51 protein-coding genes (1 of these 51 running past the window's edge) are annotated in these 57,671 nt (G+C 52.9%); 18 read left to right on the top strand and 33 right to left on the bottom strand.

Features of this window, described 5'->3' with window-relative positions:
- A protein-coding gene (locus RBB63_RS16485) for a hypothetical protein (protein ID WP_309386073.1) crosses the window boundary here: on the top strand, nt 1-118 show its final stretch. 176 nt of this gene lie to the left of the window's left edge; only the last 118 of its 294 coding nucleotides appear in the window; the start codon falls outside the window, past its left edge; the stop codon is at nt 116-118.
- The gene (locus RBB63_RS16480) at nt 115-576 is read left to right on the top strand and encodes a hypothetical protein (RefSeq protein ID WP_309386072.1); all 462 of its coding nucleotides are present in this window, start codon (nt 115-117) and stop codon (nt 574-576) included. The genes RBB63_RS16485 and RBB63_RS16480 overlap by 4 nt, the downstream gene beginning before the upstream one ends.
- Here RBB63_RS16480 and RBB63_RS16475 read toward each other — a convergent pair.
- The 29 genes from RBB63_RS16475 to RBB63_RS16335 all read right to left on the bottom strand — a co-directional run bounded on the left by RBB63_RS16475 (nt 539) and on the right by RBB63_RS16335 (nt 21,867).
- Nucleotides 539-832: a hypothetical protein gene (locus tag RBB63_RS16475; protein WP_309386071.1), complete on the bottom strand. Its 294-nt coding sequence runs from the start codon at nt 830-832 to the stop codon at nt 539-541. The genes RBB63_RS16480 and RBB63_RS16475 overlap by 38 nt on opposite strands.
- A 72-nt stretch (nt 833-904) precedes the next feature.
- Entirely contained in the window at nt 905-1,402 is a 498-nt protein-coding gene (locus tag RBB63_RS16470) for a hypothetical protein (RefSeq protein ID WP_309386070.1), read from the bottom strand.
- Nucleotides 1,399-1,602 carry a hypothetical protein gene (locus RBB63_RS16465; protein ID WP_309386069.1) on the bottom strand — a complete coding sequence of 68 codons (204 nt, stop codon included), beginning with the start codon at nt 1,600-1,602 and terminating at the stop codon, nt 1,399-1,401. Before RBB63_RS16465 ends, RBB63_RS16470 begins: the two co-directional genes overlap by 4 nt.
- A gap of 211 nt (nt 1,603-1,813) precedes the next feature.
- Nucleotides 1,814-2,029: a hypothetical protein gene (locus tag RBB63_RS16460; RefSeq protein ID WP_309386068.1), complete on the bottom strand. Its 216-nt coding sequence runs from the start codon at nt 2,027-2,029 to the stop codon at nt 1,814-1,816.
- Nucleotides 2,026-2,397, bottom strand: coding sequence for a hypothetical protein (locus RBB63_RS16455; RefSeq protein WP_309386067.1), 372 nt, complete (start codon nt 2,395-2,397; stop codon nt 2,026-2,028). The genes RBB63_RS16460 and RBB63_RS16455 overlap by 4 nt, the downstream gene beginning before the upstream one ends.
- On the bottom strand, nt 2,394-2,894 hold the full coding sequence (locus tag RBB63_RS16450; RefSeq protein WP_309386065.1) for a hypothetical protein: 501 nt from the start codon (nt 2,892-2,894) through the stop codon (nt 2,394-2,396). Before RBB63_RS16450 ends, RBB63_RS16455 begins: the two co-directional genes overlap by 4 nt.
- On the bottom strand, nt 2,891-4,015 hold the full coding sequence (locus tag RBB63_RS16445; protein WP_309386064.1) for a hypothetical protein: 1,125 nt from the start codon (nt 4,013-4,015) through the stop codon (nt 2,891-2,893). Before RBB63_RS16445 ends, RBB63_RS16450 begins: the two co-directional genes overlap by 4 nt.
- A 22-nt stretch (nt 4,016-4,037) precedes the next feature.
- Nucleotides 4,038-4,613 (bottom strand): hypothetical protein, encoded by a 576-nt coding sequence (locus RBB63_RS16440; RefSeq protein ID WP_309386063.1) that lies wholly within the window; start codon nt 4,611-4,613, stop codon nt 4,038-4,040.
- Between the two features lie 206 nt (nt 4,614-4,819).
- Entirely contained in the window at nt 4,820-5,308 is a 489-nt protein-coding gene (locus tag RBB63_RS16435) for an Acb2/Tad1 domain-containing protein (protein ID WP_309386062.1), read from the bottom strand.
- A gap of 74 nt (nt 5,309-5,382) precedes the next feature.
- Nucleotides 5,383-5,589, bottom strand: coding sequence for a hypothetical protein (locus RBB63_RS16430; protein WP_309386061.1), 207 nt, complete (start codon nt 5,587-5,589; stop codon nt 5,383-5,385).
- 96 nt (nt 5,590-5,685) lie between these two features.
- Nucleotides 5,686-6,045: a DUF3127 domain-containing protein gene (locus RBB63_RS16425; RefSeq protein WP_309386060.1), complete on the bottom strand. Its 360-nt coding sequence runs from the start codon at nt 6,043-6,045 to the stop codon at nt 5,686-5,688.
- A 46-nt stretch (nt 6,046-6,091) separates the two neighbouring features.
- Complete coding sequence (locus RBB63_RS16420) at nt 6,092-6,244, bottom strand: hypothetical protein (RefSeq protein ID WP_309386059.1); 153 nt, start codon at nt 6,242-6,244, stop codon at nt 6,092-6,094.
- 223 nt (nt 6,245-6,467) lie between these two features.
- Nucleotides 6,468-8,360 carry a DnaB-like helicase N-terminal domain-containing protein gene (locus tag RBB63_RS16415; protein ID WP_309386058.1) on the bottom strand — a complete coding sequence of 631 codons (1,893 nt, stop codon included), beginning with the start codon at nt 8,358-8,360 and terminating at the stop codon, nt 6,468-6,470.
- On the bottom strand, nt 8,360-9,607 hold the full coding sequence (locus RBB63_RS16410) for a DNA-methyltransferase (protein ID WP_309386057.1): 1,248 nt from the start codon (nt 9,605-9,607) through the stop codon (nt 8,360-8,362). The genes RBB63_RS16415 and RBB63_RS16410 overlap by 1 nt, the downstream gene beginning before the upstream one ends.
- Complete coding sequence (locus tag RBB63_RS16405; protein ID WP_309386056.1) at nt 9,604-11,391, bottom strand: DNA cytosine methyltransferase; 1,788 nt, start codon at nt 11,389-11,391, stop codon at nt 9,604-9,606. Before RBB63_RS16405 ends, RBB63_RS16410 begins: the two co-directional genes overlap by 4 nt.
- Nucleotides 11,392-11,654: 263 nt before the next feature.
- Nucleotides 11,655-13,370, bottom strand: coding sequence for a DEAD/DEAH box helicase (locus RBB63_RS16400; RefSeq protein WP_309386055.1), 1,716 nt, complete (start codon nt 13,368-13,370; stop codon nt 11,655-11,657).
- A 17-nt stretch (nt 13,371-13,387) separates the two neighbouring features.
- On the bottom strand, nt 13,388-14,191 hold the full coding sequence (locus RBB63_RS16395; protein ID WP_309386054.1) for a hypothetical protein: 804 nt from the start codon (nt 14,189-14,191) through the stop codon (nt 13,388-13,390).
- Nucleotides 14,191-14,586 (bottom strand): hypothetical protein, encoded by a 396-nt coding sequence (locus RBB63_RS16390; RefSeq protein WP_309386053.1) that lies wholly within the window; start codon nt 14,584-14,586, stop codon nt 14,191-14,193. Before RBB63_RS16390 ends, RBB63_RS16395 begins: the two co-directional genes overlap by 1 nt.
- Nucleotides 14,579-15,091: a DUF1643 domain-containing protein gene (locus tag RBB63_RS16385; protein ID WP_309386052.1), complete on the bottom strand. Its 513-nt coding sequence runs from the start codon at nt 15,089-15,091 to the stop codon at nt 14,579-14,581. The genes RBB63_RS16390 and RBB63_RS16385 overlap by 8 nt, the downstream gene beginning before the upstream one ends.
- A complete protein-coding gene (locus RBB63_RS16380) occupies nt 15,088-15,387 on the bottom strand; it encodes a dATP/dGTP pyrophosphohydrolase domain-containing protein (protein ID WP_309386051.1) in 300 nt (99 codons plus the stop codon). Before RBB63_RS16380 ends, RBB63_RS16385 begins: the two co-directional genes overlap by 4 nt.
- Nucleotides 15,380-16,594, bottom strand: coding sequence for a DUF2800 domain-containing protein (locus RBB63_RS16375; protein ID WP_309386050.1), 1,215 nt, complete (start codon nt 16,592-16,594; stop codon nt 15,380-15,382). Before RBB63_RS16375 ends, RBB63_RS16380 begins: the two co-directional genes overlap by 8 nt.
- Nucleotides 16,587-16,868, bottom strand: a complete 282-nt coding sequence (locus tag RBB63_RS16370) for a hypothetical protein (protein WP_309386049.1) — start codon at nt 16,866-16,868, stop codon at nt 16,587-16,589. Before RBB63_RS16370 ends, RBB63_RS16375 begins: the two co-directional genes overlap by 8 nt.
- A gap of 166 nt (nt 16,869-17,034) precedes the next feature.
- Complete coding sequence (locus RBB63_RS16365) at nt 17,035-17,787, bottom strand: hypothetical protein (RefSeq protein ID WP_309386048.1); 753 nt, start codon at nt 17,785-17,787, stop codon at nt 17,035-17,037.
- Nucleotides 17,787-18,920: a recombinase family protein gene (locus RBB63_RS16360; protein ID WP_309386047.1), complete on the bottom strand. Its 1,134-nt coding sequence runs from the start codon at nt 18,918-18,920 to the stop codon at nt 17,787-17,789. The genes RBB63_RS16365 and RBB63_RS16360 overlap by 1 nt, the downstream gene beginning before the upstream one ends.
- Before the next feature lie 51 nt (nt 18,921-18,971).
- Nucleotides 18,972-19,706 (bottom strand): hypothetical protein, encoded by a 735-nt coding sequence (locus tag RBB63_RS16355; protein WP_309386046.1) that lies wholly within the window; start codon nt 19,704-19,706, stop codon nt 18,972-18,974.
- Nucleotides 19,690-19,842 (bottom strand): hypothetical protein, encoded by a 153-nt coding sequence (locus tag RBB63_RS16350; RefSeq protein WP_309386045.1) that lies wholly within the window; start codon nt 19,840-19,842, stop codon nt 19,690-19,692. The genes RBB63_RS16355 and RBB63_RS16350 overlap by 17 nt, the downstream gene beginning before the upstream one ends.
- Before the next feature lie 1,044 nt (nt 19,843-20,886).
- Nucleotides 20,887-21,159 carry a hypothetical protein gene (locus RBB63_RS16345; RefSeq protein ID WP_309386044.1) on the bottom strand — a complete coding sequence of 91 codons (273 nt, stop codon included), beginning with the start codon at nt 21,157-21,159 and terminating at the stop codon, nt 20,887-20,889.
- 2 nt (nt 21,160-21,161) lie between these two features.
- Nucleotides 21,162-21,644, bottom strand: coding sequence for a hypothetical protein (locus tag RBB63_RS16340; RefSeq protein ID WP_309386043.1), 483 nt, complete (start codon nt 21,642-21,644; stop codon nt 21,162-21,164).
- Nucleotides 21,637-21,867 carry a hypothetical protein gene (locus tag RBB63_RS16335; protein ID WP_309386042.1) on the bottom strand — a complete coding sequence of 77 codons (231 nt, stop codon included), beginning with the start codon at nt 21,865-21,867 and terminating at the stop codon, nt 21,637-21,639. The genes RBB63_RS16340 and RBB63_RS16335 overlap by 8 nt, the downstream gene beginning before the upstream one ends.
- Nucleotides 21,868-21,952: 85 nt before the next feature.
- On the opposite strand from RBB63_RS16335, the gene RBB63_RS16330 reads away from it, so the two are divergent.
- Nucleotides 21,953-22,489, top strand: a complete 537-nt coding sequence (locus RBB63_RS16330; protein ID WP_309386041.1) for a helix-turn-helix domain-containing protein — start codon at nt 21,953-21,955, stop codon at nt 22,487-22,489.
- Between the two features lie 157 nt (nt 22,490-22,646).
- Here RBB63_RS16330 and RBB63_RS16325 read toward each other — a convergent pair whose 3' ends face one another.
- Both RBB63_RS16325 and RBB63_RS16320 read right to left on the bottom strand, forming a co-directional pair.
- The gene (locus RBB63_RS16325; RefSeq protein WP_309386040.1) at nt 22,647-23,081 is read right to left on the bottom strand and encodes a hypothetical protein; all 435 of its coding nucleotides are present in this window, start codon (nt 23,079-23,081) and stop codon (nt 22,647-22,649) included.
- 605 nt (nt 23,082-23,686) lie between these two features.
- Entirely contained in the window at nt 23,687-24,226 is a 540-nt protein-coding gene (locus RBB63_RS16320) for a hypothetical protein (protein WP_309386039.1), read from the bottom strand.
- Nucleotides 24,227-25,051: 825 nt separating this feature from the next.
- Between RBB63_RS16320 and RBB63_RS16315 the strand changes: the two genes are divergently transcribed.
- The 5 genes from RBB63_RS16315 to RBB63_RS16295 all read left to right on the top strand — a co-directional run bounded on the left by RBB63_RS16315 (nt 25,052) and on the right by RBB63_RS16295 (nt 30,818).
- On the top strand, nt 25,052-25,468 hold the full coding sequence (locus tag RBB63_RS16315; protein ID WP_309386038.1) for a hypothetical protein: 417 nt from the start codon (nt 25,052-25,054) through the stop codon (nt 25,466-25,468).
- A gap of 15 nt (nt 25,469-25,483) precedes the next feature.
- Nucleotides 25,484-27,247 (top strand): DEAD/DEAH box helicase, encoded by a 1,764-nt coding sequence (locus tag RBB63_RS16310; RefSeq protein WP_309386037.1) that lies wholly within the window; start codon nt 25,484-25,486, stop codon nt 27,245-27,247.
- 38 nt (nt 27,248-27,285) lie between these two features.
- Complete coding sequence (locus RBB63_RS16305; protein WP_309386036.1) at nt 27,286-29,256, top strand: UvrD-helicase domain-containing protein; 1,971 nt, start codon at nt 27,286-27,288, stop codon at nt 29,254-29,256.
- 266 nt (nt 29,257-29,522) lie between these two features.
- Entirely contained in the window at nt 29,523-29,873 is a 351-nt protein-coding gene (locus RBB63_RS16300; RefSeq protein ID WP_309386035.1) for a hypothetical protein, read from the top strand.
- Nucleotides 29,874-29,978: 105 nt separating this feature from the next.
- A complete protein-coding gene (locus tag RBB63_RS16295; protein ID WP_309386034.1) occupies nt 29,979-30,818 on the top strand; it encodes a hypothetical protein in 840 nt (279 codons plus the stop codon).
- Here the strand turns inward: RBB63_RS16295 and RBB63_RS16290 are convergent.
- Nucleotides 30,801-31,685, bottom strand: coding sequence for a hypothetical protein (locus tag RBB63_RS16290; protein ID WP_309386033.1), 885 nt, complete (start codon nt 31,683-31,685; stop codon nt 30,801-30,803). The two genes, RBB63_RS16295 and RBB63_RS16290, sit on opposite strands and share 18 nt — an antisense overlap.
- A 239-nt stretch (nt 31,686-31,924) precedes the next feature.
- Here RBB63_RS16290 and RBB63_RS16285 point away from each other — a divergent pair, with 239 nt between their 5' ends.
- From RBB63_RS16285 to RBB63_RS16240, 10 genes are all read left to right on the top strand, one after another.
- Nucleotides 31,925-32,098 (top strand): hypothetical protein, encoded by a 174-nt coding sequence (locus tag RBB63_RS16285; RefSeq protein ID WP_309386032.1) that lies wholly within the window; start codon nt 31,925-31,927, stop codon nt 32,096-32,098.
- Between the two features lie 109 nt (nt 32,099-32,207).
- A complete protein-coding gene (locus tag RBB63_RS16280; protein WP_309386031.1) occupies nt 32,208-36,809 on the top strand; it encodes a hypothetical protein in 4,602 nt (1,533 codons plus the stop codon).
- Between the two features lie 5 nt (nt 36,810-36,814).
- A complete protein-coding gene (locus RBB63_RS16275) occupies nt 36,815-37,828 on the top strand; it encodes a hypothetical protein (protein ID WP_309386030.1) in 1,014 nt (337 codons plus the stop codon).
- Entirely contained in the window at nt 37,821-48,590 is a 10,770-nt protein-coding gene (locus RBB63_RS16270; RefSeq protein ID WP_309386029.1) for a SpvB/TcaC N-terminal domain-containing protein, read from the top strand. The genes RBB63_RS16275 and RBB63_RS16270 overlap by 8 nt, the downstream gene beginning before the upstream one ends.
- Nucleotides 48,591-48,606: 16 nt before the next feature.
- The gene (locus RBB63_RS16265; RefSeq protein ID WP_309386028.1) at nt 48,607-48,987 is read left to right on the top strand and encodes a hypothetical protein; all 381 of its coding nucleotides are present in this window, start codon (nt 48,607-48,609) and stop codon (nt 48,985-48,987) included.
- Nucleotides 48,988-49,777: 790 nt separating this feature from the next.
- Nucleotides 49,778-51,469 carry an RHS repeat-associated core domain-containing protein gene (locus tag RBB63_RS16260; RefSeq protein WP_309386027.1) on the top strand — a complete coding sequence of 564 codons (1,692 nt, stop codon included), beginning with the start codon at nt 49,778-49,780 and terminating at the stop codon, nt 51,467-51,469.
- Nucleotides 51,470-52,368: 899 nt separating this feature from the next.
- Nucleotides 52,369-54,162 carry an RHS repeat-associated core domain-containing protein gene (locus RBB63_RS16255; protein WP_309386026.1) on the top strand — a complete coding sequence of 598 codons (1,794 nt, stop codon included), beginning with the start codon at nt 52,369-52,371 and terminating at the stop codon, nt 54,160-54,162.
- A 12-nt stretch (nt 54,163-54,174) separates the two neighbouring features.
- On the top strand, nt 54,175-54,765 hold the full coding sequence (locus RBB63_RS16250; RefSeq protein ID WP_309386025.1) for a hypothetical protein: 591 nt from the start codon (nt 54,175-54,177) through the stop codon (nt 54,763-54,765).
- Nucleotides 54,766-54,996: 231 nt separating this feature from the next.
- Nucleotides 54,997-55,689: a hypothetical protein gene (locus tag RBB63_RS16245; RefSeq protein ID WP_309386024.1), complete on the top strand. Its 693-nt coding sequence runs from the start codon at nt 54,997-54,999 to the stop codon at nt 55,687-55,689.
- Nucleotides 55,690-55,702: 13 nt separating this feature from the next.
- Entirely contained in the window at nt 55,703-56,131 is a 429-nt protein-coding gene (locus RBB63_RS16240) for a hypothetical protein (RefSeq protein WP_309386023.1), read from the top strand.
- A 786-nt stretch (nt 56,132-56,917) separates the two neighbouring features.
- Here RBB63_RS16240 and RBB63_RS16235 read toward each other — a convergent pair.
- Nucleotides 56,918-57,571 carry a transposase gene (locus tag RBB63_RS16235; RefSeq protein WP_309386022.1) on the bottom strand — a complete coding sequence of 218 codons (654 nt, stop codon included), beginning with the start codon at nt 57,569-57,571 and terminating at the stop codon, nt 56,918-56,920.
- Nucleotides 57,572-57,671 lie beyond the last annotated feature (100 nt).

Below are 57,671 nucleotides of genomic sequence, written 5' to 3'. Positions count from 1 at the left end.
TCCTCGTCTTTATGGCCAGAACTTTGCCACCCGCGACGGGGTGAACTTTTCGGCCATAGTCCCCACCGAGATAGTCCACCAATTGGAAGCGGCTAACCTCCTAATTAAAAAGCAATGAGCAAAGACACTGACTGGGTAATTCTGACGCCCGAAAACAAGCGACTGCGGGGCGGGTCCCTCGAAGCGCTCTGCCGGGACCACCGGGAAGTCTTTGCCGCCCACGATTCTCACGGCGGCAAAATCCCCGTCGAAATCCGCGCCGCCCGCCAACTCTCCAAACGAGAGTTGTGGAACGGATTCCGCGTCGACCAGCGTGGGACAGCAGGCCGCAAGCAGAACGGCCACCGCATCCCACCCGACAGCGTGATCTCGGATGAAGAAATGGCCGACTTTCGCGATGCCGCGCCGCTGCTTCAACTGGCGGCGATTGCCCGTGAAATTGGCATGGCGCCCACAACACTCTCCTACAAATCCCGAGTTCCTACCGGCTCCCTGACCAATGCCCAAGCTGCAGCGATCCGCAAAACGTTGAAACCCCTCAGGCGTTTTTTGGATAGCGGCCCATCAGGGGCTTGAGTTCCCCGCCGCCCTCAGCCCTCGCCCGGATATCAGCAATGTGCTCCACCAGCTGATCTTGGCAGAGCTTCCCCAGCGGATCGCCCGCCGCCTTCCGTATGTCAGCCAGCAGGTAGAGCAGGGCAGTGTTGTCACCCTGGGTGTCCTTGGCCTGGGCATTTGTCTTCTCCATGGCGTCCTCGAGCTCCTGCACCTTGGCGCGTAGTTCATCATTCTCTTTCCGATAATCTGCAATGGTTTTGCGCTTGGTAGCCATGCCGTTATTCGAAAGCACATGGCCCCACGCATCAAGCCCGACATTTCAGCTTTTGCATGCGGCTGGTGTGTCTCATTTATTTAGCGCCTCCATACACTTGCCTTTCACCTGCTTGAGCAGTCCACGGTGTCCAGGGTTGTATCCGCCTTTTTGCGCAATGCCCAATACGGCATTCAACGCAGTGCGTAATCGATTTCTCTCTCCTCGAGCATCGTCCAAGCATTCACGCAGTCCCGCCGCTCGATCCCGCTCTTGTTCATAAAGAACCGCCTGCAAGTCCCTGTCTCTCTCCAGTTCCTCGACGCGGGCACGGAGTTGAGTGTATCTTTCAAGACGCTCTAGTGACACTCCATCGTCTGCCAAGTCTGCATACTCCCTATCTGACAAAAGTCCTGCCTCGTGAAGTTCACTGCGGGCGTATCGAACCAAATCAAATAACCGGTAAGCGTGTGCTTTGGCCTCAGCCAGCTCGGTTTCGAGTTCGGCATAGTCGCGCCGAGCAGTTGCAAGTATCTCTTGAAGCCGCTCAACTTCTTCTCTGTCCGTTCTCGGTGTCGGTGTGTCGCTCATTGGTCGCCTTTCTGTGCTGTTTTATTGGCTGATTTTTTGAATTCGTCATAAGCTTCATCCCACTTGGTTCGCTCGTCTTCTGGGTGAAAATCAAACAAATCCAGATCGGTTAATTCTGCTTGGCGTGCTGATTCCTTGCTGAAGAAGCGATGTCGTTCCATGTACTGCCTCCCGTCCGTTTTATATGCCACGATGATCATCGGTCGCCTTTCGTTTCGGGTATTGGATACAGAAATCCATCTCTGCCCATATGAATGGGCGTTGCTCCATTGCCCGTTCGCCATGATTGCTTGCGCATTAACGATTGGATTTTCTTGTCCACAACCTTAAGCGCTTTCTGCCCCTGTGGGTGTTTCATCTGGGGAGAAGACAGCGAACAATTGCGGACAATAATTAATGCTTCACCAAGGTTCATTGGTCGTAAAATTTTGCGTTTTTAAGTTGGTGGTTGGAGGCATATTGCCCCTTGCACGTACCGTGATTGAAGCTCACAAACTTCTCTTTCTGGTCAGTGCCAAACTTAGTCCATTCCTCGACATGCACGGAAACTTTTGTGTCTCCAATGTCGAGAGCGGGCATGTGCGCCATGTAATCTCCTGGCGTCACTTCATCGAAAGTATAGGTCATTGGTCGCCTTTCCATAGGTTAAGTGTCTTGAGCAGGGCCTCGCAGCGTTGGGCGGCGGTGGCATGCCATAGTTCTGCTTCCGACCCTAATTCGTCGGTGGTATCTCGCTCGACTATCTTTCGTAACTCCTTGCCATAGATATTAACAGCAAAGCCTTTGAGCCGCTTCTCAAGAGCGTGCACGGCGTTGAGGTCGTGCAGGTAGTCGGGGAGATAGCTGATTATGTTTGGGTGGTCTTTGTTCGCCCAGAATTTGACACCATTAGTTGATCCGTCTGGTTGCTGCCAAAACTTGTCGCTGGGGTTGTTCTCTACGTATTTCCACCCCGCCCACTCGGCTAGCGCGATTCGTTGTTCTTCGGGGCTCATTGGGAGGTCTCTCCTTTCAATTCGCCAAGGTGTTCAGCTAAGTAATAGATGGCGTCGTCTACGTTATTGGGCCCGCTGTCGTATTCGTAATTCACCGTATCCTCTGGAAGCAGAGCCATGATTGCTTCGATAGCATATTGCTCTAGTTCTGTGTTGGATGGTCCGTATTCGTCGAACTGGAATGGCTTCGCCAGCCATGATTGCCTGCGCTGCCAGTAGGTCTGGTCATTACGCTCGACGTGTTTCCATTGAGCGTATCGATTCGTTACCCGAGTACTGCAGTGGCTAGTCCTGAGAATAAGGTCTCCGTGGGCGATTGGTCCGACTGCATGACGACCGTAAGAGGACTTGTCGTCTTTGTTCACGATTCCGAAGACTACGCCTACATCCTTGCTGCCTTCGTCGATGCACCTGAGAACGTCGCCCAAGCGTATCGGCTGGCCGTCGCAGTCAGCTATCGGAACTACTTTTTTCTCAATAAAAGTTACTTCCTTCACCGTTCGCCCCCTTCCTTGATGCGCTTGAGGCAGTGCCAAGCTGCGCGGATGCCGGATTTAGTGGAGAGGTCGGCGCAGTAGTAACAATCATCATGGACTCCACCGAGAAAATTGGCAAAATCCCAGCGGCCATCCACTATGACCCATCCGACAAATCTGTCGTCTTCATTAGAGAGTGGTCCCGTGCCCAAATACACCCCGTTCTCTGGCACTGGCGGTAGGGTGTCGGGTTTGGGCGGGAAACCGATCTGCTTACGTGCATCATCTTGATAAGAAGTGCTTCCGAAGCATCCATAATCTGCTTCTAAGTCCTTAAGAGACTTAACCAATGCCTGCCCCTTCTCCTCGGTGTATTCGCCTTGCAACCAGTCAGGAACCATTTTCCCGGCGTCGGGAGATTGGTCATCCACCATTTTGTTGGCGTCAACAGATTGGTCGGGCAAGTGTTCGCCCGCGAGTTTGGCAACATCTGGCGCGGCAAATGCCAATTCGTCGAATAGATCCCAGGCGCGTTCTTCAGCCTCTCGCTCCAGTTGCGCATATTCATCGTAGGCTTTGCCTTCGTCGTTCGGGTATTCCCAACCCACGGCAGCATAAATGCTAAGCGCAATTCCGCTGTCGCCCAGTGGCCGCTTACCTTGCACAAAGAGCGATACCCAATCACCACGAGTGGTGTCCACTTCCCAGCTTAGTTTGCTAAGTAGTTTGCAGTGTTCTGGGCGCAGTCCGCTGTTTTGGTAGCGGTCAAAGGCCTGCTGCATGCGTTTGCATGCCAGCGCCTTGGTAACCGGGCCTGTGTAATAGCTGAGTTCTTCCGCTTGCTCCGAACGGCTGGCCCACATGCAGAAGTAGTCCCAGTGGCGTAAGTCACGTTGCGTTATCTCCCACTCGCCAGTCCATTCTGCATAGTGTAGCGCAGCATACGCGCCGAAGCGGACAGCCTTGCGCAAGGCTATCCGGTCTGCGAAAACCGTCATATGGCGTGCACCGGAGAAATCCTTGCTAGTCTTGGGTGCCGCGTCCAATGCCTCCAAGATCGCTTGGAGCAGGGGGCTTAGGTCTTTTTGGGCATGACCAAGCAGGTTGCCCTTCACGGTGGATAATGCTTTTTCGATACTCATCATTTACCTTTCGCTGAGGTTGCTAGTGCGTTGCCGCTTTTGCCTGGCGCACGTCCCGCTGCATTTGCAGAAACTCCCAGTGCTCAATGCGCTGGCAGCCCTCGGGCGCATCCTTGGGCGGGATGATCGCTTCACGGGGGATGATCGCGATTTTCTGGCCACCCAGGTCACCAGCCACGGGCCAGTAGTAGCGTTTGCCGATGTGTAGCATCTGCGTGTAGGCAAACTGCGCGTAAAAGTCCATCACCGGAGCTTTGAAGCTTGCGCGCTCCATCACGGCCAGCGCGGCTTTGCCCGCAGCGCGTCCCTTAATCGGTCGGCAGGCTATCTCGCCATCGTTCAGCCCTTGCACTGGTTGCTTGTAGAGGCGCCAGTCTGCCGGCGGCTTCTCTGCTTTAAACGCGATTGCACTCAGCTCTGGGCATTGCATCCAGTCAAAGGGCCCACCTACCTCAACCGGACTACACCCGCCAAGCTCGTTACAGGCTGCGACCGCCTGGACGTGAAATGCGTCATGCGCTTCCACGATGCGTTGATATAGTTCGAGGACTTTCCCTGAAATAATCAGGTAGTGGTCATTGCGTGCGTCGTTGTTCATTTTGGATTAAAGTTAAATTTTAGAAATGGCCCAAAAAACAGCAGCCAATCCGAAGAGGCATCCCACATCGTTGGCAACGTCTGCCCATGTGGTTGCGAGTAATACGATGTCCATAGTCTGGTGTTTTTAAAAAATTGTAGCATGCGTTCCCACGCGGCATGCCAGCGCGCTGCCGACGTCCGTCTCTAGGCTACGGACGCTGAAAATTACCGTTGGTGTGTGCCCTCCACGCCGCGCTTCATGCGGTCGGTCGTCCGCTTTTGCAGCCACATCATGGCTTCCTCGATGTGCGTCAGCGCCAGCGCATTCTCACGGCAGGCAAACCGGCCTCGTGATGAGAAATCGAACTCCTCCACTGGGCCATCAGCAGTCAGCGACTCTTTGCGCCCGTGTTGAAACCCGCGCAGGCGGTCGATCACGACAGCTAGCAGCGCCTCATTGCTCAGACCGTTGAACCCAGCCTCCCGGATCGGCCCGTTCTGGAAGTTAATTTCAGTAGCGACTGAGCCTATGATTTCCGTCTCTCCTGTTTCAGAATTTGCGACCACCTCCACGGGGTGTGAATATCCGCTAATTCGGTAGATGTGATTCGCCCCACCAGGCCCAGGCTGATCAAGCACTTCGATTTCGATTGCTTCATTCAGCCCAGGCACTTTGTGGTCGGTTAATTTTCGTGATGATGATGATTTTTCCATAGTCGTCGTTGTTGTTGTTGGTTATCTTAGTTCGTGGTCCGCCTCCGCGTTCTCTGCGTTCTCGGCGGTTAAATTCAAATCCTTGGGCAGTCCCGTGGATGCAGGGGCAGGCGTTGCCATGCGATTACCTTCCCATTGCCTTGCAGGCCTTCAAAGCGCGCTTGCCATGTCTTCCAGTAGCGGCGCATTTCGCACACGCCACCATCGGCCCGGGCAACAGTCACCGTCTGCAAGTCATCTGGTGGCGTCGCCTCACTTAAGAATATCCAGTTGCCGTTCATAGTCTCCGTTCCTCAGTGTCCTCTGTGGTTAAAATCCCATTGCCTCACTGCCCCGCTGGTGGCTTTGCCTCCAGCCTCTCCGATTAAACCGGAGGTTTAAAAAGGGACGTCCTCTTCGTCGTCGTTGTCGTCATCTACTCCGGCAAAGGTGTCTTGCTGGGGTGGGGGCGCTGGCGCTTCCTCAAGCTTGCTGATGGCGAACGCGAAGTTTTCCGCATAGTGCTTGCCTTGCCACTCACGTCCTCGCAGGGAGAAGCGCACCTTCACTTTCTGGCCACGCAGGATTTCCTTTTCGTCGGGCATATCCACATACTTGCCGCTGAAAATAAACGGCACCTTCTGCGGATACTTTTCTTCCTGGTCGCTCACGACCACCGTGCGTTTGGAGAAGCTGGAGAAGTCCTCGCGCTCCTTCACTTCAATGACCTGTCCGGTGTATTCATAGTGCTGATTCATATTTTTCCTATCGTTTATACATTACGTCACTAACTCAAAACGTCACCTAGTTTGACGTCAGAAATTTCAAAAATGCCCAAAGGCTTGATGCATCACGCGCCATGCACGCTAGCAACGCCGCCATGATAATCAGTAGCAGCGTCCATTGCTGCACGCGGTCCTTATGCCGCTCTATCCATTCCAAAAGTGTCTTCATCATTATCTCCTATTTAAAAAAAACCTGCCTCTCAGCCTTTGCTTCCTCCGCTACCCTCTGTTCAATAAACGTCCCGTTTAATCGTTAATTCTCTCTGCGTCCTCTGCGCTCGCTGCGGTCCCCCCCACGCCTGCCTCCCAGCTTCCTTCCCTTCCTTCACTTTTGTTCAAAAAAAATATCCGCGCCCATCTGCGCTATCCGTAGTTAAAGAAAAAAGTCCTGCTGCTTAGCCCGCCCCCGCTGGCACGAAGTATTTCCCCAAGCCATCCTGCGTCAGATCCCCAGCCGAGATTAGCGCTTGCCACACACGCACAAAGGACGCCCGTGGTATATCCATGTGCTCTTCGACAAATTTGTGATACTGGTTCATGCTCATGCCGTTGCCCTTGTTTTCTTCATAAGCCAGTCCGATGCAGCGCAGCACTTCCCTCGGATCATGCTTGGCCGCGCGCCCACCCTTGTTCGCAGACTCGTCTTCCGCCTCACGTTCTCCAGCCAGCCAAGCCCGCTCAATCTCCCAGGCAATCAGGGGCACATCACGCTCTGCGGTGTGGCTGTAGAAAGTCCCTTGCCCGTGGCGTACGGGCACTTCGGTCACAACTTCCGTCAACTCAGTGATCGGGTTGCCATCGGCGTCTGCCCCGATCCGCTTGGGGCGGCGAATCCCACAACGCGTGCCCCGCTTCGCCAGAATGAGCTTAAAGCGTCCACGCTCACCCGTGGCCTTCAGGCTGATAATGGCGCGCGCCCAGTCAGGCAGCAGGTGGCTACCACTCATGGCATACATTTCTTCATTCCATGAGCGGTTCTTCGCTTCCTTATCGGCAGGTGGTTTCGGTGTGTGGTGGAGCACGATCGTCGCCCAGTGGCTATCCCGGTTCACGCGATCGAGGCTGGCCAGAAATTGCGCCATCGACGTCTCGTCAGTCACCGAGCACCCCGCATAGGATACCAGAGGATTCAGCCACAGCAGGTCGGGCTTGAACTGTGCGGTGTAGCCCGAGAGTGCCGCAATCAGCGTATCGCCCACATGCTCGCGGTCGCGCACGATTCGCACATTCTGCTTTACGAGCTCCACGCATTCCTTGGCCACCGTTTCGCCATGCTCTTTCAGCATCAGGTGGAAAAAGCTTTCAATGGCTTCAGCCACGTCGCCGTCGTTGTCCTCCTTTTGCACAATCAGGCTCTTGAGCGGGCGGGGGCAGGGGATGCCCAAAAAGTCCATGCCACAGGCAAAATACATCGCCGCCAGCGTCTGCCACGAGCTCTTTCCCACGCCAGCATTGCCGAACACGATCACGCCATCCCCCCGCGAAATATACCGATTCTTGCCGAGGAGTAGCTGATCACTGTCCATCTTGGGAATGGCGAACTCCGTCAGCGAACGAAGCTTATTCACCCGGCCGCCCACATTCTGGATCAGCTTCACAATATTCCGCTCAAAGTCCTGCCCCAGTGTCTGCACGGCATGGCGGTCTTGGGCATCGTGGGCGCCAGCTATCAGCCTCTTGCCCATGCGGATACATTCCCGCCGACTATGCAGTTCAACAATGCTCTCACAGTAGTTTTGAAGCATCGCCGTTGAGCTCACTTTATCGGAAACTTCAAACAGATAGGAGTCTCCGCCAATCTCTTCATACCGCCCACTACGCAGCAGCTCATCACGTAGCAGCACTTCATCGCATTGGCCTTGTTGGTTCATGGTCCTCACCAGGGCCTCCCACATGAACTGATGCTTGGGCGAGTAGAACGACTGGTCGCTTACTCCTTCATTTTGGCAAAGGGCCAAAGATTCGGGTGTCCCCAGAAGCAGCACACAGGCCAACACCGCTTGTTCTGTCTGCAAACTGTGTGGAACGGTTCGCTCATCATAGGGCAGGGCGTCCTTCTGGCCCTTACTTTTAATGTTTCGTCGTGTTTCACCCCGTTGGCCAAATTCATCAGATGCCACCGTCGCACTGCGCTCCCACTCCCCATCATCAAACGCGCGGCCCACAGGCTTTGTGTCCTTTGCTACCTTGGGTGCAGCGCATGACGTCGCCTCCACGCTTTGCGCTGTTGCGCCTTCGCTTGAAACCTCCTCAATGCCTGGAAAATCTATATCTACAAAGTCACTCATCAGCAGAATTGAAATTTCGGGGTTACCATGCACCGGCGTTGAATCAGTGGCTTGTATTCGGGATTCAGTTCACACAGCACCACGCTCCGCCCTTCCTCGAGCGCAACACGTCCGGTAGTCCCACTACCACCAAAAGGATCAAGCACGGTGCATGGAATCGGGTCATGCTCGCCACAATCGCAGGTTGGTTCCCAACCAACGGTTTTACGCTCTCGCATACCGGCTAAAATTCGGGCCTTTACGGCGCTTGGGTCTTCGGCGCGTGCTTTGCCGTAATCCTTGGTTGCCTTGCCATGGTATTCGCCATTTTCATCTCCACCACAGGCGCGTTGGTGTTCTTTGTCTACTTCACCTTTCACTACTACACGCTCCCAAGGGGCGCCACATTCTGGACAACAGCCTTTGGCGGATGTCCCTGCCAGTATACAGGGCAATACCAGCGCCTCTGGAAACGTGGCAAAGTGCGCTTCAGGGTAAGGCTGTGGGTTCACCGTCCATACACTGCGCTTGTTGCGTGTTGTCACCAGTCCCTTAACGGCATCGGAAAAACTCTCGTTTTGCTTGACCTGCCGTTTGCCTTTTTCACGGCCTTTTCGGTGAATGCTGCCATGACCGCCATCACCAGTTGAGGTGTCCCAACCATCAGGCGTCTTCCACTTGGCCTTTGGGTTCACTCCACGCCCACGAGGGTGGGCTGTGCCACTTACGGGCTCACGCATCGCCTCATGATCCCAGTAATATCGGGCGCTCTTGGAGAGTAGGAAAATATATTCATGCGCCTTGGTGCAGCGATCCTTGGCGCTTTCTGGCATGGGGTTCGGCTTGTTCCAAATGTTATCCTGCCGCAGCGTCCAGCCATCCGCTTGCAGCGCCAACGCCACCCGCCACGGCATACCCATGATGTCCTTGGGCTTTAAGCTGCCAGAAGGTGCCGCACTATCCCCAAAGTTCATCCACAGTACGCCATCATCGCGCAGCACGCGCCACACTTCACGAAACACCAACACCATGTGTCCAACAAAGGCTAGCGGATCGTCTTCGAGCCCGAGGCAGCATTCCATTGCCGGGATCTGCACTGGCGGCAATCCAGCCATGGGCACAAACTCCATCGCTTCCCACAGTGTCGGCTGCACGCCATAATCACGCAGCGCCCAATACGGTGGCGAGGTAACACAGCACTGCACCGACCGCGCATCCAGCGTCCGCATGCTCTCCCGGCAATCTCCCATCAGTATATTCAGACTCACGCTGCCACCTTCCCAACTGCCATGTCAGGCGCATTCGCTTTTACCAGGGCCTCGGCCAATGGTGGGCATACTGAGTTGCCACACATGCGCACTTGCGCCGTCTTGGTCAGTGGCTTCCAAAGCCAGCCCTTTCCATCGGCTCGCTTATACAGTCCGTGATCATGGATGTAGTCGGCTGGGAACCCTTGTGCAGCGAACAACTCTTTGGGCTGTAGCATGCGCAGGCCTATATCGACAATTGCATAGGCTACTCCCTTAATCAGCACGAGTCCAAAGCAATCCCCGGCTCTTACCGTGTGTATAGGTTCGTTGGCTTTTGCGCCATGTTGTTCTGATCCGTAATACTTCACCAGGAACGCGCGAACCTCGGCGAAGTGGTTGCCCTGCGCGCTGATCGTATCAATGGGCTGGCGATGATCTTTGCCAACTGGATGCGTGGCCGGATTCCCGCGCATCTTGGCAAGGTGAGAAGCGACAACCGCTGTCTTTCCTTGGCCGTCTGCCGTCACCGTAGGGGCAGGCTTATCGCATTCTTGCCCTACGCTCTGCCCAAAGTGGCGCGCGAGATTTGCTGACACTAGTGAGTGATGATCGGTCGCTGTCACACTGCCGATTGGGTCTTTCAGATCCGATCCAACAACGCCGGTGTAGTGCTTGGCCAAGAATGCCTCGACTAATGCGAAGTGCCCGCCCTTCACTTCAGCGCATTGCGTGCGCAGTGGTTCGTTGGGATCAAACACCCGCTGATTGCCGGCGTTCGCGTGTTCTGTGAGAACGGGGGCAGCGACTGCGAATCCTGGTGACGTCGTAATCGTGCGCGTTGGTTCTTCAGGGGCCCAAACATTAGGGCCCCTACCAGTCGTTTTGGTGTTTGCTGTGTTCGTAATTACAGGCGTCAGCACAGCATGCCTATTCTCAGTTGGCTGTGTCTTCAACGGCTCATTTATCGGTTGGCCGCGAAAGCCCCGCTGATTGTAATAGCTGACAACGAACGGATCAGCCGCCTTCACCACGTAGCGCATGATTCCCTTGGCGATGCGCTTGCAAGTGTTCTCAGCGAGCGGCTTCTTGCGCTCAAAGATTGAGGGACACGGAATCGTCCAGTCAATGCACTCGGCGGCCGTGCGCCAGGGCTTTAGCTTCTTGGCCTTTACCTCGGGGCTATCCGGTGCGCCGTGCGTTGGCTCTGGCCAGACGATGGGCTTGCCATCCCGTCGTGCAATCAGGAATAGCCGCTTACGAATCGTTGGGGCTCCGTAGTCACAGGCGCGCAGCTCGCGATGGTCCACCACATAGCCGCGGCGCTCCAGTGCGCCCTTAAAGCATTGGAACGTCCAGCCTTTGAGGTGCTTCTTCTGCTTGCCCTCGGCGTCGAGAGGACACCAGTCCTTAAACTCCTCGACGTTTTCCAGCATGATGATGCGTGGCTGAACGTGGTTCACCCAATGCAGCGTCACCCACGCCAGCCCACGAATCCGCTTATCCTTGGGCTTGCCGCCCTTTGCCTTGCTGTGGTGTTTGCAGTCGGGAGAAAACCACGCCAGTCCAACCGGACGGCCTTTCGTAACGCTTACCGGATCAATGGCGAATACGTCTTCCGGCAGGTGGAGCGTTTGCGGGTGATTGGCTTGGTGCATCGCCAGGGCGTCGGGGTCATGGTTGATGGCAATATCAACACATCGCCCAAGCGCCTGCTCAATGCCCGTGCTGGCCCCGCCACCACCAGCAAAATTATCGACTATTAGTTCTGAGTTCAGATCTAGATTAAGTTGTGGAGATATCATGTTGTATATATTGAGTTGTGCGTCAATTCGTCACCTGTCTGCGCCCGCGCATTGGCATGGAATAAATTTGGGCTCGCCCGGCCATACGCGAAACAGTCGCGTCTCTCCATAGCAATACGGGCACACCACAGCGCCATCACTTCGCGCCTTCGCGTCTTCGCGTGAAACCTCCGCTGCCTCACCGCCTTCCTTCCCTTCGTTGCCTTCTGTTCCCAAAATACATCCGCGCCCATCTGCGCTATTCGTAGTTAAAAAATCTTTCATCACTTCGCCCCTTTCCGCTTGTTGCCTTTAAACTTTGAGAAGCGTCGCCGCATATACTTGGTAGCATCTTCGCGTGAATAGTGTGTCGCGCCTTCAACGTTCTGCGCTTGCAGAAATTGCACTTGGCGGAAGGTCGCGAGGCCTGCGCTTTTACGCTGTTCGGCTTTGCGGATGATGAGCGCGGCCGCCCCAAAGTTCGGCACGCAATCCGGGTTCACCCCGGCTTCGACCAGCTTATCAATTTGCCCAATCGTCGGTGGACGCGCCTCCCACGAGTTCGCGGGTTTGAAATCGCGGATTTCATCAATGCCGAGTTCCGTCGCCTTCTCCAAGGGGTCGAACAACCGCCCGCGTTTCTTCGCGTTCTTCTGCACTTCCATCAGCATGGCTTTGGCCACCTCACGCTCTGCTTCCTCTTCGTTCTCAATCAGGTCGCCATCCTTGCGCGCCATTTGATTCGCTACACGCGGGTTTCCGGTCACAATGTGCGCGGGCTGCACGAGGTTCAGGCGGTCGCTGAGCCAAAGGAAATCCAGAATCAAGCAGTTGGGCTTGGCGCTCTGGGCAATCGCTGTGCGGCGCTCTTGAGCCGTCGCCAGTCCATCTGTCACGCCCGGCAGCAGGCGCGTGGCGCGCCCCACACACTGCACATACATCGAGCGCACTTTCGTGGGCCGCAGAATGCACACACACGCCACGTCAGTGTCATCAAACCCACGCACGACCAACTGCGCATTGCACAAAATCCGATACTCACGCCTCATGAACCGCGCAATGCGCTGCTTCCGGTCCGGACAACGTTTCTTGTCACCAGCCACCCAGTCCGAGCACCCCGGCTCTATCTCATTGAGCTCGCGGGTCAGTAGGTCACTCACTTCTACGTTCGGTAGAAAGACAATGGTCTTGCGGCCTTCACTCTCGGTAATCAGCGCACGCGCTATCGCGCTCAACAGCGGCTTGATGCTTTCCGCCGTAAATGCATCCAGCGCCTTCTGGCTGTTGAATTTCTGACCATCGGGCAGCTTCACCTCGGGCAGGGGAACGGTCTTCACCACTGGGCGGCAAAGGTGCCCGTCCTGCACGGCGTCAAGGATTGAGTATTCATAGGCTACCTGCTGATACCGACGCCCCAGGCTCTTGTTGTCGCCCCGGTCGATGGTCCCCGTAACCCCCAGAATCTTGGCGCTGGCAAAGTGATCAAATATCCGGTCATAGCTGGGAGCGATCGAGAGGTCCGCTTCGTCCACAATGATCAGTTGGAAATGATCGCGCGCCCATTCGGCCAATCGCTTCTTGCCCGCCAGCGTTTGCACGGAGCTCACCACCACTTCGTCATAGCGACTGGCGTGAGACTGCGCTTTCTCCAACCCCGCGCGGATCCCCGTCGCCCAGGCTAGTTTGTCCCGCGCCTGTTGCAGCAGCTCGTCGCGGTCAGCCAGAATCAACACCTTCCACTGATGTTCGTTCACATACCATTCCGTCGCATGGGAAAAGATGATGGTCTTACCGCCGCCGGTCACCAGGTTGAGCAACTGCGAGCGATAGACTTGAAACCCGCGCAGCGTCGCATCCAGTGCTTCATACTGATAGGGGCGCAAAGTAATCCGACTGCGATCACGCGGATACATCGGCCCACCTGATCGCGCCACTTCCTCCGGCCCCGGCAAGTCCAGCCCATCATCCTCGGGCGCCTCTAGAAACATATCAGTTTGCATGGTCATTTCTCCGCTGCCTACACGTTCCCCGATTTCACGATGTGATGCATCCAGCGCCAGTAGCAGGCATCTGTGGCTTTCTGCCGTTGCTTCTCATCAAACTTCTGTTTGTGAAGAATTGGAGCCTTACGCATTGCATTCTCACGAATGCGCAGCACTGGCTTCATTGGCTGATGGACTCCCTGGAACTGTTCCGACTGGTAGGCCTCAAGCTCGATCCAGCCTGCCCAATCCGGAATCATCGACTTGTCGAGCATCCCTTTGGGTGTCACAAAGTAGAAGCGATTCGGGCCACGCACATCACCCAGCGCCAGCATGTCATGCTTTTTTCGAACATCTGGTGTTTCACTTCGATGACTGGCGTAGTCTTGCTGCTTTTCGGCATCCTTCTTAAAGTCCGCCAACGACAGCTTCACTTCGTATTCCACGAAGTAGCCTGCAGACGTCACTTCAAACAGGTCACACTCCCACCACTTAGTAGGCGTAAAGCGGGGTATCACAAAGTTCCGTGCGTACCGTTCACGAATCAACTCCGCCAACACCACGCCTTCAGATAGTTTCGGTTGGGGTGGTGGAGTATTAAGGTATTCAGCAATTATTTGCTGATCTTCGTCCCAGTCACCAGTCAGTTCAGGATAGAATTCCCAGAACATTCCAGAACTAAGTGTTAGTTTATAAGTATCAAGATTGAGCAAACGTTGGTAATTGGCCCGTTTCATCACATCGTCAGAGCTTTGCGCCTTTGCGTCTTTGCGTGAGGCAGTCGCTGCCTCTTGTCCGCGCTGAGGCGTGGGAAATCCTGGTATATCGGGTGTGTCCATTAGAGTCCTTCTTCTTTAAATTCTTTGATCATGCGGCGGCTTGCCTTCCAGGGCGCCCGGCGGCGCTTAAGTTCCTGTTTCAGCCAGTCTTCGCCTGACAACACGCTCACATACACATGGTTCTCGGGCGCATAGATCACCACCGCGTCCTTTTCTACGCCTGGTATCGTCATCACGAGTAGTTGGCGGGTTTGCTCTTCATTATCGAAGTCGTAGCGCCATTGCAGTAGGTCGCAGTCGCCGTTATGCCGCCGCAGGTTGATCTCCTGCAGGACATTCAACGACGGCTCTATCTGGTAGCGTTCATGCAATCGCTGCTGAAAATGCGGTGTGAAAGTCACCTCTTCGTCAAAGTGTAGAAACGTCAACAGCTTCAATTTGTCCCGCTTATGCATGCCAGATATACGGTTGAGGTTTCGTAGCCTTTGGGATGTATAGCGGGTGCTTGGGATGGCCGTCCTTGGTTTGCCCCAGACACTTCAATTCGCATACATCCTTGAGCGCATTAACCACACGCTGATTTTGCATGCGGTGCACGCCATGCACGCCCCAGGCTGCCACCACGATTCCCGCGTCTTCAGCTAAGCGGCGAATGGTCGCCACATTCTCAGGTCCTTGAGGATGGCTGACTTCCTTCATCACACGCGGATCGGTGGCGCGAAAGCCAAATAGGTTGGTCATGCACAGGGCGTCATAGCCCCAGTCTCGGGCAAAGTTGATGCAGCGGCGAATGGTCGGGTCGTTCTGCGTTTCATCTGCCGTCGATGGATTTAGGCCAATAAACATGCAGTAGTCGCCCTTGCCCCAACGGCGCCACAAGTCGTAGCGCCAGCGACGGCACGGTGAGAAGGTGGCGCTCTTGGTCAGTTCGCCCGGTAAACTCATGGTGTTTTGCTTCATGGCTCGATGTGCTCCACGACGCCTTCTTCGTCCGGTTCGCCCCACTTGCGTTCATAATTGATCGCCATCTTGCGCTTGGCTGCCGCCAGCAGGTCATAGCCATTTTCATGGGCATGCCCCAGCAGGAGAATGAAGCAATCCGCAGCTTCCTCGGGCGAGTGATCAGCCGCCAGCTCGTCGACTTCGCGGCGAAGGTGCGCCATGCGTCCCTCGGGCGTTCCCTGGGGAAAGGTCTGCTTCGACCAACGTCCCACCGACGTTTGAAAGGGCATGAGGCTGCTTGGTGGCTTATGCATGGCCTGCTGTCCCCTCCTTTACCGATGGTTGTTTGCCGAGCACCAGCGTATCACTTTCCGATTGGTCAATGATGTCATCATAGCGCTTTTTCAGCAGCGTCTTGCCAGTCACTTCCTTCTTCCCAGAGATTGGCACACCATTGGCCTTGGCCAGCGCCCGCTCTGCATCGCCCGCCGAGCCCGATAGACAGTCGAACAGGGCAGTGCCCTTCACGCCATCCTCCTGAAGACGCTTGATGAAAACGCCGGTGTTGGTGATCGTGCGCCGGCCTTTGCGTGGAGTCACTGCCACTTCTTGACCGAGCGATGTCCGGGCTGTGCCACCGAGTTCCTTCACGCGGGCAATGAGCATTTCATTGCATTGCTTCAGCGCTGTCGCCGTGGTTTTGCGGAAGTGCTCAATCTCCACCAGCTTATCCAAATCCGGCTTACGCGTCATGCTGGCCAGAACTTCGTCCGTCAAAATTGCTTTCATGTATTCAATCTCCAAATCAACTGCCGGACATCCGTAGAACGCAGGGCAGTACCGGCACCACTTCCCCGTTTCAACTTCCCGTGAACGCTTCAGCGCCGCGCGAATCGCATCCTCCAATTGCTTCGCATGCGCCAGCAGGTCTTCACGGCTGGTCATAAATATCTCGCTCGTGGGCTCGTGTCCGGCATCTCCCGTATTACGGGGCTGAATAATGCGGAACGACGCACGTTGCAGCTCAGGAAAATTCAAAGTCAGCAGCGTCAGGTAGCCACTCACTTGCTCATTGCTGGTTGCCGGGTCCACGGGGTCGGCGCCGCTTTTCAGGTCGCCGCCATCCACGTCCATCCCGTCGCCGGAAATGCCGTAGGCGTCAATGTGCCCGGATAGAATGAAGTCCCCAAAATCCCATTCCAGATGGTCCTCGACGATCAGCGCCATGCCTTGCGTGCGCAGCGTCATTTCATCGACAAAGTAATCCGCCATCCAATCGTCAAACGGCGTGGGCTTAAATTTCTCCACGAGCTTTGGCTCCTCGAGCCCGCCCTCGGGCTCAATCGCGTCAAACTCGTCGATCATCCGCCGCGCCGCGCGATGGTGGGCATAGTTCCCGGCGCTGGACACAATGGAATCCTCCTGCTCCGGGCAAAGCGCCTGAATCGTCCGCGACCCTGGGCAATTTAACAACTGCTCCAAAGACGAGCACCGCACCACAGGTTTACTCGGGCTACTCATCGTCACCTCCCTTGGGTTCGAGGATATTCTCCAGTTCGCAGATGGCGTTCTTGAGCTTGTCCCAACCATCGTCACCTGTGTAGTGACGCGCTGATACAACGGCTTCAGCACATTTCCTTACCGGGTTCTCCGTTTGGTAAGTGCATACATATTCCGCATTGGACCACGCAATTGAGGCAATGCGCTTAGCATGGGCTTCCTGATCTTCTTCTGGCAACAGCCCCATGCCAGAGCCCTCATGATGCCACCACGCTTCAAAGTCTTCCTTGCTCATGACGCTTAGTTTTTGATGCGTTCAATGACCATGACGGCCCCCCACGGATTGAATGTGTGGTCCGTCCATTCAATTTTACTATTTTCAGCCATTTTAGTTTACTCCATATCCGCGCTCATTCGCGCCATTCGTAGTTCAAAACACTTCCTGCCTCTCAGCCCTCGTGCTACTTCCGCTTCCCCGTGGAGATCGGTTGCGCATCCACTTCAAAGCGAATGCCTGGCACTGCTGGGAACGGGTCGCCGTCCTTCCAGCCCTTGCAGTACTGGGACTTCACCAACGCGTCATTCAGCACCTTCAGTTCGTCAGGTATCTTGGCGAAGTCCTCAACAATGGGATACAGCGTCTTGCGCATGGTGATGCCATCGGGCAGTTTAGCGGCAGGCTTTGCCAATGGCTTCGCCTCGCTGGTAGCCTCCGGCTGCTCATCAAAGTCCAGGTCCAGAAAGTCCTCGCCAGCGGCTTCAGCGGCTTCCGCTTCCTGCTTGGCTGCCTCCTCGGCCTCACGCTGCTTGCGGGCTTCTTCCTCGCGTCGCTTTTGCTCGGCTGCTTGCTGCTTGGTGTAGTCCGCTATTGAGCCTTTTAGCAGTCCCTTGGCGCTGTCGATCAACGCAAGCGCCTTGGCCGCAGCTGCGTCGATCTCACGACCAGCGTTAAGGTAGGGCGCCTTCACTTGCTTGCGCGCCTTTTCAATGCCAGCGCCCAAAGTGGTGATGTCCTGTAGGTAGATGGCCGCCTGGGTGTTGGACTCATCGTCTTTCACCTTCAGGGCCCCAGCCTGCTCACGCAACTGCGTCACCTTCGCCATCACATCGCCGTGAATAACCACGACTTCGGCAGGCAGTTTGGTCTGGACCACCAGCGCGGAATGTTCCGCGCCAGTGGTTTCAGGTTCGTCGAGGTCAATGAAGTCTTCCATTACTTGCCTGCTTGAATGCTGTCGACGAAGGCCACGACGCGATTGCCTGGAGCGCCAACGCCCTTGAAGGTCACGATCACAGGTCGCTCGACTTGGAACAGCGGATTCTCGGTGTCGTAGCTGTAGGCGTCTCCCGTGTAGGGGCCCTCTACCTGAATTTTCAGGATAGGCTTGTTGGCGGGTGCTTTCGTCTTGCTCTGCACCACTTCCACGAATCTCACCAACACCGATTCCAGACGCTCGTCTTTCTTCAGGGTGGTTCGGGGATTTTTCAGGTCGACCTCAAGCGCTGGCTTTTGCTCGTCATCAACGAGCTCTTCTTCGACGTCCACCACATCAGCGTCCTCGCTGGTTTCCGCTGCCTTCGGCGCTTCCTTCGCGTCCGCCTTCTCCGTCTTCGCTTCGCTGGCTTGCGCTGGTGCCTCCGCCTCCGGCTTCTCCGGTTGAGCGGGACGCTCATCAGTGACTTCGGTTACATCTATCGCGTCATCCACTTCCTCAGCCTTCGGTGTATCCTTGGTCTTGGTCTTGGACTTGTTGCGCTTACCTGACTTCGCTGGCGCCTTCGGACGTTCGCCCTGTTCGCCGTCGCCTGTTTCTGGTTCGTCAGCGCTGAACTCGTCATCCGCATGCACGCCGAGCATCAACTCCGGCATGTGGCGGCGCGCCCAGATACGAGCCCCGATGTAGGACATCTGTTGCTCCGGGTTCTTGCGCACTTGGCCGTTCTTGTTGATCTCGCACGCCTGCTGATAGGTCAGCGTGATTTCGCGGTCTTCTTCTTCACCCCGCACACGACCGGTCACGACGAGCTTCAGGTTGTTGCCTTCGCCAGTAAACTTGTAGTTCAGGCGCTTGGACAGATTGCCCCGGCTGTTGACGACGGCAGCGACCAGCTTGCCTTCAAACATTAGCTTGCCATGAATGATGCTTGTGGAGTCGGCCACCGCAAACGGGTTCATTCCCCATTGGCTGGATTGCATGACCACGCGCAGGCAGTCAGCGGGTTTCTTTTGCAGGTGCTCGGGGATCAGATTGGCGAGCGCCATCTGCTCCGAGAATGATACCGCTTCAGGAATATTAGTCGGGATCAGCGCGGTTGGCGCTGAGTGAGTTGCAAGTGCTGTTTCCATAATTATTTTAGTGTTGGTTTGAGTTGTTGGTTAAATTGTCACGGGTGGCGCCTAAAGCCACGAAGGGCGGTCTTCTTCAAGCGGTTCAGCCTTCACTGGCATCAGCACACCGTAGAACTGGGGAACGCCTTCAATCTTCACCGTCATGGCTTCCGACTCTCCCATATGCTGCATCATGCGCAGAGAAGTGCCCTTGAGTTTCTTCGCGGCCTTCACGAAAGCATCCACTAGCGCGACGCCTCCCATGAAGTGAGACATAGCTTCCCGCGTGGTGCTGGGGATCAGGTTATGAAAGTCAAAGTTCACTTCGTTGGCATTCGCCACGATCGAGGCGTTATTGCCGTGCACCTCCACGCGGGGCAGGGGAAACAGGCCGGGCTCGTCTTCGATCTTCTTGAGCGTCAAGTCGCCTTGGCTGTTCAATGGCTCCAAACCACTCATGGCCGTGCCATCGATCCAGAAGCGGCAAGGGCTGTTCGCCTCCTCGCAAGGCACATGGATGATCGCCATCACCTTGCCCGTGCAAACGATCATCTTAAACGAATACTGCTCCACGACGATGATGATTCCCTTGCGGAAGTCCTCGGCGACTTTGCTGACAAAGTAGGCCAGCGCTTCAAAGTGGACCTTCTTCACGGTCAACTCCAGTTGTGGCAACGTGAAGAATTTTTCAGCGCTGGCTTCGGTTGCTTGTTCAAAGTCCATACCGTCTTCTGGTAGATCGACTTCGGATTCGTCACCAAGGTCGAGCGTGTCATTGTGTTGTTTTTTAGTAGTCTTCTTCATAATCTGATATTGATAAGCGGTTCTCTAATTCTTCGATTGCTCGTTGCTCTGCGATTCGCTCGCGGTCATCCATTTGGGCATGGCGCTCCCATTCCGGCGTCTCAATCCACCGGTCAAAGTTGTGTTCCAGGCTCATGGGTTTAGGGGGTAAGGGGGCTGGCTTTTATGCGGTTACCAGCAAGGCGACTATGATGACCAGAGGGTGCTTCCCCCCACCGCAATGCCTGCACTGTTAGGGTTAGAAAAAGTCCCGGTTCCAGTGCATCAGATATGCAGTCCTTCGCTGGCAATGGACGTCCCGGGTAACGCGCCCGACCTCTAAGAGCGATGACACCCGTTTCGGACTGCTTGGCTGCATCCTCACCGATTCGGCATCCATCGATTATTTGGGCTGGCAATCTGGGGGCGGGGGAGGGAATCGAACCCTCGTAACTGGGCGTATGAAACCCAGCAGGCAAACCATCAGCCTCCCTACCACAAAGTGTAATGTGCGCCTCCCTGTGTGCGTTAGGCACACAAGTTCGGTCACCATCCAAGGCGCACATAGTTTTTAGCTTTCCATCGCTTTTAAGATGAAAGATTGGAGCAGGCTGGACGCTACCCCAGCGATCACTATGGTTGCGCTTCTCGGTGCTTACAGCACGGGGGACACATCCCCAGATTGTGACCATAGACGGAACCTCCATGTGCGCTTGTTCCCGCACTTCCCGCGTGTCTCCAGTGGCTTGGCCTTCACCACAGCTTTCCACGCCGCTGCTCCAAAAGTAGTCCTGATTGCTGTCACAACCTCCAGTTCGGCTTAATACCACATATACGCTATCTCTCACTCTTTCGTCCGGACTGAAATTTCCGGCAATCAGGAAATGTGAAGGGCTTAAAACGGAGCAAGCTTCGTCTGGTCCTGACTGGCCGATATGGGGCTTCCCCCCGGCGCTAGGTTTCCCCTCAGTTCCCAACCCGGCAGTTGGCGGGGTGTCTAATCCCGCAGACTCAGTTTTTTGCTCTGGCCGGTCGCTCCGTTTTAAGCCCTCATTCAAATGTCGTTCCAGTGCATTAAGAGACTGCACCGTTAGATAAACCGCGAAGATCACTAGTATTATAATCGCCAGCGCGGTCAGTAGGTTCTTCAGATAAAACTCTAGATCGCCTTCCGCGAGTTGGTTGCTGCGCTCACAGTCCATTACGCGCACTCCTTCCCTTCACGCCCGCGTTCCATGGCGGCGTCTATTTCATCGATCGGCCAATACTTCTCACGACCGATCCGGTTACAGGTGATGCCATTGGCCTTTGCCCAGTTCTCAAATGCCCGTCCGGCGACGTCGCACATCCCAATCCGGGCGCCAGCAGCGCGACTGCCACGGATCCATTTTGGCTCCACAAGCTGGACTTCGCTGATGCTGTTCTTGATGAGTTTCTTCAACTCACGTTTGTCTGCTATAGTTAGGGCTCCCATGGTTATTTTGATTCAGCGTTGTTACCCTCGACTGACGGCTTGGACACCTTGCGCCAGTAAAATTCTGATGCACCAAATGCACCTTCTAATGTGTCCATGACAACTTTGCCTTCATTACGCAGGCGATTGACATGGTTGCGGAAAGTCGTCCGTGCTATTTGCTGCCCTACTAACTTTGAATAAGCAGTTTTCCACTGACTAAAAGTTACATGCCGATCTTCCGGAATAGATAGCAGCAGGGCATCTACATTGTATCCGGATGCACGGCCATTTCCTTGCCTCATTTTGCTGCCCTTGGGGCCATAAACATCTTTTTCGATTTTTCGGACACGAGCCATCAGCCCAGGTTGATGTTTATGATGTAAATTCGCACTTCTAGGCGTATCGCCATCCGTTGTTGTGCGACTTAAATTGCTAGTTATGCGTGATGCGCTTCGCAGCGCTACCGCCACTGGTGTCCATGGCTCTATGCAGGTGCTATGCATGGTTGCCTCCTTTAGTCTCGGCAAGATTGCTGCCAGGTTCACCCACCAACACAGGAGGTGATGAAAGCTCCGTTTCGCGTTCTGATAGCCAGTCAAACATTTCGATTGCCGCTTCACGCTTAACTGGATCAGTGGCATTCTTACGCATATCGAAACGCAGGGTTGTCTTCATCAGACCAATAATCTCTACGCGGGCTTGTTCGATGTTTGTTGAAGTGCTCATGTTCTAAAACGAAGAAAAGTCGCAAAACGCGACATTCGCAAGTTAAAAGTTGCGTTTTAGAACATTTTTCTATTTCTGTGTGCGTATGAATCACTTATCCAGCGCTCTAAAGGCTGCAATGGGACGCCACAAAACAACACAAGATGACCTAGCTGAGAGGTCTGGGCTTGCTCGTAGTCAGTTTTCTAAACTTCTAAACCTTGAGTTTAAAAAAGCAGTGCCTACCGAACTCCTGAGAGCAGTCACCTCTGGGTGGCCGGACGAATATACCGGACAGGCAATCTTGGAAGCTCATCTCAAAGATGAAGTGATTCGCGCGAACCACTCCCTTGATGAATTTAATCTAAATATCGATGGAGAGGTCAGCCAATTCGATGGCTACCTGGCTGCCATTCAAATGGTGATAAAGACCGAGCCAACCCTTCGTGAAGTGATTGAATACTTCGGCAAAGCAGCACTCGAGGACGTGGAGTTGCAAAAGAAAGTCAGCCGGAAGCTTGGTCCACCAAAGCTACCTGCTTATCAAAAAGAGTCGGCCGAATCCCAAGCCGAACTTACTGAGCACGTCCGCAAGCAGTCGCAAGGTAAGCAGACGATAAAGCGAAGTCGCAAGGCTCAGTGATCCTTAGCGGTTGGCTGTTGCCATCGCCCTGGCAAGCCTCTCTTTATAATATAGAATTTTATCAGACTTACATTATAAGGACCATTTGCTATCTGCCCCCAAAGGGCGGGGTTGGGGGGAGTAGCCATCATCCGATAATTTTACTTTGGCCTTATTGTTAAGGTCGCCCATCTTGTTTTATTTTTTTAATAAGTTTGGCATCCTCTAGAGCACCAACCAATGCAATATTAGCAGGAATGTCCAAATCCTCTGGGTACTTTTTAAAATACGCTATTACAACTTCCGCGACGTCGATTGCAGACAACTCCGTTTGCAGGTGCATGACTGGTTCGCGCCCATTATAAAGGCCTTCATAGGCTTGGATAGTATATAGGCTGTTTGAGAAACCTTCCCAATATGCCAAGAACACTAAAGACCCAGATTTTACTGATTGGCTCTTTGTTTCTGTGGAATCTGAATTTGCGATCATCTTTAGGCACACCGCATATCTATTGAGGTCACCTCCACTCTTCATTAAAGTAGGCGCAGATGCGTCAGCGTAAGAGCAAAGCAATGTGGCGAAAAAGAGTATGTGAAAACAGAAATATCTCATGATGTTTAATAGGGCTTTGCTAGTACATGGCCAGCGACGTTGAAAGTGACAAAAGGAGTTTTTTTGGCGTTGGGTTTAAAGTGCAAAAGTGACAAAACGTCCAACTTTATGACTGTGAATTAGAGGCAAGCTTTAACCCCCTTTAGTGAAGGTATTTCTTGCTTACTGGATGATGGTGTTTGGTGTGTTTTGAATTTTCGTTATAATAATAGAAGGGATTTTAGGCCTTGTGTGAGCTACGCAGAAAATCGCCGAGGATTCGTTTTGTTGCGGTTTGGGATAATATGTGTATACTGGCTGCTTGCGTCCAATTCTCGCAAGCCCTGATGGCCTTCATGGCGGTCTTCCATTTGCTTCGGTGGTGACGTTGTTGCTTCCAGACGTTCAAAATGCAGGCACCGGCTTGCCGAGAGGCGAGGAGACAGCCAGTTCACCACTGGTTTCAGGGAGAATCCCCCTACGGGGTCTCCCTGACCAGTTGGACTGGTCTGCTCCCGCCCTCTTGCCGTCGAGAATCGGTAGTCCAAATCGTAGTTCATCGGTTTTGAGGTTTTGGACTGGTGAACACATGGGCTCCTCGTGCTGATAATATCTGAAGCGTTGTGCTACTGCCGTTTCCCATGGATTAATTGTAAGCGGAGCAGGTCACCGGCCTTGACTGGTGGGAACGCCGAAAAGCCGCTGGCTTTTTCCATCCCTGGCAAAAGCTGTTGCTGTTGCACGTTGCCATAGTGCTCCGGCCAAATGCTCTCTTTGCGATATACCCGGCGCGGCCACACGCTGTCATTGGTGTATTCGCGGATGAAGTTGCGCAAATCCTGCATGTGCCCAGCGAGCTCGTAGCCGACCCGGAGCGCGGCGCTCATTTCGCCAGCCGTAAGGGTGGGGGACTCCCACGCCAACATTTCCCGGGCAAGGGCTGTCTGCTCTGGCGGTGTCTGCGATATGCACAAATACGCCTCACGAACTTTAGCGTCCATGATCTGGCGTATCTGGATATTTAAAGTAATGATTTCTTCGGCCAGCATGTTGATGAGTTCCTGTCGCTGTGCGAGCGTATCTGCTGCTTCAAGCGCCTGGAGAAAATACCAGCTTGCCTGTCTGGCGCTGACCAAGTTATCTGGAAATTCTTCTACGTTATCCATGTGTATCCGTAGTAATAAGTCCCCATAAAAATGGGGCAAGCGGAAACTATGGCAAACAATGCACATGGTTTTACTATTTAGCGGTCAAAATCGCACGAAAACCGACCGTAAGCGCCTAAAACCCCTTTAAATAAAGCGAGTTTATTCGGGTTCGACTCCCGCCACCTCCACCATTGCAATCAACGACTTACGGGATTTTTAAGGAATTCCTGTCTCATTCCTGTCTCCTCCCTGCCAAGTCAGAACCGCTGCAGAGCCAACGATAGGCACGACGTTTGCCATCGTGCCAAGTTTATTGATATTTTGTGCAATGCGTGCTTTTGATTCGCTGAAGCTCGGTTTATCGATTGGAAAATGTGGTTCAGGCAGGACATTGTCAATTCCTCGGCGAGGATCTGCCAGTTCCTCGGTTAGGAGTTGTCAGTTCCTCGGGCAGGAGTTGTCGGTTCCTCGGCGAGGAATCGTTAGATCCTCGGGCAGGGCCGGTGATTTCGGGCGCGGTGGCGGTCTTCGTCGAGGAAGACAGCGAGAACGACGGCGCGAAGATTAGCTGAAGGATAAGAGCATCGACATATGCTACACCGAGCCCCTCTCACCTTGGCGAAACGGGCACGTGGACAGCTTCCACAACTGCCAGCATCCGTACCGCCGATTAGGCTTTATCTCACCAAACACCTTTGCCAAGCTCTAGCAACAAACCCCAGGAAGTCCTACGGCTTCCCTCCGCTAAGGACTGCTACACAATCAGTAACCCAACCGTCATAACCAACCCGCCAAAGTCTTAATCAAACCGATACGAAAAATGGGCGTCGATCACATCTCGCAATGAACTACTGGTGGGTTAACCATAAGAAATCTCTCAACCAAGAATTTGGTGGTAAGTATATCTGGTGCTCAAAACGAATGGCGGGTGGCCATGTGAGTCATTTCTACGAAGCGATGCGCGAGGTCGTGCCAGGTGACTTAATTTTCCCCTACGCAAATGTAGCAGTGCAAGATTTTGGCTTTGCTAAGACTCACTGCTACTCGTTTCCCAGGCCGAATGAATTTGGGAAAGTTGGAGATAGCTGGAATGATTTAGGCTGGCGAGTTGAGGTAGATTTTCAGCGTTTCAGTACGCCGTTGAGAACAATGGCCCATGCTTCAGAGATTGAAGTGATCCACGTAGGCCAATTCAATAGCGATCAGAAGCATTTCCTCGACTACCACCGTAAAGAAATCCTGTTGAAGTCAGCATTGTAACGATGAAACGCTCTAATGACGACGAGTAACCAGTTAGCCATCTTCCAAGAGCTCAAGGAGCTTGTGGCTGATGAATCTCGGGCACTGCATGCTGAGCATGAGAAGTTGTTGCGCATGCCGGTAGACCGTCGGGTCGATCAAGGGAAGTGCTTGGAGCGCGTTTATTATCGGCAAAGACAGGACAACAATGTGCTGCGATTCGAGTGTGATGAAAACTTATCTGAGTTTCGGGAGGGTGACCCGATAATCCTGCACACAGGCAATCCATTTGAGCCCATCTCCCAAGGCTACTGGGCTCGAGATGGGGAAACCTTCAGTGGGCGAGAATTCATCGAGATTACGCTGTCTGAAGCGGGGACTCAGGCGATCATGGCCTGTGGAGATACCTTGATGATCGACGCGGGCATCTTTGATCCGGCTCCACAGTTGCAGCGCGCACTGGATGAAATGGGGGCATCGAAGCGTGGGCAGGCTCGAGTTTTGCCACTAATCGAAGGCACTTCGGAATCGGATGGGGTTGACCCTGATGAATACGATGACGCAGCGACCGAAGCAGCAACCAACTGCTTTAACGAATCTCAGCAGGACGGGGTGGCGATTGGCAGCACGGCTGATTGGTGTGCGCTGATCCAAGGGCCTCCGGGCACTGGCAAAACGCGAGTATTGGCGCAAATCGTTCGGCAGCGCCTGGTGCGCGGTGAGCGCATTTTGGTGACGGCTTGCACGCACCGGGCTATACACGAAGCACTCAACAAAATCCACGCTCTGAATCCAGACTTGGAACGGATCGCCAAAGTCGGGGTGCATGGCATTGACCAGAACCTGGAGGTCCCTGTTTACGAGAGTTACGCAGAGTGCGGCTTTGATGAGAGCACGGAAGGTTACGTGATCGGAGCCACGCCCTTCACTGCATTCAGCAGTCGACTCAACCGAGCTGAATTTGACTGCGTGATTATCGATGAAGCCAGCCAGATGACATTGCCCCTGGCAATCATGGCAATGCTTAGCGCCGATTGTTATGTGGTCATTGGCGATGAAAAGCAACTGCCGCCAGTCTTGCTTTCGAAGCGAGCCTTTGAAGCCAAGTACTACGGACTATTTCAGCGTCTACGCCATGTGAACGAGCGCGAAATGCTAACCACAACGTATCGTATGAATCACGAGATATGCAGTTGGGTCAGCTCAGAATTTTACTCGGGGGAACTCGTGGCGCACGAAAGCAATGAAGGAAAAGCGCTGATGCTGAGCTCGCACGCCAGCCAACCATGGCTCGCTGAAGCTCTTGGCAGCGAGCACAGCCTAGTGTGGATACCGACACAGGTTGAAACCACTAGGCACTACTCGATGGAACAAGCTTCCCTGGTGAACCAGCTGATGCAAGAGCTTCATCGGCGTGGACATCCATTGGGTGACGTGGGCGTGATCTCGCCGTTTCGCCGACAGGCGCGTGTGATCCGCAAACGGCTACGTGAGAATCGCGCATGGGACCTAGCGGATTTGGAAAGCGTCGTCGTAGACACCGTGGAACGCATGCAGGGCCAGGAACGCAGCGTTATCATCCTGAGCACTGCGGCAGCGGATCCACGGTTCCTGAGCGCGATCGAGGAGTTTGTCTATCTGCCTTCGCGGCTGAATGTGATCGTGAGTCGCGCAAAGGTTAAGGTGATTGTGCTGGCAGCAGAGAACTTTTTACAGACAGCCAGCGTAGATGATGAAGTTCGGGAAGCGATTGAGCACTGGCGGAGCTTGCGGGAGGCAAGCCATCTGGTGGATGTTTAGTTATGGCGCGCATGCTTCCAGATCGATTGCCGCACAAAATGCCAGATCACCTGGTCAAGGTATGGCGGCAACTACGCTCCATCGATGATGATGAGTTGGTGTGCCGCATCAGCTATCAAATTTCAGATCCAAATCACCCGGACTTCCTGGTGGTCTATCGCAATCGCGCTGCGTTTTTACTCGCCGTAAGTAGCGCGGATACCGATGCTGTGGATCGCTACTTTCAAGGAGATATGCTGGACGGTGATGGGACTGATCCCGAAGACCCGAAGCAGGCCCACAGCCTGAGCGCCTTCACGCATGTGGTGCTTCAAGAATTGGGCGCGGACGCAAATCTAACGCTCCAACATTGGGTGCTGTATCCCAAAGCATCCGATGACGCGGTGGAGAGGCTCGCTCGTAGCTGGCAGGGAGCCCCGCGTCTGTTTTTGGGCAAGCAGGAGTGCCGTGGGGAATCTTTATTACGTCATTTTCAAGCGGCGTCCGACCTTGAGCTTGATCAGCAAGTGTTGAACCTAATCGTCGGGCGGTTTGCACCGGAGGCGGCGATCCCTGCGAGTTGGGTGACGCGCTCCGAGCGATTGGCAAGCAAGGAAGCACCGAAGCAACTGGATTTTCTCTTGGACTATGACCAGGAGGCAGCGATGAAACGCGACTTGGAGTTGTCCAGCGAAGCATTCAAAGCAGCCAGCTCCGGGCATATGCGACTCGTGACAGGAACGGCTGGTTGCGGCAAAACCTTGATACTTCTTTTTCGCGCCAGACTCTCTGCCACACTGAATGACAATCAGCGTGTCCTGGTGCTGATGCACAATAAACCGCTACGCGCTGACCTGCAGACTAGAGCGAAGGAATTAGGGATGTCGCGCAATGTGGAATGGCGCACATTCTTCAGTTGGTTGCATTCGATGTTGAAGTTCAGCATGATCGAATCGACGGTGCGAAACGCGTTTATTGACCAAGCACTCAAAGATGAGAAACTTGATGGACAGTTCACACGAGAGTTCTTGCTCGAAGAATTTGAATGGATATCAGACAACGCCTTGGATAATCCGACACTAGGCTGGTATCTCGAGAGTGCGCGGACTGGTCGCAAGCGCGCCTTACAACCGACACAGCGGCAGGGGGTCTATCGGCTATACTCAATGTATCGCAAGATGCTCGATGATCGCGATTTGGTGGACTGGCCAGTCGCTCCACGGCTCTTTCTAAAAAAGCTGCGTGATGGAGCTATTGCCGGAAAAACCTACCATACCATTTACATCGATGAGGCGCAGTTTTTCGCACCGACCTGGTTCGAGTGTGTAAAGGCGGCGCTCCACCCTGAATATGGCCGATTATTCATGGCCGCCGACCCCACGCAGGGGTTTTTACGCAGCGGTCAATCGTGGGCGCAGGTCTTGGGCGGGGATATGCGCGGGCGTTCTCAGCGTCTGACCAAGCCCTACCGCAACACCCGCGAAATCATGTCTATGGCGAAGCGGTTCTACATGAGCCGCTTGGGTAGTGAAGAGGACGAAGTGAATCTGCCCGATCAGCCTTACATCGATTCGATGCCCAGTGGAGACTCGCCCAAATTGGTGAATGCGGGAAGCCGATCCATGCAAAATGTCCTGGTGGAACAATTGAAGCAGCTATTCGAGAGTGGCCTCAATCCAGGTAATATATTGCTGATCGATGCATCCGGATTCAGCGAACAAGCAGAACTGGAACACCTGAGGATCCACTTTGGGAACAAGGTTGTATCTGCGGCCGAAGCAAAAAACCGCGATCAATTGCGTGTCAGCACCATCAATGCCTGCACGGGAATAGAATCCCCGATTGTGGTGATCATTGGCCTCGACCGTTTGTTCGAACAAGAAATGGCGCTCGGCTTAGACGACACAGATCGTGAGGAACTCGTTCGCAAGAACACTAAACGTGTTTTCGTAGCAGTAACCCGGGCTTCGCAGAAACTTGTGGTGATTTACAAGAACGAGGCGACTCGCGAAGTATTGCTACCGGATTGAATTGGCCATGAGCTGCCTTTGAGCGAGCTGAATGAAATCAGTGTTCTTGATTATAAAACCGACAGTACTATAGCGGAAAGGGAGTCGGTCAGAATTTTGAATTGGCGGCGATATGGATGCAGAAAGTCGCTCTTGCCGATGAGACCCTTGCTATTGCCTATCTGGGGATGTTTTACGTTAATGGTTGGGGAGTCGAGTAGGATATAGGCAAGGGGGAACAGCTTTTGCTAAAAGCAGCAAATCGGGCAGACTCCTTCGCTCATGGAATGCTTGGCCTACTATATGATTCGAAGGGGGAATATTCGAAAGCATTCAAATGGTTTCATATGGTTGCTATGCAGGAGAATTCAGTTTCTCAAGCGACGATTGCATTGATGTACGAAAAGGGCGTTGGAGTAGACCCTGACCCTGTGGCGGCATATGCTTGGGCTTTACTTGCGGCTAGAACAGGCCGACCGCAGATTGCTGATAGGTTGTCCACTTCATTGTCCTTTGAGCAGAGAATGGCAGGTCAGGAGAATGCTGAAAGGATGGAAAGCCTCATTGAGTCGATTGCTGTGCTATGGGGCAATAAAAGACCCAATGATATTGATTTAGGCCTGCTTAGGCATGAGTAACTTGGAACCTTCTTTGTCGTAATGCTGCTATATTGCGCTGGATGGTGCCAGGTTTTGAAAATTTCGCTTGGCTACTGGGGCTCGATGATTGAGCTATGATATATCATGAGTCGTTCGGCTAGCAGATGGGATCATCGCCTTTTATTTAAAATCGCCCTATTTGGCGGTATATCTCAATTGGTCCTGATTCCCGTTTTCATCCTGATCGGTAGTTTCCTGGGAGGCGAGGAAGGGACGGCAGTTGAGAGTGAGAGCGATGAGTCTGAGGCTGCTGGAGTCCAGATGAAGGTTTATCAGATTCATGATGACTCTGGCGCCCTCGATGCGCAATTACTGCTGGAGGCTAGTCTTCAAGCGACTTATGGGGACATTGATCCCGGTTTACATTCCCTCATTATGCGAGGGGCTATAAGCCTTGGGAATGGAGAAGTGGCGGATTATTCATTGATGCGTCGTGATGACGGCCAGATGCGTGAAGTTACTGATGCGAAAAATATCAGGATTGAATACACTAGCGATGGAAAGTCGGTGCGAAGGAGTCGTTCCCGGGAGGCCAAAGGGGAGTTGAGCGAAGTCGAGTCCGTGGGCGAAAGCCTATGGTATCTGTCACGAATGGCCGTGGGGATGCCTTTGGGGGGCTGGCCAAGTGATGATTTGGCAGATGCTAAGTTGGATGTTGATGGCGATTATTATTTGCGTTGGCAAGTTGGCAGCACGGTTCAGGAGGTGAGGCTGGATTCAGACACGTATCTGATTCAGAAGAGTCGACTAGTTATGGAGGGCTCTGCGTGCGAGCTCAAGTTTGACGACTATAAGCTGGTCGGAGGCATGCAATTGCCGCATCGGATTGACATCGATTATTCGGATGGCCGATTTCCGGAAAGCATTGTTGTTGAGCAATACCAAATCAATCCGGGACTGCTTACTTCATTGTTTGTTCCCTAGCGCCTGAAGTCGCGCCAGTTCAAGTTTACTGTCATTGTATGACAGGTTCTCGAAAAAGCTTTTGGGCGCGCCCAGCGCCGCAGCGGCATTGACGGCGGCTAAGGTGAGCGACTGTGATGGGTTGGCTGTCGCGATTGCCTTCGCATCTTCACGGGCTTCGGTGATCTTGACGTTCGTTGCTACCATTAAGGCTGCAAGTTGCACCGACTCGGCTGAGCGCAGGTCTCGCAGTCCCCTTAACACGAGCTTAGTCAAGGCTTCACGTTTCGCAAATTCAGGCCTGCGTTCATACAGGTAGGCCTCTCCCTCGATTACCGTGGCTGCCAGTGATGTGGACCGATCCTTGAAAAGCTCTTCTTTGGTCTGAGCGTATAGGGCTAGATTCTCATCTGTCATACGGTCAGTTTGGCTGATTAATTGATAGGTGAGTATCAAAGACTGATTGCGCAATGGGAGCGGCTGTTCCTGGTCTTGAGCAATAGCTGCAAGCAGGCTGATGAGCTTGCTGTGATTCACTGGCGAGTTTAGCAGGAGGCGTCCTGCCTGACTGCGAAGTTCCAGTGTTGTGAGAATCGTGCTGTGTGGCTGTTGGCTGAATAGGTTTTCGGCAATTTGGTCGGCTTCATCTCGGTTCAGCTGAGTTAGTTGCAGTGAGCGTAGCGCAGCCAGGCGTTGCTGCGGTGAAATCTCAGGGTTGATCGCACGGGCAAAGGCATTGCCGACGTCGACCTCTGGTGGATTAATGCTGGATTGAGTCTCTGGCGGGACTTCTCGCCTGGGATGCTTTAGTTGATAAAGTTCATAGAATAGGTAGCCTACGATCAAGACATTGACTAGGGCAAAAAGGCGGACAGCGTTGAATTTCATCTCTGTTTTTGAGCGATTATTAATAAAGACTTAATGATACGTAGGCGTATGGTTGGGTATTCAAAGTTGAATGTGCAAATATGATATAGTAAGAAAATCATTGATGCAGAAAAACTTTTATTATTGGTGAAATTTTTCGATTGACGGTATACTAACCATGGTCAGCTTCAACGAAACTGTATGACTCAGGTTCTATGAGCTATGAGTGATTGAACGTAATACAATTATTTTTTCCCGCCATGAAAGTCCGCCTATTCTCCTTGTTAATTGTTCTGTCGCCAAGCTTGGCTATTGCCGGGGAGACGTCAGGCGGGACATTGATTGAAATGTCAAGCATTGGCACGGTGCTTTTGACCACCACTGGCTTGATGCTGCTGGCTGACAAGCGCAAAAACAAATCTGGCCGCAAGTAGGCGAAATTCCCAAGCGAAAGTTCCAACTATGCGGCGAGCTGGATTTACGAGCCTCGCAGGATGTTTTGCGATATCTTGCTTAATAATTAGTACGTCTCATGGGCAGACCGTGCTTCCTTATACGACGGATTTTGAATCCGCCGAAGGCTACCAAGTCGGCGCATTGACCACTGATGCCCACTGGCAAGTGGAAACAGGTTCTCCCGAAATCACTGACCTTGATTCAGCTTCCGGGCAACAGTCTTTGTTCTTTACACTCGTCGACACGCCTCACGTTATTGAGGCTAGCTTTACCGGGCAGCAGGGCTCGATTGTTTTTGTGGATCTTTACCTGAAGCCAGAGGCCGGTGAAGTTGGTGATTTGCCAATGGGCCCTTTCATGGGGCGTTCCGCGCAGACTGGTTTTATCCGCATTGATGGTCAGGGCGAAGTCATTGCGATGCATGGTGATGGCATTGGGGAAGGGGACTGGGTCTACACGGGCGAGCGCTACGCCCTGATCGACGGAACCAGTGCGAATTGGCATCGCTTCACCTATCGGCTCAACTACCTGACGAAAACCTGGGACTTGTATCTGGACGAGCAACTGGTGTTGGCGGATTTGGGTTTTTTGGATTCGAGCCTACTCTCTTTCACCAGTTTCCGTCTCTCGACGGATGGTCAGGCTAATCTTGGCATCGATTTCTTTTACGCAGGTGAGGTCAATCCGCTCTTCGCTGACCTCGACTTGGATGGCATTCCCGATGACTATGAAGCGGCTAACCACATGGATGTGTCGGTTGATGACCGCTATGGCGACCGGGATTTGGACTCATTGATCAACCTTGACGAATACATGGCTGGCACGAGCGCTGGTGATCCGGATACTGATGATGATGGGGTCCATGACGGCGCTGAAGCCGCTCTGGGAGCTGATCCGCTGATTGCGGATGCATATTTGCTGAGCGTATTGCCCTTTGCCGATAGTTTCGAGAGCCATGCGTTGGGGGCATTGACGTCACTGAATAATTGGAGTGTCGTTGGCGCTGAATTGCCGATGGTGTCGGCAGATGATTCTGTGGATGGCTCGCAAGTATTGCTGATTGATGCGCAGGAAGAGGAACTGACGCTAAGGAACGCCTTTCGCGGCGATGACTACACGACGGTGTGGGTTGATTTTTATCTGTTGGCCAAGCCATGGCCGGATGTTCCTGAGTTGAAAGTTACAACAACCGCCGCGTTTTATTTTTCTAATGATGGTCAATTGATGGTCTATGATGGCTGGGGCGCTGGCGCCGGAGAGTGGATTGCGTCCGATGATGTGGCGGTCGATTTCAGTCAATGGCGTCGACTCACGGTGCGTTTGGATTATGAGAATCAAGCTTGGGATGTTTGGTTGGATGGACTCCGAGAGCATCAGGGGCTGGGCTTTGCTAACAGTGCGCCTTACTTCTCAGAGTTTAGCCTGCGCTCGGGAACGAGCGGGCAGAGTGGACTTGATCGGATGAATGTTGTCTACGTCGAGCCCTTGGAGCTGGATAACGATGGGGATGGCCTTTTCAATGAACTCGAAGACGTCAACCGTGATGGTGTCGTTGATGCAGGTGAGACCAATGCAGAGGCCTTTGATACGGATGAGGATGGCATGGGAGATGGCGTGGAGCTGCTTTACGGGTTTGATCCCACGACATCGGATTCATCGGTAGCCAAGTTGGTGGATGATGGGCAAGGGGTGTGGTCTTGGAGCACGGATTTTTCCTTAGCGGAAGGCTATTCAGTGAGTGACCTGGACGGTCAATTAGGGTGGTTGGCGAGTGGCGCTTCGGTGAACGCTGAAGAAGCAGCCTTGCTTATTTCTGATGAAAATGCCCCTGCGGAACTTGAGCGGTTTGTCGGCGTTGGAGAGCTCCAGCAGGTGTGGTTAGGCTTTCGCGCAAAACTGCATCCAGGTCCTTTGCCAGAGCCAGAGGACATTGCTGGCCCAACGGCTGGCATGTTTGGCTTCAGCAATGAAGACAAGCTGCAGGTCTTCGATCCGCTGGCTGGAGAATGGATTAAAATCAGTGTAGATATCGACGCCACAGAATGGAATCAATACGACGCCTACCTCGACTATCAGACGAAACGTTGGATGCTGGCGATTAATGGCTCTCTGGTTGTTCAGGATGTGCCATTTGTGGATGAGAATTTGACCAGCTTCGCCCGCTTCCGTGCGCTTCAGACTGAAGCTGCAGAGGGTGAAACCAGTCAGGCGGATTTCGACCAAGTCCGAATCTCCAGTGCGGAGCCCGCTGGATTGGACTTCGATGGAGACGGCTTGGATAATGAGCTAGAGCGTTCGGTTGGCGGCGATGTTTGGCTGGAAGATACAGATGGTGACGGTATGCTCGACGCTTGGGAGTATCAGTATGGGCTGAATCTTGCGGCCAATGACGCAGGCTTAGATCTGGATGGTGATGGACTAAGCAACGCCACGGAATTGCTTTTAGGCTTCGATCCAAGCGTAACAGATATGGATGAAGATGGCTGGAGTGATTTCGATGAATACTATGCACAGACCAATGCCTTCGATGAGAATGAACATCCCGATGCGGTAGGTTTGCCGTCGCCTTGGCAAATAGTTGCAGTGAGTGGATCAGGTGTGCCAATGGCATGGCAGGTCGGAGATTCCTGGCGCTTGGCTGGGGCTGGCTCTGGGGATCGCGGTGCTTATTTCCATTGCGACATCACATCAAACTTTAGCCTGACTTTTCGTGTCGATAGTCTGGAAACCGATGAAGCGAATGCCGCCCTTGCGTTGATGGTGCGTGAATCCACCAGTACGTCTTCACCCTATATATCTGCTGAATACCGTAAGAATGGCCGCTACTATCGTCGCTACCGGAATCCTTTTAATGGCGACCAAGATCTTTTTCGGCGTGAACCGGATGGGGTCAGTGTTCCGGGCCTGTATATGCGTATGCAGCGCATGAACACTGGGACGACTGTGAGCTTTTCAAATGATGGGATTCTATGGCGCGATATAGTTACTTCGGAGGAATCTTACCCGAACGCGGATGACACGCTGATTGGCCTTATGCTTCATGCGGATGATTCCAGTGATCCAGATCATTACGCCCGAGCTTCCGTCGAGTTGATTGATTTCCGTTTAGACACAGATAACGATGGTTTGTATGACGATGAAGAAGTTGCCTTGGGCTTAAACCCCTTATTGGCAGACTCAGATGGCGACACCGTTTCTGATTATGAAGAAGTTCATTACGCTCATAGCGATCCGCTCATACCTGACTTACCGGAGTGGACGGCGTTTGACTCTGTGGCGATTCAGACAGCTCAAGCCGATTTAGGAAAATGGGAAATGAGCGTGAGCAATGAGTTGTTCTCCAGCGACATTGCCGGAAAAATAACTGTAAACATATCGCTTGCCGAGGCTGGCATCTACCGACTATCGGTTCCGATCCGGTATGTCTTTCACGGTGATGAAAATGCTTACCGCCCCTTAATTATTCATCACTATATCGATGGGGAGTATGTTTCTTCCAATGAGTATGTGCAGTCTGTGAGTGGGCAAATCGATCCGCTTTCGGTATACCTGCCTCATTTGGCCGCAGGTGACCATTCCTACCAACTGCACTGGGAGAATGTTTATGAAGAGCGCTGGATTGGAGTCGGTGATATTGCCCTGGAGCGCCCTGAGAGTGATACTGCAGATTGGGGTGAGTATTACTTGGACTCCACCGAGTCGCTACTGACAGAAGTAACTCAAAGTGCAATTTCTCCGGCATTTATCGAAGGAACCACAGCCTACTTGGGTAAGATGAGCGTGAGTGATGGTTCGACGCTGCGGCGAGCCGCCGGTGATGGTTGGTACGCCGATATTGATCTGCCAGCTGATGGTTCAATTCATACCTTCGATCTTGGTTTCCAAGAGGGGGGCAAGACGATTAACCAAAGTATTGAGTGGACGGTCACCGACGTGCTTCAAAGCGAAAATATCGCTTTGAGAGTGGGAGATGCGCTTCGCTTGAATGCCGGTCAGTCACCCGATGGAAGTCTTGTTTCAATCACTGTCGGAGCCGATGAATACGAAACAACGGATACCGAACCGGTTATTCACACCTTTACTGAGTCAGGCGTTTACACTGTAACAGCTCTTCGAAGTGGAGTAAGCGGTCAGTTCGATGTAATCGTTTATCCAACACAGGTGCAAGCGGACGATCCCGCTTTGATGCGGCATTACGTTCGCGAATGGACTTGGGAGGGGCTCGCTGGCCTGGTTGCAGATGGAGGCGATATCGGACTCACCCTTATCAGCGATAACGGTAATGATTCAACATTTGAACTGAGCCGTTCTGAAGTGCTACGTCCGCGGTCACTCGTTGCACGCGTCGGTGAAGGTGGTGCGATTGCCCAGAGTGTCAGCACAGAAGGATTCTGGATTCGGGAAAATGTCAGCGGGTTTTACCAGGGCAGTAATCTTGGCGAGGGCATACAGGAGGCGACAAGCGTGCTGATTACCAGTCCCTTGCCCGATGACATTTCTCTTCGTGTTAGCATCTTCAAGTCCGGCGTCATATTTGGCGATGGAACGGTCGTAAAATGGCTCACCAATGATGACCTTGATGCTTTCGGGCGCTGTAGCTTGGTCATGTATAAGCCAGACGATGTGAGCGGATCTGTTTGCCACCATGTCTTTGTTTATGAAGCAGGGCAGTATATTAACCGCCGATAACTTACATGATGGCGCTACGGTTTGTCAAAATTGGGGGATTCTTAATTGCCTGCATCCTAGTCGGTGGAGGCCTATGGTATTGGACTCAATCCGAAGTCGGTTCGAAGTCGGGTATTGAGCCTGAGTCCACAAAGATGGACCTGGCAGATGCTACGACAGCGACGCCTGTCATGGATGAGGCGTTACCCACCGATCCCGCGCTGATCGAATTGCCCATTCTGACGAGTGCTGAAGCTCTGAGCAAAGAGGAGGCGCCTTTGATTAATGAGCGCTTACAAAGCGTCATGGACTCGACTCTGAGTTATCTGCACCGGCTTGATCAATTACAGGAATTAGACTTGGCCTTATTGGGGGAACAGGACTTTGCAGCTATTCGGGAATTCCTTACCACCGCCTCCCCCGAGACCTCGAACCCATCAGAGGATTTTGCGATTCGTAATGATTTGCTTGAGATGCTAATGCGCCAGCCTGGACATGAGGATTTTATTCAAGGCGTCTTAATCGATGGCGTGAAGGATACGGCTCAACACACGCTTTGGCGAGAATACCTTCTGCAGCATTATAGTCTTTGGGTTGATGATGCGGTGGCTGCCGAGTACCGATACGATGCCGAATTGGCGCCTTTGCTCGACGTGCTTAAGCAAAGCCTTTCTGAAAGCGACAATGAAATCGCCGGGGCTGCGATCCTCAATTATCTGCGACTTCACGAGAATCACCCAGAACTGATTTCAGATACAGATTTTCGCAGTGTCGCCACGCAAATTGTGACTGACCCGAATGCCAATCGGGCTACGAGGATTTCTGCGATTCTGGCGCTGAGTGCTGAAACGCCGACTATTGCTGCAGATCAACTCCAACTGATGATGGCAGACCCGGTCGAGCATACATTGCTCAAGGTAACCATTTATCATTTTGCCCGCCGTGCTGTCGAAAACGGAAATCTTGAATATCAAGCAGTCCTTAAAGCAGCAAAAAATTTGAATTCACCTATTTTAAGCAGGTTATCATCCAATGAATAAAAACCACCTGTCACGCCACATGAACTCGTTGTTACGTCGAGTCCTGCCAGGTCTTTTCGCTGCCTTTGTGCTTCTGGGAACCGGAATGCCACGCCTGTTGGCGGACCCAGGCGCCAATCCGCCATCAGAAATCATAGATACTGATCGCACTGGTGGGATCATTACCAAATATGAGTGGTATTTGGAGCAGATTGACGCTTACGGATTTGGTTCTGATGCTCCAGATTCAGACAATGATAATCTACTGGATGGGTGGGAACTTCTTTATGGTTTCTCCATTGATGATGACGGTTCGGTGAACTGCGTCAATGGCGCCGAAGGTGACCCGGATTTTGATGGCCTGGCCAATTACTTTGAACAAATTATTGAGAGCGATCCCACCGTCCGGGATACGGATGCTGATGGTTTGTTCGATGGTTGGGAATACGCCCTGGGTTTAGATCCGGTAAACGATCCATTAACGCTGGTTGATTTGCTTGATGAGGGCTTGTCTGCTCCCGATGGCGTGCAGAAATTCATACAATCCTTTATCCCGAACTCGGCGGATACACCGGTCAGTGGGGGGAGTCCTGTTTTTATTCGTGAATATTGGACGGCTTCGTTTGCTTCCCTTTCCGAATTGTACGACTTCGATTCGACGACGGAACGTTATCCAGATCTACCAACGGGGACGGAAAGCCTGAGCGAGATGGAGACGCCCGCTGGTTGGACCCTGCCATCGGATTCGAGCACGTTGCCAACACATGGTGGCCGTCTTTCGGTTACCATAACGCCATCCACCACAGATTTTTATGAACTAGTCGTTACTGGCGGTTCGGAAACAGAAGTCTGGTTCAGTGAAGACGGTGATCCATCAAATGCTGAGCGCATTTTAGACAAGGATGAAGTAGAGCGCACGGTTACGGTTTACATGGAGACCGACTCGGCGGAATTTGAAGCATCTTATTACATTGAAGTCGTCTATACGGCAAGTGTGAGTGATGATCCGGTGAGCTTGACCTGGGTAAAAGCCGGCAATGATTCTGACTCTCCAGTTGCTATTCCTGGAACAGTTAGCTGGGACTATTGGTCGCCATTTACAGACGACCTGGATGCGCTCAAGATTTGGTCTGTCACGGGAATTCGTTTTCCGGGCAACGCCGATGGCGAAGACACTCTGGATGCCGTCAGCACCCCGGCTGGCTGGTCGGCTGATGATGGGGCGATCACTTCGTTGGGAGATCACGGCGCGCGCATGCGTGGCCGGATTGTTGCGCCGGTTTCCGGAAGCTATACGTTTACCCTCGAGGGAGGGACTGAAACCAACCTGTGGCTGAGTCGTGATGGCAACGTATTCAATCGTCGGGAGCTGCTGGTCGATGGCAGTGGCGAGCGGAGTGTCGTGGTCGATCTGGTCGAGGGGCAGAGCTATTATCTGGAGGTTCATTACATCGCCGATAGTGCTGACTCTCCAGTGAGTTTGCAGTGGTTGGTGAGTAACCCCGAACCAGCTTTGACTGGAGGCGATCCGTTATTGAGCGGGGAAGTTATCGGACAGGATGATTTTGGTAGTTCGGACAGTGCGCCTTCGCTGAGCTGGTCTTCATCAAGCGATGAGCTGTTTAACGTATCCTCTGGGGATGGTTCGGTATGGAGCACTGGCGAAATGACGCTGAGTCTGGATTGTGTGTTTGATGATGAGCTCTATTCCTTCATGACATGGTTCTCTCCCGAGGAACTTTACAGCGATGCCTCATCAGCCTATGGAGTGTTTTATAATGTGGACACGCGCACTTTGTCTTTCCTTTCGGAAGGTCGGGTGTTGGCGGTGAGTTCTCAGCTGGATCTGCAGTTGGGAACCAATCGTATCGCGGTTACTGTGCGAACGGATGCTGAAGACGCTATTGAAGTGACTTTCTATATCAACGGTGAGCGCGTTTACAATTATCCGCACATCAGTGTGGAATTCCTGTGCCTCGATTACCAAGTGAACAGTGAGCAGATGCATGATCCGCTGAACGGTTTGGCGGCATTTCCCATCCCGGGAAGCATGCTGGTTGTGACCACCATGCCTGATGGTGATATTGACGAATTTATCGACAACGTCGCTTGGTACGATGTTGCATTAGGGGAGGACATCCTCTTGCCGATGTTGGAGGAGCAAGCGCGCTCGTATGCCCAGGATGATTTCAGTGCCGGGTATCCACTGCGCTGGAAGGATACCGAAAATTATGAATCGGTGATGGCTTGGGCGAATGCGGAGCCGGTTATTGAATGGATAGCGCCTGAAGACGGCGCCGACTTGGCGATCAGGGACTATCATACATTCTCGGTAAGCGCTGCGGACTTTGAAAATCGCTATCTGCGCGTAGAGTATTTCCAGATGTTGGGCATTGAACCGGCGCCAGACACGGACACGCGTTTACACGTTGTTTATCCGCTCAACGATGTGGACCCCGACTCGATGATCCCACTGGAGCCGCTGACCAGCGATCCAAAGGAATTCTCCACTGCGTATTTTCATTGGGAAGAAACTGCGTCGACTGGTTTAAGCTATTATGCACGAGTGACTGATAATAACGGAGCTCAGGCTTTGACTGAGCCTGTGAGCGTGAATTGGGTGAATACACCGCCGATTGTAGAGTGGGTTTCACCCTTGGAATCGACCATTAACTGGACAGCCGGTAAATTAGTTACGCTGGAAGCATTCATCGTAGACCCTGATGGCGCCGTTGATGGTTCCGGTAGCGCTCCGGTCAGCATTGAACTGCTGGATGATGCGGATCAAGCGGTGTCGGCGATTGTCAGCAATGATGGTTTTAATTACACATTTATTTTTACCCAGGACGTGGTGAGTGAGCATAGCTATCGAATAGTCGCTACTGATGACTCAAGTGATACAACCGAGTCGGCCGCCGTTTCATTTGATTTCGAAGGGCCAATCCCAGGGGTTCAGTGGATAGATCCTTGGGAAATCAGTCGCATGACACTTGGGGATACTAAAACGCTCAAGGTGTTGGCTGATTCCAATGTCGGAATCTCGTATGTTGAATTTTATGAAGGTTCAATCAGTGCAGAAAACTTGCTGGGGGTCGACAGCTCGGGTGGTGGAGTATCAGGTCATGTTTATTCGCTGGAATATACGCCACTAGCGACAGCCACGAAAACACTGATTGCCCAGGCGGTGATTGATGACGGCTCTCTTTTGTCCTATGTTGACGCATCCATTATCCTCCAGATCATCGACGAGCCTGCAATTCCAGTTCCAGGCGACGATATCGATACCTTGCCCTCAGTTGGTCTACCCGTAGTCGAACTGCCTACGGTTACTCCGGTCTATCCAGCAGATGGATCCACGCCCTCAGCTAACGACTTGATCGCCGAATCTGATTTTGAATCATTCTTTGGACTTTCGGGGCAAAGCTATTCCAGTGGATGGACGACTTTCTGGTTGGGTGAGGTCAATGTCTGGAATTTCCCCTGGGTATACCATCGTCAGCACGGATGGTTGTACGTTGAGTCAGTGGATTCGGACTATTGGTTTTACGATGCCGAAATTGGCTGGTGGAGCGCTTCGGATGCAACCTATGATGTCGCAGTAAGCAATCAAACCTGGCTATTTAGTCAATTGGCTGGCTGGCTCTGGTATGATAGCCCAACTACGAATCCGCGTTGGTTCTATAGCGATGAAGAGGAGGACTGGGTCGATGATGTTATCCAGCAGGATCCAATTTTTGATTTTCCCACTTCGATGGATTCCACCATTGGCGATAATATTGATTATGACAATGGCCTTGGTGACTATCTGGCGGATTACGATGGAGACGGCCTCGCGAACATTCATGAAATTCTTCTGGGGACGGAAGCGGACAACGCCTCATCAACCTTAACAGTCGGAGATGCGACGGCTAACCCGGATGTGATTCTTTCCACGCTGCCGGTTGAGACGACTACGTCGGCTTCGGGCACGCTGAATATCAATGTGCCGATTGGCATCGTGCCGGGCACATCGGGGACGCAACCATCCCTGGCCTTAAATTACAACAGCACCAGCAGTAATGGCGTCATGGGCGTGGGGTGGAACCTCAGCGGTTTTTCGGCGATCACGCGAGGTCCGAGCAGCCGGTTGATTGATGGCTTTGTCGATGGCGTAAATTATACGGATACTGACCGCTTTTACATTGATGGCAAACGCCTGATCCTGATTTCGCAAGACAAGGAGTATGGTGAGGATGGCGCCGAATACCGGACGGAATTCAATGACTTCAGCCGGATCTGGAGTTATGGCAGTTTGGGCAACGGGCCGGAGTCACTTGTGGTCGAGACCAAATCAGGACTGACCATGACTTATGGGGCGGTAGCGAATTCACGCTACGTAATTGCTGGAGAGTCCGCAGCGTTGACTTGGCATTTGACGCGGGTAACCGATGCGGTGGGCAATTACTATGAGTACACCTACGAGCAACCGACAAACGATGACCCTCTGCATCTGACTCGTATTGCCTATACGGGTAACGAAAACACCGGGGCGCTACCTTATGCCTATGTCTACTTCCGCTACGAGGAACGCCCGGACCAGTCTATGGGCTACATGATGGGTAAGTTGCTGAAAAATCGCTACCGATTGCAGGCGATTGAGTCCTATTATGAAGATGATCTCTTTCGCCGATACAGCATGCGTTATACGGAAAGCCAGAATACCCGTCGTTCGCAGTTGCTGGGAATTGTCACCGAGTCGTCGGATGGAACCCGGTTGTTGCCCACTGTGTTTGAGTGGGAAGCCATGGGAACCGGCAAGCGTATCATCAAAATGGGCGATAATACGGGTCATGGCGCGAAGGTCATCGACTATCAGGGTGACTACGATGGCGACGGTAAAATGGACATCGCGCAGATATCCTCCAGTGGGGGGAGTTTTGACCTGGATATCCTTTATTCGAACGGAAGGTCTTTCAATAAGCAAAATGTGATAAAGTCGGGGGGCAGCTTTAACTTCAGCAGTTCGAATATCCGGTTCTTTCAGGGGGATTTTGATGGTGACGGTGATGCCGATTTCATGAAAGTCGCCGGGACCAATAACAGCCAGGATACTAATTATAAGTTTATTGAAAACGAGGGCAATGGGCAGTGGGCGAGCAGCGAGAGTCCATGGACGGTAATTGGTGACAGAGCGCCATATTGGAACACTGAGCGTCCTGCGTTTGAGGCCGACTTTACCGGAGACGGTCGAACGGATATCCTTTTTGTCTATCCGACAGGCTTTCCTACCAGCAGCGCTGGTGACAATGGCGCCTATGGGGTGACTTTTGATTTGGCGGTTTCCGAAGGCAACCATATCGGCCAACACATTGCGATGAGTGATTCATCGGCCCGTTGGATCGCACTGGGAGGGGATCAGAGAGGCCTGGGGCAGTTCTGGCATATGGGTGACTTCAATGGCGATGGCTACATGGATATCGCTCAGCAGTATTTTGCATCAAGTGGAGCCAATCAAAACTACTATCGCTTGGCGATTTACTTGAACGAGCCCAATGGTGAGTCGGGCCAGAGACAATTTACTTATCACCCTCAGGACGGAAACCTCGGTCAGGTAGATTTTTATAACCTGCATCAGCGCATACGAGTCGCCGATGTGAATGGCGATGGCTGCTCGGATGTAGTCTATTTCGATGGCAATAGTCGCAAGATGAAGGTTTCCTATTCTAAAGGCGATTATGAGGGGAATGACAATATGTTCTCCAGTCCCAAAGTGATTTATGATTATCGGATATCCAGTGGGACTGGCGTAACCTGGCATGTTGCCGATCTTTATGGGGATGGTGTTCTGGACATCATTCAACTCATTAGTTCTTCCGTCCGAACGATGCGACAAGGGCCTAAGGTTGATCGAGTTGCCACGGCCACAGTCTTTAACTTCCGGCATCCGCTCAATGGGAAGAACAGTGACCTGCAAGTGATCCCGATCAATGAAAACGAAGTCCAGGCGCTCAGGGGATATTATAACAGTGGGTTTTATAGCGTTAGTAACTATTTTGCTGATGAGATTAATGATATCAATGACTCCATTTTAATACCGCAAACGTCGAACAAAACCACGCTCAATGCGCTGATTGGCGACTTTTCCGGAAACGGTCAGGCTGAGCTACTGGTTGCGCAACTGGGGGCCGGTGGGGTGGCGTCTCCCTATCGGGCATTCGTGAGCAAGGACTCGGACGCCACCTACGACGTCATCGGCACGGTTACGAATGGGCTTGGCGTGCAGACGCGCGCCTATTACCAGCGCCTGACGAATCCGAATTTTTACACGAAGGGTGAGGAAGCAGAGAATCTGGGCAGCGGTTATTTTGATTTCCAAAATGCGGCGTTGGCCGTGGTGGAAATCCACAAGGACACCGGGATGAGCGATGAAAACGGCGATGCGATTTTCTCGAAACACCAGTATCGCTACGCCAATCTGGTGTCGAATCGCGAACGTGGGTCGATGGGCTTTGGCCAGATGACGACGACCGACATCTATGGTGACGAGCTGACAACCGTCACCACGACAGAGTTCAATCAGGAGTATCCGTTCACGGGATTGGTGTCGGCTACCACGACGGCTCTGGAGGACGGAACCACGCTCAATCGCGCGACCATGAGCAGTTTTGTGGATATCGAAACGGTCAGTGGCCTTTCCGATATCCACTTCATTATCGCCGAAACCGAAACGAAGGAAACCTACGAGCCGACCGACGGCCTGGAAACGCCTTATTCGACGGTGGTGACAACGAAGTCCGCCGAAGACTACGATGAGTGGGGCAACCTGGCGGAAATCACCGTGGATATGGGCGGCGGCTTCACCACCACGACAGTGAGTGAATACGGGGATGACGCGGATCATTATCGCTATGGACGCTTGACCCGTTCGACGGTGACGCAAACCACCGGCGGTGGTGATGCGAAAACGAAAACCTCCAGCTTTGTCTACGATGCTGACGCCACCTGGTTGCTGACAACGGAAACGGTCGAGCCGGATGAGCCCGAATTTGCGCTTTCGACGACCTACACTTACGACGGCTATGGCAATGTGATCAGGACCCAGGTAACCGGTGAAGGCGGCGAGGGTCTCTTGACGCGCACGGCCTACACTCAGATGGACGCCACGGGGCGCTTTGCGCTGCGGGCGATCAATGATGTGGGCCACAGCTCCTCTTCGACTTTTGAAGCGAAGTCCGGGTCGGTGTTGACGACCATCGGTCCCAATGGACTCACGACGGTCAACGCCTATGACAGCTTTGACCGCCTGATCAGCGTGACCTCGGCGGACGGGACGGTTGCGAGCACGCAGCGGTTGCGGGCATCGGATTTGTCGGTGGATGCGCCTGAGGATGCATTGACAGCGGTCCGGGTGGTGAGCACGGCGGCGCCGGATGCGCCGGGCGTGACCTATTTCGACCGCTTGGGCCGTGAGCTGCGCACGGTGTCGATTGCCGGTAATGGCGCCAAGGTCTACGTGGACAAGTTGTATCAGATACGTCAGTTGCCCGAGTGGGTGAGCATGCCGTATTTCGGGGGGACCAGCGATCCGATCTATTGGGGGCAGACCTTTTACGATTCAATGGGCCGGGTGACCTTGCAGGTGACTCCCGGAGAGGGCGCCACGGGCTTTGTCTACAGCGGATTGACGAACAGCACGTATCGCTTGCTGGATGGCAGCCCGGACGGTCTCGACCCGGATGATATCGCTGGTTCCTTTGCCCTGCTGGATCGCGAAGACTACGAACTGACCAGCTCGCTGAGCAATGTCGCCGGGCAGGTCATCGAGACGACGGACAACGCCGGGGTCACCTTGCAGCAGGAATATGATGCGCACGAAAACCTGGTGAAGACGATTCTGCCCAACAGCGCTGGTGCAATCCTCATGGCCTATGACCAGCGTGGTCACAAGACGTCGATGACGGACCTGAACATGGGCGCGTGGCATTACGTGACCAATGCCTTCGGCGAGCTGATCGAGCAGTATGACAATGCCGGCAATGCGGTGGTGTTTGCCTACGATGAAATTGGCCGGGTGATCAGCCGCGCCGATTACAGCGGGGTGACCGTGTCGGCTGGTGACGGGGTGGACGGTGATTACGCGACGGGCAGCCTGGAGGAAACCGCGACTTGGACTTACGATGCGGGAGTGATGGCCCTTGGCAAACTGGTTTCGGTGGAGACGCGCGATGACAACGCTGTGGTGCTTTACCGTTCGGAGGTGGATTATGATTTGCTGGGCCGGGCGGAGGAGACCCGCGAGCGCATCGGCGATGAATGGTTTGCCACGAGCACGACTTACGACGCCTACAGCCGCCCGCTGGCGCTCACCTACCCGGGTGAAACGCTGACCGTTTACAATGTCTACGACAGCAAGGGCTACCTGCAGGAGGTTCGCCGCGACGACGCCGTGGGTGAGCTTTACTGGCAGGCGGACGCCTATGACCACTTGGGCAACTTCACGCAGTTTACGCTGGGCAACGACGTCGTGACGCGCCTGGGCTTTGAGCAGGATACGGGCTTTTTGACGTCGATGCAGACGGGCGCCTCGGCGACCAAGGCCGACATCCAGAACTTCGAGTTTGATTACACGAAGGTGGGCTACCTGACGCGCCGGACGGACCTGAACCGCAAGCTGCAGGAGACGATCAGCTACGACGCCCTCAACCGCATGGAGCATGTGGACCTGACGCATGAGCTCGGCGAAGCCGGGGAGATGACCTTCCAGTCGACCACCACCTATGACTCGCTGGGCAACCTGACGGGCAAAGCCGGTGTGATCGGAACGATGCAGTACGGGGAAGCCACGATTGGCGGGGTGGCGACGAATGCCGGGATCAACGCGCTGACTTCGTCGGACGACTACGCGTGGTTCTACGACAGCAATGGCTCGCTGCTGAAGAAGACCGATGTCAATGACCCGACGAGCGTGGTGCAGAGCTACACGTGGACGACCTTTAACCAGGTGAAGTCGATCACGCGCGCGGGCACGGGAGTGACGACGTTTGACTACGGGGCGGACCGTCAGCGGGTGCGCCAGTACCTGTATCGATCGGTGGACAATACGGACGAGACGATTTACGTTGGGGGCGGCCTGTATGAGGTGATCACGGAGTGGCGTGATTCCGTGGAGACGGTGAAAAAGCGGCACTACATCAGCACGCCGGTGGGGGCGGTTGCGGTCTTCGTCGAGGAGGACAGCGAGAACGACGGCGTCGTCGATAGCGAAACGCTGGAGTACCTGCATTATGATCACCAGGGCTCACTGTCGGCGATCACGGCCAGCGTGATTGCGCTGGACGGCAATGGCGACGCGCAGAACGTGCGGCACAACAGCTACGACGCCTGGGGCCGTCAGCGTGACGTGGAAACCTGGGGCTACGATTTTGACGCCCAGACGCAGACTGGCTCCTACGCGTGGCTGGCGCAGCAGGAGCACGATTACTCGATTGGCTACACCGGGCATGAGAATCTGGATGAATTCGAAATCGTGCACATGAACGGGCGCCTCTACGACGCGCAGGTGGGCCGCTTCATCAGCGCAGACCCGTTCATCCAGTTCCCGAGCAATCTGCAGAGCTTCAACCGCTACAGCTACGTGCTGAACAATCCGCTCTCTTACACGGACCCGAGCGGCTACTTCCTCGACGGCATCTTCGACGCGATCGGGGACTTCTTCAGCAGCGTGGGCAACTGGGTCTCGGAGAACTGGCGCACCGTGGTGGGGATTGCGGTCGCTGTCGTTGTGTTCTATGCCGCGCCCTATGCCTTGACGGCTGCTGGGGCGACCTTGGGCACCGCTCAGACCAGCTTTGTTGGTACAGTTGCGGGAGGAATTGCGGCTGGGGGCGTGAATGATGGAGTGCGCGGGGCGATTATGGGAGGCGCTTTCGCTTCGGCCTTCTGGGTCGTCGGGGGAACTCTAGCCGATGGTGGTGTCGTCCCTGGCTACGACAGTGGAGCCGAAGTGGGTGAATTGGCGGTCAAGATGGTCGCCCATGGCGTCATCGGTGGCACCCAGCAAGTGTTTGCTGGAGGTGATTTCCTGCAGGGGATGTTCGCCAGCGCCGTGACCGCCGGAGCCTCTCCCGGGATATCGGGCATTGACGTGGGCAGCAGGTTTGGCGATTTTGCGCTGCAAACAACAGCAGCATCCATGGTCGGAGGAACCGCATCAGTCATCGCAGGAGGAAAATTTGCTAATGGAGCATATTCAGCGGCGTTCGGGTATCTGTTCAATCAGCTTAGTTCTCAGGATCGAAGAAAAGCAGCGAATGAGAGGAAGGCGCGATTGAAGCTTAATAAGAAAATGAATAAAATTGTTGCTGCAGAAGGTAAGGGAATGCTTATAGATTACTGGAAGAAAGCATTAAGGGGGATTAACAAACTGCCTGATGATGTGAAATCTAATATGTTTCCCAAGACTGAAGAATATGAACAAGAACTAATTGTTGCTGATGTGGATGTTCACGTTGGAGCAAGTTTTGGATATTGGGGTAAGAGTAATGTATTTAGAACTTACGTTGATGCTAACTATGATGCTAACGGAGTTATTAAATCGTCTATTTCGTTTTTAATTGATGAGGCTGGAGTAGTCTACGCTCAAGTGAATGCTGCTACTGTTACAGCAACTGCAAGTTATGAGGCTACAGCTGGATTTGATGTAACCGGCCGTCAGGTATATTCACCTGATCCAATTAAAGGGAGTTTTACTGGCACCTCTAGTATTGGTAACTTTACAGTGTATCCGGATGATGAAAAGGAATAGTATTTTTATTGGAATATTGATCGCAACTATTTCACTATTTATTGTGATATTTATCATGGGTGGTGAAAGTCATGAGGTTTACGAAGTAACCAGTGGTGTGCAGCTTTTTGTTGGGAGAGATCCTTTAGATGATGCTCAGAAGTTAATGACTCTAAAAGTGGATGCAGAGCTGTGTAATGGTTCAAACATTCAAGACATGAAATCCTTGTATGATCTTTTTAGCTTCATTAACACTGATCCTGATCTTATTGATACTGTTGGAGAGGATACGCTTAATAGCTTTAGTGGCGAAGTAGATTTAGTCCTTATTGATAAAGATACTGTTTTAAGTAGAGTTGAACTTACAGTTGAAGAAGGTAGGATAGTTTCATCAAAACCGCTGCAGAGCCAACCATAGGCACGACGTTTGCCATCGTGCCAAATTTCTTTGAAATATTGCGCAATGTGTAGCTTCTCAGCGAATGAACCAATTTATGGTAAGAACTATGCACGGCCAACCATAGCAAGCGTGCCAACTGGCCTTGGGCTTACTATGGTTTTAGCGCGATGAGCAGCTTCTCGACTATGAACCCCACTAATACAGATGCCGCAATCTCTTGCTATAAGCCCAAGCAGGATGTCATCCATACCAACGGCATTGGCCTTTTTTGGCAAACGTTACGACATGCTTTTCTGGGAAAGTTCGCCTACTTCCAACTGAACATGCAAACGCCTTGCCCTCCACGTGACGCTGTCCCGGTTAACCAGTTGCGAGCCAGTTGCTCGACTATATGAATTAGGTAATGCTGCGACTTACTCATGCTATGAATAGACCATAGGCAACTCAACCGTAGACTGAAATCAACTGTTGTTTGAAACAAATTTAGGGAGTGAGGCCATTCCGGGGCAGCGGGCTCGGTTTTATCGCAAAGCATTCGGGTCAAGTGTGTCTGATTTTCTGGGCAGATTAGAACTCTCTACGGTCTTTAGGAAAATAACCCTGCGGTTGTCAGTGACCACCAACTGGAAGAGGGCTATTCAGGCAGAACATTGTCAATTCCTCGGTTAGGAGTTGTCAGTTCCTCGGCGAGGAATCGTTAGATCCTCGGGCAGGAATCGCCTGATCAGCGTAACTTCGGCGGACGGGACGGTGGCGAGCACGCAGCGGTTGCGGGTTGTATGAGGTGATCACGGAGTGGCGTGATTCCGTGGAGACGGTGAAAAAGCGGCACTACATCAGCACGCCGGTGGGGGCGGTGGCGGTCTTTGTGGAGGAGGACAGTGAGAACGACGGCGTCGTCGATAGCGAAACGCTGGAGTACCTGCATTATGATCACCAGGGCTCGTTGTCGGCGATCACGGCGAGCGTGATTGCGCTGGACGGCAATGGCGACGCGCAGAACGTGCGGCACAACACCTGGGGCCGCCAGCGTGACGTGGACACCTGGGGCTACGACTTTGACGCCCAGACGCAGACCGGTTCCTACGCGTGGTTGGAGGAGCAGGAGCACGATTACTCGATTGGCTACACCGGGCACGAGTATCTCGATGAATTTGAAATCGTGCACATGAACGGGCGCCTCTACGATGCGCAGGTGGGCCGCTTCATCAGCGCAGACCCATTCATCCAGTTCCCGAGCAATCTGCAAAGCTTCAACCGCTACAGCTACGTGCTGAACAACCCGCTCTCCTACACGGACCCGAGCGGCTACTTCCTCGACGGCATCTTCGACGCCATCGGGGACTTCTTCAGCAGCGTGGGCAACTGGGTCTCGGAAAACTGGCGCACCGTGGTGGGGATTGCGGTCGCGGTGGTGGTGTTCTATGCCGCGCCCTATGCGCTGGCAGGTGTGGGCATCACTGGGACACAGGCCAGCTTTGTGGGAACCGTGGCCGGAGGAGTCGCCGCCGGGGGCGTGAATGATGGAGTGCGCGGGGCGATTATGGGAGGCGCTTTTGCTGTCGCTTTCTGGGGCGTAGGACAATCTTTGGCCGGTGGTGATGTCGTCCCAGGCTATGACAGTTGGGCAGCAGGCGGTGAATTGGCGGTCAAGATGGTCGCCCATGGCGTCATCGGCGGCACCCAGCAAATGTTTGCTGGTGGTGATTTTCTTCAGGGCATGTTCGCCAGTGCGGTGACGGCAGGGGCTACTCCGGGCATCGCATCGGGCATTGAACTTGACAGCGAGTTCGGTAGTGTGGCGCTAGAAGTAACAGCCGCAACCATGGTAGGAGGAACCGCATCAGTCATCGCAGGAGGCAAGTTTGCCAACGGGGCTTATTCGGCAGCCTTTGGGTATCTTTTTAATGAGGTGGCTAGTAGATCTCAAACTGGTGGACATATACGTGATCGTTTTCGTAAGCAAGATCCTAAAGATAGAGCTCTTCATAGATTACGAGCTAGGCAAAGAGTTGGAGAGAGCCAAGCTAAGATCTGGACGGGGCTCGCAGAGCTATCTGATATCGTTTTGGAATCTGACACAGGTGAAGTCTTAGGGGCATCTTATGGTGGTCTGAGGGATAATGTTTCACTAAGCGGAACTGTCTCTGGTGGGGTGCTGCATCCATACAAACCGAAAGCTACGATAGGTGTAAAGGCATCGGCATCATCAAAGCTTGAAAGTGGTCTTGATGGCGATTTGGGAGTGGGCACAGCTTCTACATCAATTGGTGCATCTGCTGGAGTTAAGTTTGACTTAAGAGGTATGTTTTTAGGAAACACAGGTCCGAAATACCAAAGCGTGCATGCAATTTCTCTTACCGGCGGTAATGGTACTGTTGGTGGAAGTCTTTCAATGGGACTTGATCGCTGGGGAAACCCTAATGGGTTAAGTTTGACACTTGGTTGGGGATACGGCCTTAATGCTTCTTACACACACTCAGTAGTAAATAAGGACTAGATAAACTTTCAAAACCTGGAATCGCTATTGTTGATGCTTAGCAATAAAGATAAAAAATATCTTAAATTCTTCATATTTTTGCTATTGATTTGGCCTTATATGGGGCCATGGGGTGATTATTGGGGAGTTAGTGTTGGCTTGTCTTGCATTTTATATGGTGCAATCAAACAAATATGGTTTAGTATTCCGGAATGCGTAAAAGTTAGAAATCACAAAAGAGTCTATATGAAGGGCTTTTTGATAGCGGTGTATATTATTCTCAATGCTCTGAGTGTTCGCTATCTTTAAAGTCAGAACCGCTACAAGCCAACCATAGGCACGACGTTTGCCATCGTGCCAAATTTCTTTGAAATATTGCGCAATGTGTAGCTTCTCAGCGAATGAACCAATTTATGCTGTGCTTATTGATACTTGATGATTTGCTTCCAGCAGAACTGCCGATGCGGCTCAACTCAACGGCATGGAAAGCGCTTCATCTGGCAGTCAACTTCACTTGTGTAAACCCTCAAAACCCGCTTACTCCGACTGAACACCCAAACGGCTTGCCCGCCTCCGACCGCCTGTTCCCCGGTAACCGATCAACTCGCTCTTGCTTGTTTCAGCCCACGAGTTGGTTTGAATAATAGGTATGGATGCGACTACTCATTGCTATGTCTTGGCCTATTGACAGCAGGAGTTGGTCGCTATGGCAATGGCTCTTTGAAATTTCCTGATTCGCTTAAGTGACCCCCACCAACTGGAAGAGGGCTATTCAGGCAGAACATTGTCAATTCCTCGGCGAGGAAGTACCAGTTCCTCGGTTAGGAGTTGTCAGTTCCTCGGCGAGGAGTTGTCGGTTCCTCGGCGAGGAATCGTTAGATCCTCGGGCAGGAATCGCCTGATCAGCGTAACTTCGGCGGATGGGACGGTTGCGAGCACGCAGCGGGGGCGGCCTGTATGAGGTGATCACGGAGTGGCGCGACTTGGTGGAGACGGTGAAAAAGCGGCACTACATCAGCACGCCGGTGGGGGCGGTCGCGGTCTTTGTGGAGGAGGACAGCGAGAACGACGGCGTCGTCGATGCCGAAACGCTGGAGTACCTGCATTATGATCACCAGGGCTCGTTGTCGGCGATCACAGCCAGCGTGATTGCGCTGGACGGCAATGGCGACGCGCAGAACGTGCGGCACAACAGCTACGACGCCTGGGGCCGCCAGCGTGACGTGGAAACCTGGGGCTACGACTTTGACGCCCAGACGCAGACCGGTTCCTATGCGTGGCTGGCGCAGCAGGAGCACGATTACTCGATTGGCTACACCGGGCACGAGAACCTCGACGAATTTGAAATCGTGCACATGAACGGGCGCCTATACGATGCGGAGGTGGGCCGCTTCATCAGCGCAGACCCGTTCATCCAGTTCCCGAGCAATCTGCAGAGCTTCAACCGTTACAGCTACGTGCTGAACAATCCGCTCTCTTACACGGACCCGAGCGGCTACTTCCTGGACGGCATCTTCGACGCCATTGGGGACTTCTTCAGCAGCGTGGGCAACTGGGTCTCGGACAACTGGCGCACCGTGGTGGGGATTGCGGTCGCTGTCGTTGTGTTCTATGCGGCGCCCTATGCGCTGACGGCTGCAGGGGCGACCTTGGGCACCGCTCAGACCAGCTTTGTTGGTACAGTTGCGGGAGGAATTGCGGCTGGAGGCGTGAATGATGGAGTGCGCGGGGCGATTATGGGAGGCGCTTTCGCTGCGGCCTTCTGGGTCGTAGGGGGAACTCTAGCCGATGGTGATGTCGTCCCAGGCTACGACAGTGGAGCCGAAGTGGGTGAATTGGCGGTCAAGATGGTCGCCCATGGCGTCATCGGCGGCACCCAGCAAGTGTTTACTGGCGGTGATTTCCTGCAAGGCATGTTCGCCAGCGCCGTGACCGCTGGAGCCTCTCCCGGGATATCGGGCATTGACGTAGGAAGCAGTTTTGGCGATCTTGCACTGCAAACAACAGCAGCATCCATGGTCGGAGGAACCGCATCAGTTATCGCAGGTGGGAAATTTGCCAATGGGGCTTACTCAGCGGCGTTTGGGTATTTATTTAATCAGGCGGCGAGTGATCAGTATAGAGGTTTTTGGCGTGAGTTAGCTAGTGAGCTTAATCCTTTTAACTCTGAGGGCTCGTTTTATGAGACCTCAATCTCAATAACAGATACTATGGGCGCTGGTGTTGGTGCGCTGGTTGGTAAAGTAACCGGAAATCCTGAGTTAGTAGAGGCATCGATGGAATTGTCTTCCGACTCCTATGAAGGTAGCGTTTTGGGGCAAACTGAAAATAGCGATGGTTGGGTTTATTATGGAACTCGAGGTTCAATGGCGGTTTCTGGAGTCGCAGCAACTCTCGCAGGGGGAACTATAGTGTGGGGAGCTGCTGGTGGTCCGACTATGGGACTTCATGTTGAGATGGCAGGGTTCTCGAGCAGAATGACACCGCACTTCTTCTGGTCAGTTACTCGAAACTCTTCAACTGTGTATCGTCATGGTGGTTTCGGGCCTGTTTCTAGTGCTTTTATGTTCGGAGAAAATATGAGTGCTACGACTTTTAGTTTAACAGGAATACCGATTTTCTTTCCAGTCGCCGCGACAGCTATTGGATATGGTGCTAGAAATTGTTTTACTGGCATGTGTGGGGGATTGAGGAAAGGGTTATTAGGATTCTAAGCACTTTTTATTATGGCAACGTTACCAGTATTTATTTTGAAAGACGGTTTTTGGGAGTTGCTCGATACATTCATGCAGTCTATAGGGTTACATTTTAATAGAATTGGTTATTCATCAACAACTGACGTTGAAGACGATTTTGTTCATGACTACTGGGGGCTATTCAATGAAGCTCATCGTCTGCTGAGGTGTGAAGTGATCCATGGATTTTGTAACGAAGGGAAATCAGATGTATTAATAATATATCCTAAGGATATATATCTAAGTTATGAGGATTGGTTGTCATTCGTCGAATTGATCATTGTTTCGGGGCTTGATTTATATTCCGATTTTAAGTGCAGAAGTGATTTCTATCGATTTAACCAGTCGGCTGAGTGTGAGGTTGCATTTAAAGAGTTAATCCAGAAACTAGACGTTGTAGCAGTAGGTGAGACGATTTTTGGATTTGATAAATTGCGTATTAAGGGCATGATTCCATTTTTAAGGCCTGAGCTCGCTATCTACAGTGGAAGAGTGGTATTTGATAATGGGGGTTACTATATATCCATACCTAAACAACTTATGAAACAAAAAGATCTTATAGAGTCTTTTCTGATGAAGTAGTCAGAACCGCTACAAGCCAACCATAGGCAGGACGTTTGCCATCATGCCAAATTTCTTTGAAATATTGCGCAATGTGTAGCTTCTCAGCGAATGAACCAGTATATGCTGTGCTTGTTGGCGCCTGATGATTTGCATTATAAGCAGAGTTGCCGATCCGGCTCAACTCAACGGCCCGAACGGCTCTCCTCACCAACGCAAAAAACTAGACCTTATGAGGAACCGTAAAACAAAATGCGAAAGAAACTGGACACTACCTTTGGCGATGTTGAGCTGCAAACAACAGCCGCATCTATGGTAGGAGGAACCGCATCAGTTATCGCAGGAGGCAAGTTTGCCAACGGGGCTTACTCAGCGGCGTTCGGATATCTGTTTGATCAGGTGGCGAGTGGTAGAGCGCAGAAGGTTCAACGCCCAGAGTTCTACACGTTCAATGAAGACGGATTATTAGTTTCTTATGAACCAACAGCTGCGCAGCTAGCAAACTTTGATAGTGCGATGGCCGAGCTGGCAGGCGCTGGTCGTTTGGGAGGAGCTTTCGTCAATGCGTTTCATTCAGAGGGCATTGGAGTTATACACACTCAGGGTATACCCAATCAGTTTGATAACTTCATTAGTCTAAATCTAGACGAGGCATCGTTTGTTAGTAACTCCGCTCTGGGCACCGCTGCTTCTGAATGGGGAATATCTTTAAGTGCTGCCCGTGCTCAGATTGGTTCGGGGGCTAATGTTATTGCCCATGAACTTGGGCATCGATTCTTGAATTTTACTAACATGGGTTTCCCTAAGAGTGACTTCGTTAATGTCGGAGTCGCCGAGAATAGTTATATAAGGCCAGCATTAGGCTTACCTGCTAGAACTCACTACGGAAATCTACCAGTCCCCAGTGTTGACCCGAATACTTCAAACGAGCTGAGGGCTTTATAAGGAACAATCAGTAATGAGATTTTTAAGAATATACTTTCTGTGTTTTATCACGCTGAGTGTTGTTTCGGCGGAAGATACAATATCGATTGATCGAGGTGCTGTTCACAGTTCTTCGGTGGATCTTCGACGTTTGGTCGTGTCGCAAGAGACCTTGAAGCAGCTCTATGCTGCTGATTCTTTCTTAATCGATTTTACCTCGATGAAGCCCGTTTTTCATGGTTCCAAAGAAGACTATGAGATTAGACTAGTCGGTGTTTCTGTCGGTGATTTAGTGAGAGATTTAGCAACTGGAAGTAGAGGAATCGGTGATGAGTATGGCATCACCATCTTTACCTATAAGTCCGTGCACTCAAAACGGATCGCGAGACTTAGCGAAGAATGGTTGAACTATCAGCTTAAGGCATCTGACGTTGTCGTTATCTACAACTATCCAAGTTTGTAGGAGATCACAAACGGCAGAACCCTAGCGCGCTTGGCACCAATAATTAGTAGCGCGCGACTCAGCTTCTTAGCCCAAGAGGAAGTGCATTACGACATAGGGCCTATCTCCAAACGCCCCATCACGCGGTCCCTCCCCATCCAGTGAGTTCGCCTGCGAACCTCGGCGGTGCTATTCGTTGGAGCATGCGCAGCGTGCTTTAGCAGGCTAGAGTGCGCGACTGAGTCGGCTATGTTTTTGTAATCTTGTAGTATTACTCCGGATAAACTTAGTCGTCCATTGAAAATCATTTTCTAACTCTCGTTTGACTACGGGGCGGACCGTCAGCGGGTGCGCCAGTACCTGTATCGATCGGTGGATAATACGGACGAGACGCTCTACATTGGCGGCGGCCTGTATGAGGTGATCACGGAGTGGCGTGATTCCGTGGAGACGGTGAAAAAGCGGCACTAAACGCGTCTTCGTCGCGGTTACCCGGGCTTCGCAAAAACTCGTGGTGATTTACAAGAACGAGGCGACGCGAGGACTTTTGTTGGCAGATTGAATTTTCTGCGGACGATGATCTAACTTTAAGCGATTATAAATTCCTGTCAGATTCCTGCCAAAATGAGATCCATCATATGCAGGATAATGCATCTCGGCGCAAAAGGTTGATTTTTGTAAAGTGCTTTTAATCAGCGTAATGTGCTCGATTTGAGTGGTTTATGGAAATCGCTAAACCGATTTCGACTCCCGCCACCTCCACCATTTTAATCAACGACTTACGGGACTTTTAGGGGTCCTCGCTATTTACCGTGGTACTCTTTGCATCGGGATCTCTAGCTTGGCCGCAGTAAAGTATAGGATGTTGATCAGATTCTTGGTGGTTCTGTAGCCTCTGGCTCTTCTTTTGACAGCGGAGAAGACGCTGTTGACGGCTTCCATGTAGGTATTGGAGAGCCTGCCGTGGGCGAAGGCGATGATGCCCTCGAGGTGCTTGCGGATGCTCATTGCGGCTCGTTTCATTGGAGCCAGGACGTCGTCATGTCGGCGGACCCATTGCATGACCCAGCGGCTCCAGACCATGAGCTTGCGGCGCATAAGCGCTGGGTCGGGCAGCTCATAGATATCGCACAGGGTGAGCCTCATTTGGTAGGCTTTGGCGGTGAGCAAGTTGGCGTTCTTGAGGTTGTCCAGGTGAGCAGTTTGCTCCTGGCTAAGTGAGTCAGGATGGTGGCGCCACAGCCGCATGGTGCGCCGCAGGCGGGCGTCGTCGTGGGCCAGCAGACGGCGGTGCTCACGCTGGCGCACCTCGTCGGCTGCCGCGCCAACGTTTTTCATCACATGGAAGCGGTCCCAGACGATCTGGGCCTTGGCGTAAGTGGCGCTCATGTCGATGCTGACTTGCTCGATTTGCTTAATGTCCGCGCCGTGCAGCTGGCTGAGTCCCCCTTTTTGGCCCACTTGTTATGAGAAGATTCTAGTCTGGTTGTTGTTTACTGGGTTGGTTGGGTTGTTAAGGTTCTGGCGTAGAGAGGCCGTAGGCCGAACGGAGCCGGAACCT

It is taken from the genome of Cerasicoccus frondis (assembly GCA_031296915.1).
GTDB classification, from domain to species: Bacteria; Verrucomicrobiota; Verrucomicrobiia; order Opitutales; family Cerasicoccaceae; genus Cerasicoccus; species Cerasicoccus frondis.
Note: the sequence above shows the minus strand (reverse complement) of the source record. Positions and strands in the feature narration are given on the sequence as shown.

Coding starts and splice junctions, on each gene's coding strand:
- RBB63_RS16480 (WP_309386072.1), top strand. CDS start 115: ATGAGCAAAGACACTGACTGGGTAATTCTGACGCCCGAAAACAAGCGA.
- RBB63_RS16475 (WP_309386071.1), bottom strand. CDS start 832: ATGGCTACCAAGCGCAAAACCATTGCAGATTATCGGAAAGAGAATGAT.
- RBB63_RS16470 (WP_309386070.1), bottom strand. CDS start 1,402: ATGAGCGACACACCGACACCGAGAACGGACAGAGAAGAAGTTGAGCGG.
- RBB63_RS16465 (WP_309386069.1), bottom strand. CDS start 1,602: ATGATCATCGTGGCATATAAAACGGACGGGAGGCAGTACATGGAACGA.
- RBB63_RS16460 (WP_309386068.1), bottom strand. CDS start 2,029: ATGACCTATACTTTCGATGAAGTGACGCCAGGAGATTACATGGCGCAC.
- RBB63_RS16455 (WP_309386067.1), bottom strand. CDS start 2,397: ATGAGCCCCGAAGAACAACGAATCGCGCTAGCCGAGTGGGCGGGGTGG.
- RBB63_RS16445 (WP_309386064.1), bottom strand. CDS start 4,015: ATGAGTATCGAAAAAGCATTATCCACCGTGAAGGGCAACCTGCTTGGT.
- RBB63_RS16440 (WP_309386063.1), bottom strand. CDS start 4,613: ATGAACAACGACGCACGCAATGACCACTACCTGATTATTTCAGGGAAA.
- RBB63_RS16435 (WP_309386062.1), bottom strand. CDS start 5,308: ATGGAAAAATCATCATCATCACGAAAATTAACCGACCACAAAGTGCCT.
- RBB63_RS16430 (WP_309386061.1), bottom strand. CDS start 5,589: ATGAACGGCAACTGGATATTCTTAAGTGAGGCGACGCCACCAGATGAC.
- RBB63_RS16425 (WP_309386060.1), bottom strand. CDS start 6,045: ATGAATCAGCACTATGAATACACCGGACAGGTCATTGAAGTGAAGGAG.
- RBB63_RS16420 (WP_309386059.1), bottom strand. CDS start 6,244: ATGATGAAGACACTTTTGGAATGGATAGAGCGGCATAAGGACCGCGTG.
- RBB63_RS16415 (WP_309386058.1), bottom strand. CDS start 8,360: ATGAGTGACTTTGTAGATATAGATTTTCCAGGCATTGAGGAGGTTTCA.
- RBB63_RS16405 (WP_309386056.1), bottom strand. CDS start 11,391: ATGATATCTCCACAACTTAATCTAGATCTGAACTCAGAACTAATAGTC.
- RBB63_RS16400 (WP_309386055.1), bottom strand. CDS start 13,370: ATGCAAACTGATATGTTTCTAGAGGCGCCCGAGGATGATGGGCTGGAC.
- RBB63_RS16395 (WP_309386054.1), bottom strand. CDS start 14,191: ATGGACACACCCGATATACCAGGATTTCCCACGCCTCAGCGCGGACAA.
- RBB63_RS16390 (WP_309386053.1), bottom strand. CDS start 14,586: ATGCATAAGCGGGACAAATTGAAGCTGTTGACGTTTCTACACTTTGAC.
- RBB63_RS16385 (WP_309386052.1), bottom strand. CDS start 15,091: ATGAAGCAAAACACCATGAGTTTACCGGGCGAACTGACCAAGAGCGCC.
- RBB63_RS16380 (WP_309386051.1), bottom strand. CDS start 15,387: ATGCATAAGCCACCAAGCAGCCTCATGCCCTTTCAAACGTCGGTGGGA.
- RBB63_RS16375 (WP_309386050.1), bottom strand. CDS start 16,594: ATGAGTAGCCCGAGTAAACCTGTGGTGCGGTGCTCGTCTTTGGAGCAG.
- RBB63_RS16370 (WP_309386049.1), bottom strand. CDS start 16,868: ATGAGCAAGGAAGACTTTGAAGCGTGGTGGCATCATGAGGGCTCTGGC.
- RBB63_RS16365 (WP_309386048.1), bottom strand. CDS start 17,787: ATGGAAGACTTCATTGACCTCGACGAACCTGAAACCACTGGCGCGGAA.
- RBB63_RS16360 (WP_309386047.1), bottom strand. CDS start 18,920: ATGGAAACAGCACTTGCAACTCACTCAGCGCCAACCGCGCTGATCCCG.
- RBB63_RS16355 (WP_309386046.1), bottom strand. CDS start 19,706: ATGAAGAAGACTACTAAAAAACAACACAATGACACGCTCGACCTTGGT.
- RBB63_RS16350 (WP_309386045.1), bottom strand. CDS start 19,842: ATGAGCCTGGAACACAACTTTGACCGGTGGATTGAGACGCCGGAATGG.
- RBB63_RS16345 (WP_309386044.1), bottom strand. CDS start 21,159: ATGGGAGCCCTAACTATAGCAGACAAACGTGAGTTGAAGAAACTCATC.
- RBB63_RS16340 (WP_309386043.1), bottom strand. CDS start 21,644: ATGCATAGCACCTGCATAGAGCCATGGACACCAGTGGCGGTAGCGCTG.
- RBB63_RS16335 (WP_309386042.1), bottom strand. CDS start 21,867: ATGAGCACTTCAACAAACATCGAACAAGCCCGCGTAGAGATTATTGGT.
- RBB63_RS16330 (WP_309386041.1), top strand. CDS start 21,953: ATGAATCACTTATCCAGCGCTCTAAAGGCTGCAATGGGACGCCACAAA.
- RBB63_RS16325 (WP_309386040.1), bottom strand. CDS start 23,081: ATGAGATATTTCTGTTTTCACATACTCTTTTTCGCCACATTGCTTTGC.
- RBB63_RS16320 (WP_309386039.1), bottom strand. CDS start 24,226: ATGGATAACGTAGAAGAATTTCCAGATAACTTGGTCAGCGCCAGACAG.
- RBB63_RS16315 (WP_309386038.1), top strand. CDS start 25,052: ATGAACTACTGGTGGGTTAACCATAAGAAATCTCTCAACCAAGAATTT.
- RBB63_RS16310 (WP_309386037.1), top strand. CDS start 25,484: ATGACGACGAGTAACCAGTTAGCCATCTTCCAAGAGCTCAAGGAGCTT.
- RBB63_RS16305 (WP_309386036.1), top strand. CDS start 27,286: ATGCCAGATCACCTGGTCAAGGTATGGCGGCAACTACGCTCCATCGAT.
- RBB63_RS16300 (WP_309386035.1), top strand. CDS start 29,523: ATGCTTGGCCTACTATATGATTCGAAGGGGGAATATTCGAAAGCATTC.
- RBB63_RS16295 (WP_309386034.1), top strand. CDS start 29,979: ATGAGTCGTTCGGCTAGCAGATGGGATCATCGCCTTTTATTTAAAATC.
- RBB63_RS16290 (WP_309386033.1), bottom strand. CDS start 31,685: ATGAAATTCAACGCTGTCCGCCTTTTTGCCCTAGTCAATGTCTTGATC.
- RBB63_RS16285 (WP_309386032.1), top strand. CDS start 31,925: ATGAAAGTCCGCCTATTCTCCTTGTTAATTGTTCTGTCGCCAAGCTTG.
- RBB63_RS16275 (WP_309386030.1), top strand. CDS start 36,815: ATGATGGCGCTACGGTTTGTCAAAATTGGGGGATTCTTAATTGCCTGC.
- RBB63_RS16270 (WP_309386029.1), top strand. CDS start 37,821: ATGAATAAAAACCACCTGTCACGCCACATGAACTCGTTGTTACGTCGA.
- RBB63_RS16255 (WP_309386026.1), top strand. CDS start 52,369: ATGGGACGGTTGCGAGCACGCAGCGGGGGCGGCCTGTATGAGGTGATC.
- RBB63_RS16250 (WP_309386025.1), top strand. CDS start 54,175: ATGGCAACGTTACCAGTATTTATTTTGAAAGACGGTTTTTGGGAGTTG.
- RBB63_RS16245 (WP_309386024.1), top strand. CDS start 54,997: ATGCGAAAGAAACTGGACACTACCTTTGGCGATGTTGAGCTGCAAACA.
- RBB63_RS16240 (WP_309386023.1), top strand. CDS start 55,703: ATGAGATTTTTAAGAATATACTTTCTGTGTTTTATCACGCTGAGTGTT.